This is a genomic window from Gordonia caeni (genome assembly GCF_039537105.1).
GTDB classification, from domain to species: domain Bacteria; phylum Actinomycetota; class Actinomycetes; order Mycobacteriales; family Mycobacteriaceae; genus Gordonia; species Gordonia caeni.
Genome location: NZ_BAAAZW010000008.1, coordinates 57,429 through 113,798, shown reverse-complemented (window position 1 = coordinate 113,798; position 56,370 = coordinate 57,429). Strand labels below are relative to the sequence as shown.

The following is a 56,370-nucleotide window of genomic DNA, read 5'->3' as shown; positions in this document are numbered from 1 at the left end:
GTCGAGCAGGCCGTCGACTCCCTCGCCGAGCACAAGGTGTACCTGGCCGTTCTCGACCCGGACACCCCCGTGGCCGATCAGGCCCGCACCCAGGTGGAGATGACCACCGGCGTCCAGGACGGCTTCGACGCCGCCCACGCCTCCGGCTTCACCCGGATCCGCCCGCAGTAGCGCAAGCGTCACGGGGGCACACCTGTGGGCAGCCTGGCGGGTGTCCACAGGCCTGCCGCCCAGGGCTCTGGAACGGGCCCGGCCGGATCCACCCTGGATCCATGACCACCGCTGCAGCCACGATTCCGACTGACCTCATCGACCTCGACCACGCCGTCCACCGCCTCGAGCTGAAGGCCGACGGCATCGCCATGGCGCAGGTCCGGGCCGCCGAACGCGCCGGGCACCTGTACGAGTTCCGAAAGGACTTCTTCGGGCCGCCCGGCCTCGCGACCGCCGACCCCTACCGCTTGCTGACCGAGGCGATCCGGGCCTACCTCCGACTGCCCGAGGCGGCCGGGCTGGTGGTCGGCGGCCGTACGGCCGCACGACTGCACCGCCTGTTGCCGGCGATGGCGCCCGAGCATGCGTCCTACCAGCGCGACGATGCGATCGAGTTCCGCACTCACGCCGCGCAGGCGCGGGGCTTCAGCCGGGCCGCCGCCGGGTGCACTCTCGACGCTCGGCCGCGGGTCACCGTCCGCGTCGACGGCATCGAGGTCACAAGCGTCGCCCGCACCCTCGTCGACCTGCTGGCCGGCTCGCGGTGGCGTTCGCCCGACGACTTCGTCGTCGTCGGCGATCGGGCCCTGCGTGAGGATCTGGTCACCGTCGCCGATCTCGAGGACGAGATCAGGCAGCTGCCGGTCACGCAACAGTCGAGGCTGCGCACCGCGCTGGCGGACCTGAACCCCGGCGCCCGGACCGCGGCCGAGAGCCGCAGTCGGCTGCTCCTGACCTCCATGGGGCTGCCCGCACCCGAGTTGCACATGGACATCGTCGACACCGACGGCACCGTGGTGGCCAGTCCGCCGTTCGTGTGGCCGGCGTATCGCGTCGCCGGATTCTGCGACGAGGTCGACGACTACTGCGACCTGTACCGGCGCGTCGAGGACCGTCCGCCGCGGTCGGATCCGCAAGTGCCGGAGTGCGCTGCACGCACGAGCCTCGACGACCGCCTGACCAGGCTCGGTTACCGGGTCTTCCGCTGGTCCGGGGGACGGATCGACCGTCACCCGTGCGATCCGTGCAATCTACGCCGCGCCCTGCAGACTCCGCTCGGGCCGCCGCTCGAGGAGCAGTTCTGCTGGTGACCCGGCCGCAGATGCGCACCGGGGCCGCGCGCAGTCTCACTGCACACGGCCCCGGGCGGGCAAGTCGGCGACGTCTACGAGGAGCCGGTCACCGTATCCATGAGCTGCGGGATCAGCGGGGTGAACTCACTCAGGATCGACGACAGCGCGTCGTCACCGAGCGGGGTGCCCTGCGGGTCGGCCAGCGAGGGTGCGTCCTTGATGTCCTTCGGGCTCTCCTGATTGACGCCGATGCTGATCTTCGGGTTCTTGGCCGGATCCAGCCACTTCAGGATCTCCATCATCTGCTCTTTACCGATCGCGATGCAGCCCCAGGTGGGCTCGCTGCCGACGTGCAGGAAGATCGCCGAGGCATTGCCCGGGGTGTTGGTGGGGTTGTGCTTGACCTCCACCGCGTAGTCGTACGCCGGCCCCATGTCGTACAGGTTCTCGCTGCCGCCGCCGGGGTTGTTCGGCTGCCGGATCATCCGGTTGTAGGTGGCCGACTGCATGTTGCCGTCCCACCAGTCCTGGTTGTCGACCTTCTTGTACGGCAGCTTGGTGCCCGGATTGTCCAGGCGGCCGAAGGCCTGCCCCAGCGCGAAGGTGCCCTCGGGCGTGCGGTGGACATTGTCCTCCGGCTTGCCGATGCCCTTGCTTCCGACCCACGCCTGAGTCGGGCCGATGACCGGCTTCCACTGGCCGTTCGCGTCCTTCTCGAACGCGGTCAGCGTGCCCGTGGTGGCCGCGGCCTCGGGGACCGAGACGACGATCATCTGACTGGTGTCGCCGACCGGATCGCCCTGGTCGGGCAGGCCGGGGAGGGAGAATCCGCGCAGCAGGTTCTCGAGCATCGACTGGACGTCGGGCGTCGATGGGGAAGACGGCGACGGTGTGGGCGTCGGAGTCGTCGGGGTGGTCGGCTCTGCGAATGCGGTCGCGGGCACCGCGGCGACGGCCACCACTGCGGCCAACACCACGAGTCCCAACTGCCACATTCGACTCATCAGTAACTTCAGCACCACCTCAGTGTGCCAGCGGAACCACACCCGTGCCACCCGGGGAGACCATCGTCACCGGAATGCAACGAACGCGACAGCCACTACCCTGGGGTTATGGCGACAACCCCTCCCCGCTGGATCACCGACACCCAACCCGGTCACAGCCAGTGGTACATCGAACGATTCCGCGCGATGGCGGCCGACGGCGACGACCTCGCCGGCGAGGCCCGCCTGATCGACGCGATGGTCCCGCGGCAGGCGCACATCCTCGACGCCGGCTGCGGCCCCGGCCGACTCGGCGGCCATCTGGCCTCGGTCGGGCATCGGGTGGTCGGCGTCGACGTGGACCCCGCCCTGATCGAGGCCGCCGCCGCGGACCAGCCGGGCCCCACGTGGCTGGTCGGCGACCTGTCCGAACTCGATCTGCCCGCGCGTGGCATCGACGAGAAGTTCGACGCGATCGTCTGCGCGGGCAACGTCATGGTCTTCCTCGCCCCCGGCACCGAGGCGCAGGTGCTGCGCCGACTGGCCGCGCACCTGAAGGACGACGCGCCGCTGGTGGTGGGCTTCCACACCAACCGGCACCTGACCCTGGACGCCTTCGACGCGGCCGTCGCCGACGCCGGGCTGCGCCTGGATCTGCGGCTGGCCACGTGGGACGTGCGGCCCTGGACGCCCGAGGCCGACTGGGCCGTCTCCATCCTCCGGAAGAACTGACCGCCGGAGACGGAGACGACCCCGCCTCAGATCAGGGCTGGCCGGGACCGAACTCTTCGAGCATGTCGGTCACCAGGGCGGCGATCGGCGAGCGCTCACTGCGGGTGAGCGTCACGTGCGCGAACAGCGGATGGCCCTTGAGCTTCTCGATCACCGCTGCGACGCCGTCGTGCCGGCCGACGCGCAGGTTGTCGCGCTGGGCGACGTCGTGGGTGAGTACCACCCGCGACCCGGCGCCCAGCCGCGACAGCACCGTCAGCAGCACGTTGCGCTCCAGCGACTGCGCCTCGTCGACGATCACGAAGGAGTCGTGCAGCGAGCGGCCGCGGATATGCGTCAACGGCAGCACCTCGAGCATGCCGCGGGAGAGGACCTCGTCGATCACCTCGGTGGACACCAGACCCTCGAGGGTGTCGAAGACCGCCTGCGCCCAGGGCCCCATCTTCTCGTCCGCGCCGCCGGGCAGGTAGCCCAGCTGCTGGCCGCCGACCGCGTACAGCGGCCGGAAGACCACCACCTTGCGCTGGGTCCGTCGTTCCAGCACGGCCTCCAGGCCTGCGCACAGGGCCAGCGCCGACTTGCCGGTGCCCGCTTTGCCGCCGAGGGAGACGATGCCCACCGACTCGTCGTTCAGCAGATCGAGCGCGACCCGTTGCTCGGCCGAACGCCCGCGGAGCCCGAAGGCCTCCCGGTCGCCGCGGACCAGCTGCACCTGCTTGGTCTCGGTGACCCGACCGAGCGCGCTCGACGTGCCGCCGAGCAGCCGCACCCCGGTGTGGCACGGCAGATCGCGCGCCTCGTCGACGTCGACGACGCCCTCGGCGAACAGATCGTCGATGTGCCCGGGCGAGACCTCCAGCTCGTCCATCCCGCTCCAGCCGGAGACCACCACGTCCTGCGCGTGGTACTCGTCGGCGGCCAGGCCCACCGCGCCGGCCTTGACGCGCAGCGGGGTGTCCTTGGTGACCAGAGTGACTTCGGCGCCCTCGGCGCGCAGATTCAGCGCGCACGCGAGGATCCGCGAGTCGTTGGAGTCGTTGCGGAAACCGGCGGGGAGCACGGCCGGATCGGTGTGGTTGAGCTCCACCTGCAGTGTGCCGCCCTCGTCCCCGACGGGCAGCGGCTGATCCAGGCGCCCGTACTGGATGCGCAGATCGTCCAGCAGCCGCAGCGCGGTGCGGGCGAACCAGCCGAGCTCGCTGTGATGGCGTTTGCCCTCGAGTTCGCTGATCACCACCAGGGGCAACACCACATGGTGCTCGGCGAAGCGGGTCACCGCCCAGGGGTCGGAGAGCAGAACAGAAGTGTCGAGGACGTAGGTGCGTGCGGTCACGGCTGACTCCCGAGTGCCTGCGCGGCTCCCGCGCGGGCGAGATCTACTGGTCGGCCGGTTCGCCGTCGTTCTCGGTCTATCCGAGTCGGACGAGGACCGGGGCCGGCCCTCCCGTGACACTAAGGTCGTTCACGAAATCGAACCTCCCGAACGAACCGCTTCCCCACGGCCCGTCATGGCTCAAACTACGCCCGCCACGACGGCGCTCCGGGGACGCCCGGGCCGCGTGTCGGTGAACGTCACGTAACACCGAGAAGACGGAACGCCCGCTGCTCGTCAGAGCAGCGGGCGTTCCGGGTGCGTCGGGTGCGCGGCGGGTCAGGCCTCGGCGGCCCGCGCCAGAATGCGCTGGCGCGCGGCCTCGGCGGTCTCGCTCAGTTCCTGAACGCTGTCGAGCTTGAGCTCGTCGGCGAGCTTCTTGGCGATCGCCGCGTCGGTCTGGTCGTTCTCGTAGCCGGCGAACAGCGCGCGCTGCTCGTCGAAGTCGGCCACGTCCGAACCGATGTGCTCGATCTCGGCGAGGGCCCGGTCCACCGCCAGGACGGTGGTCTCCTGATCGGCGACCATTCCGGCCATCAGGAAGGCCTGGAAGGTGGCCGCCTGCACCGCGTCGTCGGTCTGGATCTTGTCCAGGATGGTGATCAGCACCTGATCGTCGACGTGCCGCTTGAGCTCGCTGATGAACTGGATGCACTGGTTCTCGTGGACGGCCATCAGCGCCATCGTGTCCATCGGACCGATGTGCGCGACGGCCTCGGGGGTCTGCTTCCAGCCGGCGACCACGTGGATGCGGCGGCGGTTCTCCGCGTCCACCGGATCCATCGCACGGGTGACCACCAGGTAGTCGCGCAGCGCGATCGAGTGGCGGTTGTCCTCGGCGGTCCACACGCCGATCAGCTGACGCCAGTCGGTGAAGGCCGGGAAGTGGATGGCCAGGATGCGGTGGTACGACGGCAGGTTGTCCTTGGTCAGCAGCAGCGCGAGCAGCGCCGCGGCCGGCTCGGCGGGCAACGTGGCCTGGTCGGGCTCGAAGTCCTCGCCGCCGAGGAAGCGGAAGTTGCGGCCCTTGCTCCACGGCACCCACGCGTGCGGGTCCCAGCTCGCCGCACCCTGCTGATGCTCCTCCGCGATCTCGGGGAGCGCCTTCTCGAGCGCGTTGATCAGTTCGTCATCTTCCAATACAGCCACGGGTACAGCCTAGTCGACGATCAGCGACCACTCATCATTCCCCAGTCCTCGAGCCCCTCGTACAGGGGGACGTCGAGGGCCAGGCGGGAGACGCGGCCGCGCAGCGCGGACACGTCGGCGCTCTTGCCGGCGGCCAGCGCGGTACCGATGATGTCGGCGACCTCGGTGAACTCGGCGTCTCCGAATCCGCGGGTGGCCAGCGCCGGGGTGCCGATCCGCAGACCGGAGGTCACCATCGGCGGGCGCGGGTCGAAGGGCACCGCGTTGCGGTTGACGGTGATGCCGATCTCGTGCAGCAGATCCTCGGCCTGCTGGCCGTCGAGATCGGAGTCACGCAGATCCACCAGGACCAGGTGCACGTCGGTGCCGCCGGTCAGCACGGTGACGCCGGCGCCGGCGACGTCGTCGGCCATCAGACGCTCGGCGAGCAGCTTGGCGCCGGAGACGGTCCGGCGCTGCCGCTCGGCGAACTCCTCGGTGGCGGCGATCTTCAGCGCGGCGGCCTTGGCGGCGATCACGTGCATCAGCGGGCCGCCCTGCTGGCCCGGGAACACGGCGGAGTTGAGCTTCTTGGCCCACTCCTGCTTGGCCAGGATCAGGCCCGAGCGCGGTCCGCCGAGGGTCTTGTGGACGGTGGTGGAGACGACGTCGGCGTAGGGCACCGGGTTGGGGTGCAGACCGGCGGCCACCAGGCCGGCGAAGTGCGCCATGTCGACCCACAGCTTGGCGCCGACCTCGTCGGCGATCTCGCGGAAGGCCGCGAAGTCGAGGGTGCGCGGGTACGCCGACCAGCCGGCGACGATCACCTTGGGCTTGGTGTCCTGGGCGATCTTGCGGACCTCGTCCATATCGACCCGGAAGTCTTCTTTGCTGACGCCGTAGAACTGATTGTCGTACAGCTTGCCCGAGAAGTTCAGGCGCATGCCGTGCGTCAGGTGGCCGCCGTGGGCCAGGTCCAGGCCCAGCAGCGTCTCGCCCGGCTCCATCAGTGCCATCAGGACGGCGGCGTTGGCCTGGGCACCCGAGTGCGGCTGGACGTTGGCGAAGTCGGCGCCGAACAGCTCCTTGGCGCGGTCGCGGGCGATGTCCTCGACCACGTCGACGTATTCGCAGCCGCCGTAGTAGCGGCGGCCCGGGTAACCCTCGGCGTACTTGTTGGTCAGCACACTGCCCTGCGCCTGGAGCACGGCGCGCGGCACGAAGTTCTCCGAGGCGATCATCTCCAGCGTGTCGCGCTGGCGCGACAGCTCACCGTTCATGGCGGCGGCGAGGTCGGGATCCAGCTCGGCCAGGGACTGCGAAAACTGAGTCATGGGAGACAGTTTAGGACGCGAGCTCGGCGCGCAGCCGGGCCGGGGTCAGCGGCTCGTCGAGCAGCCGTCCGAACCGGTCCAGGCGCGTCTGACCGTCCTCGGTCGCGTCCAGCCAGTGGCCGAGCAGTTCGTAGCCCTCCACGTAGGTGGAGATGTAGGCGCGCCACAGCGGCGAGGTGAGGAAGCGCAGCATCTGGCGGGCCCGGTCGGGCGCCACCAGCAGCCAGCGCTGCAGGAACGCGGCGACGTCGTCGGGGTCGCGGTGGCTGTCGTGCAGGGCCAGGGCCGCGTCCTGCCGGACGTGCAGCAGTCCGGCGGTGGCCGCCGAGACGGCGCGGGCCTTCTCGGCGTCGAACCGCAGTCCGAAGTCGGCGTAGATCTCCGCCGCCCACGGCTGCCAGTCGCGGCCCAGCGCGGCGACCAGCGCGTGATCGGCCAGCCCCTCGGCCATCAGGCACTGCGGGGTGTTCACCAGAAAGATGGTCTGCTCCTGCTGACCGCCGCCGACCAGCAACTGCTCTTTGCGGCAGTGCTCGGTGTGATGTCCGGGGTAGGCCTCGTGCGCCACCAGGCCCGGCAGCACCGACAGGTACTGCGGCAGGTCGGTGTTGATCGCCACCGTGGAGCGGTAGTCGCCGAGGTAGTAGTTGAAGCCCGACCACGGCTTGTCCGAGACGATCTCGAAGTCGATCACCTCGGTCTCGGGCAGCCCGAAGCGGCTGCGCACCACCTCGCGCAGGGCGCCGCTGAGCTCGGACACCAGCGGCTTCACCAGGTCTGCGGGGATCTCCTCGCTGCGCCGGTGCGCGGCGTAGGCGTCGCGCAGCGTCTCCCCCGTCGCTCCCGGAACGCCGAGGGCGGCGGCGATCTCGGTGTGGGCGGCGGCGTAGACGTCCTCGTCGGCGGGTGCGATGTCGACGTCGAAGTAGGCCTTCACCTCGTCGACGAAGCCGATGTCGGCGCCGGCGAATTTGCGGGCCGAGCATTCCAGGGCTCGCAGATGGGCGCCGACGAATGCGGCGCGGGCGTCGTCCAGTCCGTCGGGCAGCCGGTCGTGCAGTTCGCGGGCCCGGCGCGCGAGGTCACCCGGATCGGGCGCCGGGGCGTTCTCGGCCTCGGCGCGCAGCGCGGGGTCACCGGTGTAGGCGTCGACGAAGCCCGGTTCGATCCGATCGAACGCCAGCCCCAGTCGCAGATAGTCGTTCACCAGGTCCGTCGCACTGTCCGAGCTCATGTCGGCCCACGCTACCGATCGCCGGGGCTGCCTGTAGTGTGCCCTCCATGGCGCGCCTATCCAGCGATCGCGACCCCGGCCTCTACCTGGAATTGGACCGCCGGCAGTGGCGCGAGCTTCGGCGGTCGATGCCGATGGTGCTGAACCAGAGCGAGCTCGAGCAGCTCGTCGGCATGGGCGAGCAGGTCGACCTCAACGAGGTCGCCGAGGTCTATCTGCCGCTGTCCCGACTCATTCACCTGCAGGTGGAGGCACGTCAGCGACTGTTCGCGGCGACGTCGACGTTCCTCGGCGAACGTCAGCGCAACCGTCAGGTCCCGTTCGTGATCGGCATCGCCGGCAGCGTGGCGGTGGGCAAGTCGACCACGGCGCGCGTGCTGGCGAAACTGTTGTCGCGGTGGGAGTCGCACCCGAAGGTCGACCTGGTCACCACCGACGGCTTCCTCTACCCCACCGCCGAGTTGCAGCGCCGGGGAATCATGCACCGCAAGGGATTTCCCGAGTCGTACGACCGCCGGGCGCTGCTGCGGTTCGTCACCGAGGTGAAGTCGGGCACCGAATCGGTTCGGGCGCCGGTCTATTCGCACGTCTCCTACGACATCGTGCCGGGCGCCTACCACACGGTCAACGAGCCGGACATCCTGATCCTCGAGGGCCTGAACGTCCTGCAGACCGGGCAGACGCTCGCGGTGGCCGATCTGTTCGACTTCTCCATCTACGTCGACGCGAACCTCAACGACATCGAGCAGTGGTACATCTCCCGCTTCCTGCAGATGCGGACGACGGCGTTCGCCGATCCGCAGTCGCACTTCCACTTCTATTCGTCGCTGACCGACGAGCAGGCCACCATCGCCGCCCGGGACATCTGGACGTCGATCAACCGGCCCAACCTGATCGAGAACATCCTGCCCACGCGTCCGCGCGCCACGCTGGTGCTGCGCAAGGACCGCGACCACTCCATCAACCGGGTCCGCCTGCGCAAACTCTGACCAGACCCGGAGCGGAGTAAAGGATCCTTGACACACAGATGTCAAAGGGGCTTTACTTCTGGTGTGCCCGAAACGACGACCGGAGTCCGCGCGGCCCGCAACCGGGCGGGCCTGCGCCAAGCGGATCTCGCTGCGGCCGTGGGCGTGAGCCGACAGACGATCATCTCGCTCGAACGCGGCGACTACTCGCCGTCGGTCTACCTCGCGCTCCGGATCGCCCGGGCCCTGGAGAGCACCGTCGAAGAACTGTTCCCGCTATCCGAGGAGGAATGACATGACCACCCGGAACCACACTCTGCCCGGCTTGCTGCTCGCCCGCAGCGCGAACTCCTGGGGCGACGAACGCGAGCGCGCCGTGATGCTGGAGGCGTACGCCTACGTCTTCATCCTCGCCACTTACCTGCTGTGGACCGTCGGCGCGGTGATCGCGTGGTTCATTCCGGCCTGGGTGACCGTCATCCTGTTCCTGGTGTTCCTGTTCCCCTCGTTGGAGTGGCAGCGGTACACCGGTGCGCGCGGCGTGGACGCGAACACCCTGGCGTACACCGGCGGCTCTCTGCTGCGCACGGCGCTGACCGGCGCCTACTTCGGTGCGTGCGCCCTGTCCATGTGGGCGTCCGCCGCCCTTCAGTGGGTGCCCGACAGCAGTTCCACGCTGCGCGGAGGTCTGGTCGGCGGCCTGTGCGGGGGCGCCGCGGCGATCCTCTTCGGCTGGTGGAGCGCCAAGAAGAAGGCGGCGCAGTCCGACGCCGACGTCCCCGACGAATTCTGAAGGGGCCCGCGCACTGAGCCCGGTCGCGCGCTCACTCAGGCAGCGATGTCGGCGACCGTCGCCGACGTCACGGCGATCAGATCGGCGGGTGCGAGTTCGATCTCCAGCCCCCGCTTGCCTGCGCTGGTGAGCACCCGATCCCACTGCCGCACCGACGAATCGACCACGACGGGCAGGGCCGTCTTCTGCCCCACCGGCGAGACCCCGCCCAGCACGTAGCCGGTCGCCCGAGTCACCGCGGCCGCCTGCGCCATCACCGCCTTGGGCACTCCGAACGCCTTGGCTGCGGCCTTGAGTGAAAGCTGTTGCGGCACCGGCAGTACCGTCACGCCGAGGCGCCGGTCACCGAGATCGACGACGAGTGTCTTGAAGATCTGTCCGGGCTCCACCCCCAGCCGCTCGCCCATCACCTCGACGGCTTCCGCGCCGTAGTCGGCGTGCCGGCGGTCGTGGGTGTACCGGTGAACGATGTGGTCTATTCCGGCCGATTCCAGGGCCGATATCGCGGGAGTGGCAGCCATCTATTTACCGTAGCGGCGGTTCCGCGCGGTGTAGTCGCGTAGTGCGCGCAGGAAGTCCACGCGCCGGAACTCGGGCCAGTAAGCGTCGGTGAACCAGATCTCCGAGTAGGCGCTCTGCCACAACAGGAATCCGCTGAGCCGCTGCTCACCGGATGTGCGGATCACCAGGTCGGGATCGGGCTGGCCGCTGGTGTAGAGGTTGGCGTCGATGCCCTCCACACTGACCGTCTCGATCAGTTCCTCGCCGGTGGCACCCTCGGCGAGCCGGGCCCGCAACAGCGACTGCACGGCGTCGACGATCTCCTGCCGCCCGCCGTAGCCCACCGCCACGTTGACGTTCATCCCCTCGCGGTCGGCGGTGCGGGCCGCGGCATCGCGCAGCCGCTGCGCCACCGGATCGGGCAGCACACCGAGATTGCCGACGATGCGCACCCGCCAGTCGCCGGGCGCATCGGCGATCTCGTCGACGATGTCCGGGACGATCTTCATCAGCGCGTCGAGTTCGTCGGAGGCCCGCGCGAGGTTCTCGGTCGACAGCAGGTACACCGTCACGGCGCCGATGCCCAGTTCCGAGCACCACCCGACCATGTCGGCGATGCGCTTGGCGCCGACCCGGTGACCGTGGGCGACGTCCTCGAAACCGGCTTCCCGCGCCCAGCGGCGGTTGCCGTCGCAGATGATCGCCACGTGCCGCGGGATCCGCTCGGGCTCCATGAGCTGGACCAGCCGAGTCTCGTAGACGTGGTACAGGCCCCCACGGACCCGGTCTGGGATCAGTTTCACAGGGCAGATCCTACGCTCGAGAGCGCCGACCGGCGCGCAAGCTACGCTACCGTAGGTTGTATGACCGCAACGCTCACGCCCGCCGAGGTGACCAAGCCGCGCCTGCGCGGAGTCATCCACAAATACTCGGCGTTCATCGCGGCGGCCGTGGGCATCATCTTGATCGTCGGCACCGCCCGACAGCGCGACGCCCTCGACGTGGCCGCGGTGTGCGTCTACGTCGTCGGGATCACCGGCCTGTTCGCCACGAGCACCGTCTACCACCGGATCGACTGGGTCAATCCGCGCCATCAGATCGCCATGAAGCGCGCCGACCACTCGATGATCTTCATCTTCATCGCCGCCACCTACACCCCGTTCTGCATGATGGGCCTGGACAGCCCCACACGCTGGTGGGTGCTGGGCATCGCTTGGGCCGGGGCGATCGGCGGCGTCCTGCTCAAGCTGATCTGGCCCGGCTCCCCCCGCTGGCTCGGGGTGGTCCTGTACCTGCTTCTGGGCTGGTTGATCGTCTCGGTGGCCCCGGCGCTGCTGCACAACACCGGCGTCGCGGTCTTCGTCCTCCTGGCGGTCGGCGGCTTCTTCTACAGTCTCGGCGGCGTGCTCTACGCCCTGCACTGGCCCGAGCCGTGGCCGGGCACCTTCGGCCACCACGAGGTCTTCCACACTTGCACCGCCGTCGCCGCGGCCCTGCACTACATCGCCGTGTGGCTGCTGGTTCTGGGCACCTGACGCCCGCCTACGACACCACGTCGTCGTAAGCTCGACGCGTGTCCGCACCCGATCCCTCGCTGCTGCCGCGCCTGCGCGCGGTCACCGTGGGTGCGGTGGGCACGGGCACCGGCGTTTCGGCCCACGCACAAGGGCACGGCGCACTCCCCGACGGCAGCGGCCTGCTGGTGATCGCCGCGGCCGGACTGGCCCTCGGCCTGGTCGCCGGACGCACCGGCACCACCGCCGCCGCACCCTGGCGGCTGCTCCCCCTGCTGGCCGGCGGGCAACTGCTGGTGCACTTCCTGCTGATCGCACTGACCGGCCATCATCACCAGCTGATCACCACGCCCATGGCGGCCATGCACACCGTCGGCACGCTGGCCGCCCTCGGCCTGATCGTCGCCGCCGAACGCCTGGTGCGCGCCGTCGCCGGCCTGGCCCGGTCCCTGGCCGCGCTGTGCACGCCGATCCCGGTCGCCGTCCGTGCCGTCCCGGCCGTGCTGCGCACCCGCGTCGTCGCCCCGCAGCCGCTGCGGCACCTGGGCACCGTCGGCACCCGCGGTCCACCCGTACTCGTCTAAGCACCCTCTCCCCCCACCGACCCGCTGCGCGCCGCGCGCCACCGGGCCGGTGACCTCTGCTTCGACGAAAGGCGATCCCGCCATGTCCACTTCCACCTCACCGACGCCGCCCGCCGCTGCCGCGGCCCCGGCGCCACCTCACCGGCCCAAGGCGGCCACGACCCGGCTGCTGCGGCGGCTGCACTTCTACGCGGGGATCCTGGTGGCCCCGTTCCTGCTGATCGCCGCGATCAGCGGCGGCCTGTACGCGCTCGCGCCGTCGGCCGAGCAGTTCATCTACCGCGCACAGCTGCACACCGATTCGGCCGGTCCGGCCCAGTCGATCTCCGCGCAGATCGACGCCGCCCGCGCGCACCGGCCGGACCTGACCGTCGACGCGGTACGCCCGGCCACCGAGCCCGGCCAGACCACCCGGGTGCTGTTCGCCGATCCGGCGCTGCCCGAGTCCACCCGGCTCGCGGTCTTCGTCGACCCGGCGACCCTGCACGTGCAGGGCGAACTGCCCAGCTACGGCAGCAGCGCGTCCCTGCCGGTGCGCACCTGGATCGACGGTCTGCACCGCGATCTGCACCTGGGTGAACCCGGACGCCTCTACAGCGAGTTCGCCGCATCGTGGCTGTGGGTGATCGCCCTGGCCGGCCTGGCACTGTGGGTCGCGACCCGGCGCAAGCGCCCGACGCGCCGCACCGGCCGCGCCCGCACGGCGCACTGGCACGGCCTGCTGGGCGTGTGGATCGTCGTCGGCCTGGTCTTCCTGTCCGCGACGGGCCTCACCTGGTCCCGCTACGCCGGGCAGAACGTCACCGATCTGCGGTCCGCACTGCACTGGACGCAGCCCACGGTCGACACCTCTCTCGTCCCGGCGGCGGCTGCCGCCGCCGGGCACGACAGCCACGCCGGGCACGACGGTCACGGCGGCGCGGCACCGGTCGGCAGTGCGGCCGTCGCCGACGAGAACGCCGGCTACGCCGACACCGCGCTGGCGCTGGCGCGCTCGGCGGGCGTCGGACGGACCGACGCCGTCGAGATCTCGATCCCGTCGGAGGCCGACACCGCGTTCACCGTCACCGAGGTCCGCGCTCCGTGGCAGTTCTCCCCGAACACCGCGGTGGTGGATCCGGCCCGCGACAGCGTGGTCGGCGTGAACTGGTTCGCCGACTGGCCGGTGGCCGCCCAGTGGGCCAACCTCGGGATCGCCCTGCACATGGGCATCCTGTTCGGGCTGCTCAATCAGCTGGTGCTGGCCGCACTCGCCGTCGCCCTGACGGTCGTCATCGTGTTCGGCTACCGGATGTGGTGGCAGCGCCGGCCCCGCGGCGCGAACCGGCCCGGTCGGGCACCGGACCGCGGCGCACTGGCGGACCTGCCGTGGCCGGCGGTCGCCGCCGTCGCGGTGGTCGCGATCGCCGTGGGCTGGTTCATCCCGCTGCTGGGCTGGCCGCTGCTGGCGTTCCTGGCGGTCGACGTCGCCGTCGGCCTGTGGCAGCGGCGTCAGCGACCGGCGCGGGCCAGCTCCTCCAGGACCTGAGCGCTGGCCTCCCAGCCCATGCACTTGTCGGTGACCGACTGGCCGTAGACCAGTTCGCCGGCCTCGACCGGCTGGGCGCCGGGCACCAGGAAGCTCTCGAGCATCACGCCGCTGATCACCGGATCGGCGCCGTCGCGGCGCGCGGCGGCCACCATCTCGGCCACCTCGACGGCGACCTGGGCCTGGCGCTCGTGGTCCTTGCCGGAGTTGGCGTGCGAGCAGTCGAGCATCACCTTCGGGGACAGTCCGGCGCCGCCGAGGCGCTCGACCGCGGCGGTCACCGAATCGGCGTCGTAGTTCGGCCCGCCGGTGCCGCCGCGCAGAATCACGTGGCAGTCCTCGTTGCCCGAGGTCTGCACCACGGCGCCGCGGCCGAAGTCGTCGAGCCCGAAGAACACGTGCCGGCTGGCCGCCGCCTTCGCGCCGTCGATGGCCACCTGGACGTTGCCGTCGGTGCCGTTCTTGAAGCCGATCGGCATGGACAGACCCGAGGCCAGCTGGCGGTGCACCTGCGATTCGGTGGTGCGTGCGCCGATCGCGCCCCACGCCACGGCGTCGGCGATGTACTGCGGGCTGGTGGGCTCCAGGAACTCGCAGCCGACGGGCAGACCGAGGTCGATCACGTCCAGCAGCAGCTTGCGCGCCAGGCGCAGGCCCTTCTCCACGTCGTACGACTCGTCCATGTCCGGATCGTTGATCAGGCCCTTCCAGCCGATCGTGGTGCGGGGCTTCTCGAAGTAGACACGCATGACGATTTTCAGGGTGCCGGCGTATTCGGCGGCCAGCGGCGCCAGGCGGCGCGCGTAGTCGATGGCGGCCACCGGGTCGTGCACCGAGCAAGGGCCGACGACGACGATCAGCCGGTCGTCCCGGCCGGCCAGGATCGCGGCGATCTCCTCGCGGTCGCGGGCGACGATCTCGGCGCGGCGGGCGGTCAGCGGCAGTTCGCTGCGCAGGCTGTCCGGCGACGGGATCGGTGAGAAGGCCGTGACCCGGCGGTCAGAGGTCGAAGTGCTGTTCGCCGCGGCTTCGGGGGCGATGGTCATGGGTGGTGCCTTTCGGGTGTGGGCGCGGGATGGTTCCGGTGTCCGTGTTCCCGAGTGACGGCGAGGCGAGGCCCGGAAACGACGAAAGCAGCGACCAGATGGTCACTGCTTCGGCTCCGGGGCGTGCGGTCGTGCGCGAGTCAGCGCTTCATCGCAGGCTCACCCGGAGCCTCGATAAAACGCCAATAGGCGACGTGCACGGTGATGTTCACGTCGTCGAGGCTAGCACAAGCCCGTCGGCCAGTGCCTGGGCGTCGGTCACCGGCAGCGCGCAGACGGTGCCGCGGCACACGTAGGCGGCGTCGGCGCCGTCGACCGGTCCCCGCCCTTCCAGCAGCGGCGACGCATCGCGCGCTCCCGCGACGACGACGGTGCCGCCCGGGGCGAGACGTCGAGCCTGAGCGGCCAGTGCGCCGTCGCTGTCGGGCGTCTGTGCGACGGCCACCTGCAGCGGTCCGGCCAGCCGGGCGAGGGCGACGGCCAGCCAGTGTCCGGCCGATCGCGGCATCTTCTCCAGGATCAGGCCCGCGCGCGTCAGCGTCTGATCGGCCAGCTCGCCGTATCGCGCCGCCTGGCTCTCCGGCGCGAGCATCGACGCGGTCAGCAGGGCCTCGGCCATCAGCGAGGCGCCCGCCGGGGTGGCGCCGTCGACCGGATCGCGCGGCCGGGTGATCAGCGAGCCGCCCGGTGCGTCGAACCAGGCGCCGGGCGCCTCCGCATCGGCGAACCGATCGATCGCCAGATCCAGCACTTCCAGGCCGCGGTCGCGCCAGGGATTCTCGCCGGTGATCTGGTGCAGGGTCAGCAGAGCGGTCGCCAGGGCGGCGTGATCGTCCAGTGCCGCAAGGGGTTCGCCGACTCGTCCACCCAGCGAGGCGCGCCGCAGCACACCGTCGACCAGGTGCAGCGACCAGATCGCCTCCGCAGTCACCGCCGCTCGCTCCACCCATTCGGGCCGGTGGAGGGCGGCGCCCGCCTCGGCCAGCGCCGTGACGGCGAGGGCGTTCCACACCACCACGACCTTGTCGTCACGTGCGGGCTGGGGCCGCTCGGCACGCGCGGCGAGCAGACGCACCCGCACCGACGCGAAGCGTTCCGCGTCGTCGGGGTCGGCCGGCAGTTGCAGCGTGGAGGTGCCGTTCTCGAAGGTGCCGTCGTCGGTCACGGTGAACAGCGTTGCCGCCCAGGCGCCGTCGTCGTCGCCGAGGATCTGCCGCAGTTGCGCGGGCGTCCACACATAGGTGAGGCCCTCCACGCCGTCGGTGTCGGCATCCAGTGACGAGGCGTAGCCCCGGCCGGTCCACAGGGCGTCGTCGAGGAAACCGACGGTCTCGGCGGTGATACGCGCGGCCAGCGGGTCGCCGGTGCGCCGGGCCAGGTGCGCGTAGGCACGCAGCAGAAGTGCGTTGTCGTACAGCATCTTCTCGAAGTGCGGGACCACCCAGTCGGCGTCCACGGCGTACCGCGCGAATCCGCCGGCGAGCTGGTCGTAGATGCCGCCGCGCGCCATCGCCGCGCAGGCGCGTTCGCTCGCGGCCAGCGCCTCCCGGTCACCACCGAGCTCGGCGGCCCGCAGCAGCCCTTCCAGCAGCGCCGACGGCGGGAACTTGGGGGCACCGCCGAATCCGGCCGCCCGCGGATCCTCGTCGGCCAGGACCGCGGCGACCGCGGCGGCCAGCAGCCGGCCGTCGATGCCCGGACCGGGCGGCACGGGACCGGCATTGGCCCGCAGATGCTCGGTGATGCTCTCCGAGGCCCGATGCACCTCGTCGCGTCGCTCGGTCCAGGTGCTGCTGATGGCCGCGAGGATCTGCCCGAAGCCGGGCATGCCGCCGCGCGGCACCGGCGGGTAGTAGGTGCCGCAGTAGAACGGTTCGGCGTCCGGGGTGAGGAAGCAGGTCATCGGCCAGCCGCCCTGGCCGGTCATGGCCACCGTGGCGGCCATGTAGATGGCGTCGATGTCGGGCCGCTCCTCGCGGTCGACCTTGATGCAGACGAAGCCGTCGTTCATCTGTGCGGCGAGCGCGGGGTCCTCGAAGGATTCGTGCGCCATGACGTGGCACCAGTGGCAGGCCGCGTAGCCGACCGACAGCAGCACCGGGACGTCGCGCTCGCGCGCTTCGGCGAAGGCCTCGTCGGACCACTGCTGCCAGTGCACCGGATTCTCCGCGTGCTGGCGGAGATACGGGCTGGTGGCGTCGCCGAGTCTGTTACCGGCTGGAGCCATGGTCATCGGACTGATCGGCGAGTCCGGCGGCATCCGACGGTGCCCGCGGCTGTTCGGACGCGGCCTCTGTCTCGTCGTCGACCGTGTCGGTGCCCTCGTCGAAGGCCTGGTCGGGTTCGGGATGCTCGGTGTCGAAGCTTTCCGGCAGCTTGCGGAGCTGCTTGTTCATCGACCGGATGAGCAGGAAGGTGGCCACCAGCAGCACCACGATCACGAGCAGGCCGACCGGTGAGGCCTTGCCGAACTCGGGTCCCTTGGTCTCTTGGGCGGCGAGCACGAATGTCGCGTCGCCGGCCAGGTTGAGCACAGTGTTCACGGCTCCTCGATTCCGTCGAAGAGGTCGTTCTCGGGGATCGCGGTCTGCACGCGGGTCTGCGCCAGTTCGAACTCCTCGGTCGGCCACAGACGCTGCTGCCATTCCAGCGGCACCGCGAAGAAGAAGCCGTTGGGGTCGATCTGGGTGGCGTGCGCCCGGAGCGCGTCGTCACGCTGCGGGAAGTACTCGCCGCACGTCACCTGGGTGGTGACCCGGCCCATCAGGTCGCCCTGTTCGCGCTTCCACTTGGCGAGCCATTCCTTGAAGGGGCTCTCCTTGCCCTCCTTCTCGAACTCCTCGGAGAAGCGGTGGATGCGGTCCCGGATGAAGCCGTGCGTGTAGTACAGCTTCAGCGGCGTCCACGGCTCCCCCGCCTCGGGATAGGCCTCGGGATCGCCGGCGACGTCGAAGGCGGCGACGGAGACCTCGTGGCACCGGATGTGATCGGGGTGCGGGTAGCCGCCGTTCTCGTCGTAGGTGATCATCACGTGCGGCTTGAAGTCGCGGACCACCTTCACCAGTGCTTCGGTGGATTCCTCCAGGGGAGCCAGTGCGAAGCACCCTTCCGGCAGCGGCGGCAGCGGATCGCCCTCGGGCAGCCCGGAGTCGACGAAGCCCAGCCACGTCTGCTGCACGCCGAGCGCGGCCGCCGCGGCGGCCATCTCCTCTTTGCGGACCTCCGGCAGGTTCTCCTTGATGCCGGGCCGATCCATGGCGGGATTGAGGATGTCACCGCGCTCGCCGCCGGTCAGAGTCACGACCAGGACGTCGTGCCCGGCCGCTGCGTATTTGGCCAATGTCGCGGCCGCCTTACTGGACTCGTCGTCTGGGTGTGCATGCACAGCCATGAGTCGCAGGCGCCCCGTGCTATCGGTCACGCTTCCTCACCTTCGCTCGGTTCTGCCCTCCATGGTAGGTATTGACGCGTGAGCAGTTCAGATGGGGTCTCCGACCAGCCGAAACCGCAGAGCGGTCCGCGCGCGACGTATCCGGCCGAGCAGTCGCACGCCAGCAGGCGGCGGTGGTTCCTGGTGTGCTCCGTGGCGGTGGTCCTCGCCGGTCTGGCGCTCGCGGTGATCGGCTACCGGCAGTTCGCCGACCCGGAAGTCTCCGGTACCGCCACCGGGCACGAGATCCTCAGCTCGGACACCGTCGCCGTGCAGTACACCGTGGAACGGAACAATCCGGGCGACGCGGTGGTGTGCGTGGTCCGCGGCCGCGCCTACGACGGCGGCGAGGTCGGCCGCCGCGAGGTCCTGATCCCGGCCGGCGACGACGTACAGGTCGGCGCCCGCACCATCGTTCACACCTCCCGGCCACCGGTGATCGGCGAGGTCTTCGGCTGCACCACGTCGGTGCCGTCCTATCTGCAACCCGACAAGTGAGGTGCTGCGCATGATCGACGAAGAGAAGGCAGACTCTGGACAGCCGGGCGTTACGCGCCCGGCGCCCCGACCCAAGGTGGCGTTCGCCACCATCTCTTCTCCCTACTATCCAGTGCTGATGGCCGTGTTCGTCGGCGTCATGCTGGTCAGCAACATCGCCGCCACCAAGGGCGTCGGCCTGTTCGGCGGGTGGCTGGTGACCGACGGCGCCTTCTTCCTCTTCCCCCTCAGCTATGTGATCGGCGACGTGATCAGCGAGGTGTACGGCTTCAAGGCGATGCGGCGCACCATCTGGACCGGCTTCGCGATTCTGCTGCTGGCGGTGCTGGCGTTCACGGTGACCATCGCACTCCCCCCGCTCGACGGCTACGACAACCAGGACGCGCTCGAGGCCGTGGCCGGCGCGGTGCCACAGTTGGTGGCCGCCAGTCTCGCCGGCTATCTGATCGGCGAGTTCACCAACTCGTACGTCCTGGTGTGGATGAAGCAGCGCACCGGCGAACGGCGACTCTGGGCCCGTCTCATCGGCTCCACCGTCGCCGGCGAGTTCTTCGACACCCTCGTCTTCTGCGCGATCGCCGCCCCGGTGATCGGGGTGTCCACATGGGGCCAGTTCGCGTCCTTCGTCGTCATCGGTTTCGTGTGGAAGACGCTGATCGAAATCGTGGTCATGCCGGCGACCTACGCCGTGATTCGGCGCCTCAAGCGAGCCGAACCGTCGTACCGCCAGGCCCTGGCCGACAACTGACACGACGCACGCCGCGGGAGACGTCCACGGCAGGTCGTGTGCGGTGAAACACACCTGCTGGTATCCTGGTAGCCACACGGCCCCGCGAGGGGTCGTGTTGCTGCATTTTGAGTGCGGATGCGCTTGCAGCGGTAACGAATGCGCAGTCCGATATGCGGACAGCAAAGGAGATCCACAATGACCGATACAGGTGTCACCTGGCTGACTCCCGAGTCTGCACAGCGGCTGAAAGAGGAACTCGATTCGCTGATCGCCAACCGCGACGTCATCGCCGCCGAGATCAACGAACGACGCGAAGAGGGCGACCTCAAGGAGAACGGCGGGTACCACGCAGCCCGCGAGGAGCAGGGCCAGCAAGAGGCCCGCATCCGCCAGCTGCAGGACCTGCTGAACAACGCCGAGATCGGTCAGGCCCCCACCCAGTCGGGTGTGGCGCTGCCTGGCTCGGTGGTGACCGTCTACTTCGGCGACGACGAGAAGGACACCGAGAGCTTCCTGATCGCCACCCGCGAGGAGAGCATCGCGACCGACGTCGAGGTCTACTCCCCCAACTCGCCGCTGGGTTCGGCGATCATCGACGCGAAGGTCGGCGAGACTCGCACCTACCTGGTGCCCAGCGGAGCCGAGGTCAGCGTCACCCTGGTGAGCGCGGAGCCATACCAGCACTGACGCACAGCGTTCGACACAGTCGCGAAGGCCGGGCCGCAGTCACTGCGGCCCGGCCTTCGTCTGTGCGGAAAGTCTGTGCGGGCGGTCAGCTCTCGGCGTCGGCGGCGATCAGCCTGTGCAGATCGGCTTCGACGGCGGACAGCGCCTTGCGATCTTCCTGCTCACGGGAGCGTGCCGGCAGTGGCGCCGCGACGTCCGGCAGCAGGTACACGGGCGGAACGTCGAGGGCCCTCGCCAAGCGGTAGACGGTCGACAGCTGCGGGTCGGAGATGTTGGGCGGCCGATTGCTGGTGGCCCGCTCCAGATTCGAGACCGCGTTGCGGTGCATGCCGCTGCGGTGCGCCAATTCCTCCTGCGAGTACCCGCGCTCCTTGCGAATGGTGACCAGCCGGTGTGCGAACGAGTACGCGTAGGTGTCCCACTCCAGGGATCCTCGCTCGTTGACTGCCACCCATTCAATCTGGCCAATCCACACCGGAATGTCTGCCCACCGCAGTGTGCACAAAGTCTCTGTGGCTCAACATCTTTCGCCCGCGGGTGTCAGCGTGGCATCTTGTCGATCGTCGCCTTCGTGAACGCGATCGCCCGCTCACACACCTCCTCCACCGGAGGGTGAGGGACGCCATGATGGATTACGATCGTGTTGACCGCGGCCTCCCCTGACTGGACATAAGTGTCACAATCAGCTCCATCAGCAAGCCGGTGGACGCCGACCGTTCGGCCCTGAATGTCTAGGTCCCTCATCCAGATATCGACGCCACTCCTCTTTGACTGCTTGTCGACAGCAAGGCCCGGTGAGTTCCCAACCACCTGCGACACGCTCCACGATCCACTCTGCGGGACGATCCGGTATTGCCACCTACACCCTCGGAGAGTCTGTCCGTCCGTACCAGCCACGTCGCGGACACTGTCCGGGATCACGCCCAGATTCATCAACTCACTTGCCTCAAGTGCAGTGCATGGCTCATACGAAGTGCCGTCGTTTCGTGCATTCCACCGACTTTTCAGACGCGTCTCAAACGGCAATCGTTTCCCGGCGGAATCTGTCTGCCTGATGCCGTCTGAACTCGGGGTTGTCCCACGATGACTGGATTGTGCCGTGGAGCCATCAGGCCCTCGACCACACGCCATCAGCACGAAGGTCATCGTGACGAAGTACGCCACGATCATCAGACGGTTGGACAATCCTTTCCTGGATATCAGCACGGGAGGTCTCCACACGCCTCCTGGTCCTGCACCTCATAGGCCTGGGCCGCGGCCGTCGAGTTCGCAGCCAACGTGCGACTCGCTGTCACTAGCCTCTCAAATTCGGCACTGACACCGCCCACGATCTCGCGAAGGCGGCCGTACAAGGCTGTGCCCTCAACGCACTCAATTCCGAAGTAGTTGCGGGCAACTACAGAGCGAAGAGCGGTGTCTAGGCCTTCCAGATCCGCCGCAGCTTGCTCCGCGACGCGGGCACGGTCGCGCCAGACTTCAGCAATCGAGACCAGGTCTGACATGCACCCTCCGAGCGTCCATGGGCCTGCGGTGGGGACCGACTCCCCCCGAAGGTCGGTCCCCATCGCAGTCCCCCCGAACGTCGAATCTGCCACCCCCCGATCAGCAGTTTCGGCGTTGTAAGAATTAGACGCACCGAAGAGCGATCCGGTTCCACATTTCGTCGAGAAAGTTCAGATCGGTCCCCGCGTACACTTGCCGACCATGGCGTATGCACTCGAATCATTCGACGAAGAATTCTTCACCACGGCCCCGCTCAGTTACGAGATCGACGTGAACGTTCCGGTGGCGCCGGCGCAGGTGTGGGCCGAGTTCACGCGTCAGAACACCCTGGACTGGTGCCGGGCCCTGCGGTCGGTCAACTACACGTCGCCGCAGCCGTACCGGCCGGGCACCACGCGCTCAGTGGTCCTGGCTCCCGGAATCATCAAGATGGACGAATTCTTCTTCATCTGGGACGAGGACGCCGAAGCCGAGACCTTCCGCCACGCCTTCCACGGTGTCAGCGCGAACATCCCGGGTCTGCGGCGGTTCGGCGAGTACACCGAAGTGACTCCCGCCGAGCACGGGTCGCGCCTGGTCTGGCGTTTCGCCATGGAGCTGGCGGGCGTGGGTCTCCCTGGATTCCTGTCGGGGCCGATCGCGAACGCCGCCTTCTCCACGGTGCGCACCGACACCATCAAGCACTTCGCCCAGTGCTGATCCGAGCGAAGTGACCGAGCAGGCTCCGGCTAAGCCAGGGCCTGTTCCACGTCGGCGATCAGATCGGCTTCGTCTTCGATGCCTACTGACAGACGCACCAGGTCGTCCGGCACCTCCAGAAGGGAGCCCGCGGTGGAGGCGTGGGTCATCGCCCCGGGGTGCTCGATCAGCGACTCGATGCCACCGAGCGACTCGGCCAGCGTGAAGATCTTGGTCCGCGCGCAGAAGTCCAGCGCCGCTTCCCGTCCGCCGGCCAGCCGCACCGAGATCATGCCGCCGTAGCGACGCATCTGACGCGCCGCCGCGTCGTGTCCGGGATGGTCTTCCAGGCCCGGGTACAGCACCGACGACACCTTCGGGTGGGCGGTGAAGAACTCGACCAGCTTCTCGGCGTTGTCGCAGTGGCGGTCCATCCGGACCGCGAGGGTCTTGATCCCGCGAAGCGTCAGGTACGAGTCGAACGGGCCGGGCACGGCGCCCGCGCCGTTCTGCAAGAAGGCGATGTCGGCGTCGAACTGTTCGTCGTTGGTCACCAGCGCGCCGCCCACCACGTCCGAATGACCACCCAGGTACTTGGTGGTCGAATGCACGACGACGTCGGCGCCCAGATCGATCGGCCGCTGCAGGTAAGGAGTGGCGAACGTGTTGTCCACCACCAGCTTTGCACCACCGGCATGGGTGACGTCGGCGATGGCCGCGATGTCCCCGACGTTCAGCAGCGGGTTGGTGGGCGTCTCCACCCACACCAGCTTGGTCTTGGGTGTCATCGCCGCGGCAATCGCATCGACGTCGGCCACCGGAGCCACCGAGTACTCGATGCCCCACTGCGAGAAGACCTTGTCGATCAGCCGGAAGGTGCCGCCGTAGGCGTCGTTCGGGATCACCAGATGATCACCGGGACGCAGCGCCGCCCGCAGGATGGCGTCCGTCGCGGCCATACCCGAGGCGAAACCTCTTCCGTACGAACCGTTCTCGATCGCGGCGATGTTCTCCTCGAGCACCCGCCGGGTGGGATTTCCGGTGCGCGCGTACTCGAAGCCGTCGCGCATGCCCCCGACGCCGTCCTGCGCGAACGTCGAACTGGCATAGATCGGCACGTTCACCGCACCGGTTCGGGAGTCCGGGTCCCAGCCCGCGTGGATGGCCTTGGTCGAAAAGCCCTGATCGGTCACTGCTTGTCCTCCCGGGTCGGAAGCGGATGGGTACTGGCGTAGGCGAGCAGGTCGTGCCGCGTGATCACGCCGACCGGCTTGCCGTCCTCCACCACCATCAACGCATCGGAGGTACTCAAAGCTTCCATCGCCATCGACACCGGCTCGCCGGCGCCGATCTGCGGGAAGGCCTCACCCATGTGCGCCGACACCGGATCGGCCAGCGTTGCCCGGCCCTCGAAGACCGCGGACAGCAGGTCGCGCTCGTTCACCGCGCCGGCGATCTCGCCGGCCATGATCGGCGGCTCCGCCCCGACCACCGGCATCTGGGAGACGCCGAACTCACGCAGGATCTCGATCGCGTCGCGCAGCGTCTCCTGCGGATGGGTGTGCACCAGATCGGGCAGCGCGCCCGTCTTGCCGCGCAGCACCTCGCCCACCGTCGACTCCGGCTTCTCGCCTTCCAGCGGCGTGCGCAGGAAGCCGTAGCTGCTCATCCAGTCGTCGTTGAAGATCTTCGACAGGTAGCCCCGGCCACCGTCGGGCAGCAGCACCACGACCACCGCGTCCGGGCCCTCGCGCTCGGCCACCTGCAGGGCGGCCACCACGGCCATGCCGCAGGAACCGCCGACCAGCAGCCCCTCCTCGCGGGCCAGCCGGCGCGTCATCTCGAACGAGTCCGCGTCCGAGACGGCGATGATCTCGTCGGGCACGGTGGGGTCGTAGGCGTCCGGCCAGAAGTCCTCGCCGACACCCTCGACCAAGTACGGCCGGCCCGAGCCGCCCGAGTACACCGACCCCTCCGGGTCCACGCCGACCACCTTCACGCGCCCGTCGGAGACCTCCTTGAGGTAGCGACCGGTGCCGGTGATGGTGCCGCCGGTGCCGACGCCGGCGACGAAGTGCGTCACCGTGCCGTCGGTGTCCTCCCAGATCTCCGGACCGGTGGTCTCGTAGTGACTGCGCGGACCGTTCTGGTTGGCGTACTGGTTGGGCTTCCACGCACCGTCGATCTCCTCGACCAGGCGATCGGAGACGTTGTAGTAGCTGTCCGGGTGCTCCGGCGGCACCGCCGTCGGGCACACGACCACCTGCGCGCCGTAGGCCCGCAGGACGTTCCGCTTGTCCTCGGCCACCTTGTCCGGGCACACGAAGACGCACTTGTAGCCGCGCTGCTGAGCGACCAGCGCCAGCCCCACGCCGGTGTTGCCCGACGTCGGTTCGACGATGGTGCCACCCGGCTTCAGCTCACCCGACTCCTCGGCGGCGTCGATCATCCGCGTGGCGATGCGGTCCTTCGAGCTTCCACCGGGGTTCAGGTACTCGAGTTTCGCAGCGACCAGACCCGAGCCCGGCTTGGTGACCGAGTTGAGCTTGACCAGCGGCGTGTTACCGACCAGATCCACGACATGATTGGCGATGCGCATGCACCCATAGTCCCATCCCTCCGGGACGAACTCGACTCTGGTCCGCCTCAGTATGGCGCTGGGTTACTCTGACGGCATGCCAGAAGCTGTCATCGTTGCCACTGCCCGCTCCCCGATCGGCCGCGCCGGGAAGGGATCCCTCAAGGATGTCCGCCCCGACGAGCTCGCCCGCCAGATGGTCTCCACGGCCCTGTCGAAGGTGCCCGAACTCGACGTGGCCGACATCGAGGACATCCACCTCGGCATCGGCCAGCCCGGCGGTGCCGGCGGGTACAACATCGCCCGCGTCGTCGCTGTGGAGCTCGGCCTGGACCACGTTCCCGGCGTCTCGGTGAACCGCTACTGCTCGTCGTCGCTGCAGACCACTCGCATGGCCCTGCACGCCATCAAGGCCGGCGAGGGCGACGTCATCATCTCCGGCGGTGTGGAGAGCGTGTCGAGCTTCGGCACCTCGGGTGCCGCCGACGGCGCCCCCAACTCCAAGAACCCGGTCTTCGCCGACGCCGAGGCCCGCACTGCGCTCGCCGCGCAGGGTGGCCAGGGCCCGTGGCACGATCCCCGCGAGGACGGCCTGATCCCCGACGTCTACATCGCGATGGGCCAGACCGCCGAGAACGTCGTGAGCTTCACCGGCATCTCGCGCGAGGACCAGGACCGTTGGGGCGTGCTGAGCCAGAACCGCGCCGAGAAGGCGATCGCGGACGGCTTCTTCGCCCGCGAGATCGACCCGATCACCCTCGCCGACGGCACCCAGGTGACCACCGACGACGGCCCCCGCGCCGGCACCACCTACGAGAAGATCAGCCAGCTGCAGCCGGTCTTCCGTCCCGACGGCACCATCACCGCCGGCAACGCCTGCCCGCTGAACGACGGCGCCGCCGCCCTGGTGATCATGAGCGACACCAAGGCCAAGGAACTGGGGCTGACCCCGCTGGCACGCATCGTCGCCACCGCCGCCACCGGCCTGTCCCCCGAGATCATGGGCCTCGGCCCGATCGAGGCGGTCCGCAAGGTGCTGCGCATCGCCGACATGTCCATCAGCGACATCGACCTCTACGAGATCAACGAGGCCTTCGCCGTGCAGGTGCTCGGCTCGGCCGACGTCCTCGGCATGGATCACGACCGCCTGAACGTCTCCGGCGGAGCGATCGCGCTGGGCCACCCGTTCGGCATGACCGGCGCCCGGATCACCACCACCCTGCTGAACAACCTGACCACGCACGACAAGACCTTCGGTCTGGAGACCATGTGCGTCGGCGGCGGCCAGGGCATGGCGATGATCATCGAACGCCTCAGCTGACCTACCGATTCTTGGCGCTTCAACCGACCTCCACGGTCGGTTGAAGCGCCAAAATCTTTTCCGGGGGTCGGCGCGGCGAGGGAACCGGCACCGCACACGGCGCGTCTAACCGAGCATGGACCCCGTCGACGCCTTCCTCGCCGACCACGACGGTGTGATCACCACGTCGCAGGCACGCTCACTCGGCCTCACCCAGCGACAGGTCAGCCGCAGGCTGAAGGCCGGCCGCTGGCTGACGATGTCCCGGGGTGTGCACCTGTCGAGCCAGCACCATCTGACGGACGTGGCACGGGTGCGCGTCGCCGTGGCGACCCACCGCGCAGTCGCCGACCGCACTGCGGCGGCGTTCTGGCACGGCCTGATCGACACGCTCCCACCGGTGGTGACGGTCAGCGCACCCCGCAGCGTCCACGGCCAGACTCAGTCGCCGTTCGCCGTCTCCGTCAAACGCCGCTCCTTCCCCGCCGAAGACCAGGAAGAGCTGCGGGGCATCAAGGTGACGCGCCGGCCCCTGACCGTCCTGGCGGCGGCGCAGGAAGTCGATGACGGCGCCGCGCTGATCGACCGGGCGCTGCAGCAGGGTGAGGTCACCATCGAATCGCTTCGCGCAGCCCTGGACCGCAACTCCGCGCACGGCCTCAGCCTGGCCCGGGAACTGATTGCAGTACTCGAAGCCGGCAGCGAGTCGACCGCCGAGCGACTGTTCGTCGAGATCCTGCGCCTGCACGAGATCACCGGATGGGTACAGCAGTTCCAGCTGGCCGGCAGGCGGCTCGACTTCGCCTGGCCCGCACGGCGGGTGGCGGTGGAGATCAACGGCTGGTCGTATCACCGCACGCACTCGCGGTTCGAGTCCGACAGCGACAAGGCCGCCTCGCTCGCCGCCATCGGATGGCTGCTGCTGCCGTTCTCCTGGAAGGCGATCCGCTACGACGCCGAGGACTGCGTGCTCAAACTGACCAATGCCCTCAACTCCCGGGGCTGAGGGCAGAATTATGGCGCTTTGACCGACCTCAGGGGTCGGTCAAAGCGCCAAGAATTTCTTGAGAGGTGTGACTAGTCGCTGTTCAGGTACGTCAGCAGTCGCAGGATCTCGACGTACAGCCAGACCAGGGTGACGGTCAGGCCGAGCGCGACGCCCCAGGCGGCCTTCGACGGAGCGCCGGCCTTGACCAGGCGGTCGGCGGCGTCGAAGTCGATCAGGAACGAGAACGCGGCCAGCGCGATGCACACCAGCGAGAAGATGATCGCGATGGGCCCACCGCTGCGGATGCCCATGTCGACGCCGAACAGGCCCAGGACCAGGTTGCCGAGCATCAGAGCCAGCACGCCGAACAGTCCGGCCATCAGCATGCGCGTGAAGCGCGGGGTGACGCGGATGGCGCCGACCTTGTAGACCACGAGCATGCCGGCGAAGACGCCGACGGTGCCCAGGACGGCCTGGCCGATCAGGGCTCCGGCGCTGACGCCGTCACCGACCATGAAGTTCGCGAACACGAACGAGATCGAGCCGACGAACAGACCCTGCAGCGCCGCGTACGACAACACGATCGCGGGATTGTCCTGCTTGCGGCCGAAGCTGGCGACCAGCACCAGCACCAGGCCGCCGATGGCGCCGACGGCCAGCAGCGGGGTGGCCAGAGCCATCTGGGCGCTGTCACCGGCACGCGAGGCGATCGCGGCGTAGGCCGCGACGGCGACGACGATCAGAAGGCCGAGAGTCATCCCGGTCTTCACGACGATGTCGTCGATGGTGATCTGGCGGCTCGACGTGGGGGCCTGGACGAAATCCTGCTGGCCCTGCTGGTCGTAGGGGCTGGTCTGCTGACGGCCGGCGGTCCACGCGGCCTGCTGGGCGCCCGGCACAGCCTGACCGAAGCCGGCGTAGGGGGCAGGCTGGTTATCGCGGATCACTCCGCGCATCACCGGGTTGCTGCTCTCGCGCACTGTTGTTGCTCCTTCGAAACGAATTGGATGCGACCACTCTTGCCGATTCAACGCCCGTCGCGCCGCATTGGTTCCGACTTTACCGACTCTTGACCAATTCCGTTGAACGCGCCTCCAACCTGGAACGTGTTCTAGAGATCGCCTCCCCGGAGCGGCGCCTCGTGTTTGCATGTTGGTGTGTCTTCCCTCGCATCCGATGCCGATGAAGGTCGCGAGATCGCGCGACCCACCCAGTCCCAGCGCGAACCCGAATGGCTGCGCGACCGTCTCGACGCCTGGATCAAAGCCAGGGCCGGCGACGACGCCGGCGTGACCGAGGTGGTTCTCCCCTCGGCCAACGGCATGTCCAGCGAGACCCTGCTGGCCGAGGCAGTCGTCGACGGACGGCCGGAGAGCCTGGTGGTGCGCGTCGCACCGCTGGCCGCCAGTGATCCGGTGTTCCCCTCGTACGACCTGGACGGCCAGTTCAAGCTGATCGAGCACGTGTCCAAGACCACCGAGGTGCCGGTGCCCCGGCTGTGGTGGTCCGAGCCGGACGCGGAAGCGCTGGGCGCACCGTTCTTCGTGATGAGCCGCGCCGAGGGCCGTGTCCCACCGGACGTGATGCCGTACACGTTCGGATCGTGGGTCACCGAGGCCACGCCGGAAGAGCGTGCCGAGATGGTGCGAGGCAGCGTCGAGGTCCTCGGCCGGATCCACGCCGCTCCGCTCGACGGCGCGGACCTGGAGCCGCCGCGCGACGACGAGACGCCGCTGCGCGCGCACCTGCGCCGGCTTCGTGAGTTCTACGACTGGACGAGCCGCGACGGCATATCGGCGCCGCTGATCGAACGCGCCTTCTCCTGGGTCGAGGCGAATCTGCCTCCCGAGAACGACGACCCCGTGCTGTGTTGGGGCGACGCCCGGATCGGCAACATCATGTACGACGGCTTCACCCCGACTGCCGTGCTCGACTGGGAGATGGCGGCCGTCGGACCGCGTGAGCTCGACATCGCCTGGATGATCTTCCTGCACCGGTTCTTCCAGGACATCACCGAGATGGCCGGCATGGAAGGACTCCCCGACTTCCTCACCCGCGACCAGGTGGCCGCCGCCTACCTCGCCGAGACCGGTCACCAGCCCAGCAACCTGGACTTCTACACGCTGTACTCGGCGCTGATCCACGCGGTCGTGATGTACCGGATTCAAACGCGTGCGATCCACTTCGGTCAGGCCGAGGCGCCGGAGGATCCCGACGACATGATCATGCACCGCAAGACGCTCGAGGCCATGCTCGACGGCGAGTACTGGGGGGCGATCAAGTGACGCTCTCCCCAATGGACGACCATCCCGTTCATCAGATCGCCGAGGTGATCCGGCACGTCGGCACCTCCGACCGGAACTTCTACGACCGCTACTACTTCAACTGCCATCCCCGACTGGCCGGCGGCGACGAGGATCCCACCGGCCCGTGGCTCATCTTCGGTCTGGGCGTCTATCCCAATCTGGCGGTCACGGACTGCTTCGTCGTCGTCCGCCACGGCGATGACCACATCGTCGTGCGTGGTTCGCGCGCGCTCGGAGACGACCGGGACGACCTGCGGGTCGGCCCCTTCCGCATCGAGGTGCTCGAAGGCCTTCAGCGCCTACGGATCTCGCTGGAACCGGGGCACGGCGACGTCTCCTTCGACATGGAGTTCACCGCGGATGCCCCGGCGGCGTTGGAGCCGCGGCACTTCCAGCGGCAGCTGGAACGCGTCACTTTCGACACCCAGCGCTTCGTCCAGACCGGCGCCTGGTCGGGCTCGATCACCCTGGACGGCAAGCGGTTCGACGTCGACCCGGACACCTGGCGCGGCAACCGCGACCGGTCATGGGGCGTGCGGCCGGTCGGCGAGGCCGAGCCGCCGGGCCGGCGGGCGGCAGACACCGATTCGGCGGGGTTCTTCTGGATTTACGCTGTCATGAGATTCGACGACTTCGCGGTGGTCTCCATCGTGCAGGAACAGCGCGACGGCGAGCGCGTGATGGGCGACGCCCGCCTGATCTGGGCCGACCCGGCACGCGGGATCGAGTGGCTGGGCCGGGTGGAACACGAGATCACCTTCATCCCGGGTGGTCGCGAGCCGTCCTCGGCGATCTTGCGGTTCATCAAGCCGTCGGGCGCCACCACCGTCGTCGAGGCGACGCCCCAGTTGGGCAACTACATCGGCTTCGGCACCGGCTACGGGCTGGAGCAGGATTGGCGCCACGGCATGTGGCAGGGCGACGAGAAGGTCGAAGCCCAACGGCTCAAGGTGTCCGAGCTGGATCCGACCATGAAGCTGTTCTGCCCGGTCGACCACGTGGCCTCGTTCACGCTGACCGATGCCGACGGCACAGTCCATCACGGTGAAGGACTCTTCGAGTTCGCGGTGATCGGCCCGCACGACCAGTACGGGTTCGCCGACTACGTCGACGTGACGCCGGTGTAGCGCTCCCAGCCCTGCCGGAGCGCGTCGGTGAAGACCTCGGCCGTCTGGGCGCCGGCGACGACGAAGTGGCGGTCGAGCACGAAGTAGGGCACGCCCTGGCAGTTCAGTTCGCGGGCGAGCTGCTCGTCGTCGCGCACCGCCTGCGCGTAGCGCTCACCGTCGTCGAGCACCGCGCGCACCTCGGCCTCGTCCAGGCCCTCCCCGACGGCCACCTCGACCCAGCGTTCGCGGTCGCCGAACAGGCGGCGCTCATCGCCGAAGTTGGCGTGGAAGAAGGCCAGCAACAGATCCTCGGCACGGCCCGACTCGGCGGCGAGGTGCACCAGCCGGTGCATGTCGAAGGAGTCGCCGAAGTCGCGGTTCGACGTCACATACGGCAGCCCGAAGCCCTCGGCCATCTCAGCGATCTGCAGTTCTCCCTGCGCCGCCTGCTCGTGCGTGTAGCCGTACTTCGCCGCCAGGTGCTCCACGACGTCTCCGGCGGCCCCGCGCGGCTGCGAGGGATCCAGCTCGAAGGACCGGTGGATCACCTCGATGTCGTCGGCGTGGTCGAAGTCGCCGAGCCCGACGAGGAACTGGTTGACTCCCAGGTAGCAGAACGGGCAGTTGATGTCGGACCAGATCTCCACCTGCATGCGTGCGTCACTCACCCCGTCATCGTATCCCCCGCCAATCGGTGGTCGAGCCCGGTCGGGCCCCTGGCAAGATGTCCCTGACGCCCCCATAGCCCAATTGGCAGAGGCAGCGGACTTAAAATCCGCCGAGTGTCGGTTCGAGTCCGACTGGGGGCACCAGAACGTTCTTACTCGAACCGACACGGAACATGTCGGCGAGCCGGAGCCGATGGTTCAACCCGAACTCCCTGGAATCTCCAGGGAGTTTTTGGGTTTCTCCCTCGTCAGAGCCCTGTTGGTTGTCGGTGGCGCAGTCCGCTTCGGATGCGCTGTTGTGGTGTGTGAAGGTACGTGCTGCCTCGTGTAGCTCGCTGATCGCTGGTGTGAGTTCGTCGGTGACGACGCCCGCGTCGTCGAGCCAGAGCTTGTTGAAGCTGGCGGTGTTGAGGTCGCGCCGTCCGTCTTCGGGGGCGCGTACATAGAGTGACTGTGGGTCGTCGAGTAGATCGAGGTACTGCTGGAGATTGCGGGCACCGAGTTCGAGTTGTTCGCCGGTGTCGTCGAGACCTTGCTGCGCTCGGGTGCGTTCGGTCTGAATCTTGCGAAGCCGGACGCGGATCTTGTCCGGTGCGAGGTCGCCGTCGGCGGCTAGATCAAGCAGTCGTTCTTCCTGTTGGGCGAGCTTGTCGAGCTTCTTGCGGTAGGTGACGTGCAACCCGCGGACGTGGGCTTGGGCGTCGGCCATGGCGCGGTCGATTGCCTCGCGGATGTAGTCGAGAAACTTCGACTGTAGCCCTAGCTTGGCGTAGTGATTCAGGACGTGCCACTCGATGTCGGCCACGGGCAGGTGCGGTAGATCGCATTCACCACGTTGGCGGGCCAGGCACAGGTAGTAGGCGTAGTTGCCGCCGTTGCCTTTGGCCTCGGTGTAGACCAGCCGGGAGGTGCGGCCCTCGGCACGGCATCGTTCGCAATACAGCAGGCCTTTGAGGTAGTGGTAGTGGACGCGGTCGCGTTGTCCTCTTGCGGAGCGGTCTTCGATGACTTTCTGCACGCGTTCGAACAGATCGGCTGAGATGATCGGCTGATGACGTCCCGGGAACGTCTCGCCCTTGTAGCGGACAATGCCGATGTAATAGGGGTCGCTGAGCATGCGGTGCAGGTGGGACCGGGACAGTTCCTTTGCGCCGCCGCGTCCTTGCGGGCGTGCTCTGAGCCCGAGGTCGGCCATGGCCTCCTGGAGTCGGTCGATCGAGTAGTCGCCGGTGGCATACATTTCGAAGGCTTGCTTGATCAGCGGAGCGCGCTCTTCGTCGACGGCGATGCCGTTGACTTGGCGCCCGTTGTGTTCGATGCGCACGTTGCGGTAGCCGATGGGGGCGCGGCCGTTGGTGCCGCCCATCTGCGCCTTGTGGCGCATCTTGACTTTGATGTCCTCGCCGGACATCCGCACCTGGACTTCGTTGATGATGTCGGTGACCGCTTCCATGGCGTCGGCCATGATGCCTTCGCCGAAGTCTTCTTTGGCGGAGACGAGCTTGACGCCCATGGCTTCGAGTCGTCGTTTGGTGATGACGGCGTCACCGAGGTTGCGGAATGCGCGCGAGCGCATGTAGATGATCACCAGCGAGACGTCGGGGTGTTCGCCGAGGTAGGCGAGCAGCTGTTTGAAGACCGGGCGTTTGTCGATGGTCTGCGCGGATGCTCCTGGCTCGACGAACTCCTTCTCGATGATGGCTCCCATTCGTGCGGCCTTGGCGTTGTTGGCCTCACGCTGGGTAGCGATTGAGTTGCCTTCGGCGTCGACGTCGGCACCGGTGTCCATCTGCCGGGTGGTCGAGACACGCAGGTATGAGACGGCGACCTGCGGCCCTGTTGTTGTGCTGTCGTTCATGTCGCTGGTCCTCCTTTCTTGCTTCGATGAGTTAGTTGCTCGCTGCCGGCTCATTGGCGTATGCCGAACTCGGCGATGACGCAGCCCCGGGGTCATTCAGCAGGGTCTCGACGTAGCGCTCCAGCCTGGCGATGGCTTCGGGCGGCAGCTGGCATATCTTGTCTTCGAGGTCACCGGCGAGTTGCGAGATCGACTCGGGTGTCTTGTAGCCAGCTGCGGCGTACATCGCGTAAAGGGACAAGCCGAGAGGTTCGGCTAGTGCGGCGATATGGGCCGGGTTCACTTTCAATACTTGGCCCTTTTCGAGCTTCGATATTTGCCCCTGGGCGACGCCGGATACCTCAGAGAGAGCACGGAAGGTGAATCCTGCTTTCGTGCGCGCATCGTGAATGAGGCTGCCGAGAGAATTATCGGCAGCCGGCTGATTAGTGGTATTTATCATTTCTAGAGTCCTCCCATTCATTTCCTATTGTATAGAAATTGTTTCGAAATGGGAATGCGAATTGTTCATTCCACATCGAATTACAGGGAAGTCTTTCCTTGTGTGTTCTTTTGGTGTGTTGTGGCGGGAGCCAGCGAGTCATCGTGAGACTCGGGCTGGCTCCCGCCGGGGTGGACGGACGGCTCCCCACGTGTGGGGCTATCCCTTGGCGGTGCGGCCGCGGGCGGACTTGGACGCCTGCGGGCTGGACGGGGCGAACAGGGCTGCGAGTGCCTGTTGCTGCACTGCGGCTTCCTTCTCGATCTCGGCGCGAAGTTCCTCGGCCTTGGCGGTGATCGCGGGATCGCCTGCCAGGGTGTCGAGGTGCTTCTCGATGGCGGTGCGGATGGTGTCCGTGACCGTCATGCCGCTGAGTTTCGACAGCATGCCGATGCGGGCGTGCAGTTCGTCGTCCAGTCGGACGGCAAGGGTCTTCATGACCGTCTCCTCCTTCCTGAGGGTGTTTGTCCGAGCAGTCCCGTGCGGGTGTTGTTCGGCCACTTCCTCGGGGTGGTGCGACCGGTGAAGGCGGAATGCTTTCACTGCTGCGGCCGCAGGCCCCCGACGAAGGGGCCTGTTCGTTACGGGATGGTGAAGACATGGACGCGGGCGTCTGATGAGGGCTCGAAGTGCACATCACCGGACAGTTCGGCGTCGCGGGCGAAGCCGGCGTAGTCGATCGACACGTAGCCACGCAGCGCGTCGGGCACCGCCGCGTCGATCGCGGTCTCGAGGCCGTCGTGCAGCACCTCGCGCGCCCAGTCCTCGGGTGAGTCGTAGTCGCCGGAGTAGGAGTCGGTAAAGGCATCGAGCATGCCGGGATCGGCATCGTGGAGCTGCGCGTAGGCGGCGAAGGCTGGGCCGTACTCGGCGATACCACGTGCCACGCGGCCCACGATGTCGAGCTGTTCGTGTTCGCCGACCTGGAAGGCGCCGAACTCGTCGTAGTCGAAGATGCCGTACTCCTCGACGTCCGGTTCGTGGCTACTGGCCAAGGTGCGCTCAACTGCGGCGCGGAGTTCCTCGTCGGTGACGGCGGCATCGATCCAGTCGCCATGCAGGTGTCCGGCGTTGTAGCCGGCCAGGCTGCCGACCCAGATGCGCGGCCGCAGCCTGGGTTGCTGCTCACGTTCGTTGTGTTGTGCTGGTTGATGGTGTTCATTCATGGATCACCTCCTTTCGTTGACCGGTCGCGCGCTCACCGTCGATGCGGTCGGCGGCCAGCGCGACATAGTCGGGGTTGATGTCGATGCCGAGCCAGTCACGGCCGAGGCTTTCGGCGGCGATGGCCGTGGTTCCGGAGCCGAGGAACGGGTCCAGTACGAGCCCCGGTTCGCTCGCTGCGTCGCACTGGCACCGCGCCCGCAACGCCAGACGGGTGGCGACAGCACCAAGCCTGTGCACCGGACGCCGGTAGGCCGCACGGCACCGGCTGCAGCGCCGTTCCGGGCAGCCGGCCCGGATCATGCGCTCAGCCAGCCGGATCGGGAAGGTCGCGAAATGCGGCCCCCGATAGCTACTGACGGCCAGCTGCCAGACGTCTCCGGGATTCTTGCCGAGCGGATGGCCCACCAGCCCGGCCGCGTGCAGTGTGACCAGTCCTCGATCGCCGTCACTGTTCGGTCCCAGCCAGGCGGGTCGGTTCGGCTTCCGTGATGCTGGCCGCGTCGGCGTCTTGCGTTTCGGTGGGCGGCTGACATGTGGCTCGCGGACGGCGTCGAGGTCGAAGAAGTAGCGCGGAGACCTGGCAAGCACGTAGATGAACTCGTGTTTGGTGGCCAGTCGATCCGACACGCTGGTCGGGACGGTGTTGGTCTTGGCCCACACGATCTTGTTGCGCACCAACCAGCCGTCGTCGAGCAGGCGCAGCGCCAGACGTTCCGGCCCGAGCAGTAGGCTTTTGCGCGCGGCGCCCTCGGCTGGTTTGACGCTGTAGCTGTCGCCCAGGTTCAGCCAGATCGTCCCAGTCGGCACGAGTACGCGCCGCAGCTCTGACATGAGCTGCTGTAGTTGGTCGACCCAACGGTCGACGTGCGCCTCGAGCCCGAGCTGATCGGCATGACCGTAGTCACGCAGCCGGAAGTAGGGCGGGCTGGTCACCACGCAGTCAACCGAGTCATCCGGCAGCTGGCGGACACGATCGAGCGCGTCACCGAGGAGGATCCGGTTCCGCGGCGCGATCATGAGTCGCCCCCGGCAAGGACCTGCGTCAATGTTGCGGGGGTGGCGTAGCGGAACATCGCCGAGGCCAGCCCCTGACGGCGATCGATCGCGGTGCGCAGCTTCGTGACCCGCTCAGTCGTTGTCAGCAGCCACACGACCAACGGGAAGCTGCCATGGCGATCCTGCTCGGTTCCGCTGCGGCGGTAATCCTCGTAGTACTGACACTTGCGCAGCAGGGTCGGCAGCGACTCGGTGCCAAGATCGACCTCGATGAACATACGATCGATGAAATCGGCGGTGGTGATCACGGCCGACAGGTCCGGCTGCAGCCAGCGCGGCCCCCCACCCGGTCCCAGATACTTGCGCCACGACGCCGGCTCAACTTCGACGGCGACACTCTCGATGGCTTCGATGCGGCGATGCTGACACAGCAACACATGAACATCGGCGACTGCCAGACAGTGGCGCAGGAACCGCTCGGACGGCTCGGTACCGCGACGCCGCTTGGCATCGCCGTAGACGATCCTCGACCCGGCAGCCGTGAGCCGCCAGATCGTCACCGCGCTACCCGACCCAAGGCCGCCGACCCGCCGCTCAAGCGGCGCGATCAGACCGTCACGCCCGAGGCGGGACAGGACCCGCCGGGTAACCCTGGCACCGGTCGATGCTGTCTCGTGGTCGACGAAACAGAACTGCTGAACCTGATGTGTCGTCAGGTAGCGATGGTCGGCAATCATCTGCAGGACGTCGCGATCACGGTCAGACAGACGCTCGGCCAGGCGCGCCAACTGGCGGGCACCGACCCGACGACCCGCGCCGCGCGGAGTGGCTTCGGACGACGGAGTCACCGAAGTATTCGTTGCCCCAGTTCCAGGAAACTCGCCGCTGACCTGCGCACGTACGGCATCGCCATCAGGGGCGGACGGTACGCCGAGCGGTATACCTGCCCCGGGGTGTAGACCGACTGTGTGACCGGTCGCTGAGCAGTCATGCCTCACCTCCGGCGCGGCGGCTCCGGCCGAACGACTCGTCCGCCGGGGTGTTTCGCGTCCAGCCGCCGATGGCCAGCAATTCGGCCTCGACCTCGCCGAGCGGACGACCGTAGCGATTGCGAGAGCGGCGACGAAGGTGTGCGGCCGACTGAATCTTCGGTGGCAGCGGATGGGTTCGGATCGTGCACCACGGCATCCGGTCACCCTCGACCAACAGCGACGCCTGAGCGGTAAAGGCGGGCAACTCCTGGAAGTCGCGGGCAGTAAGGGCGCCGTTGGTGGTGGCGGCGATGTCCTTGGCGTCTTGCGGACTGAGCTGGAAACATACCCGGCTGCGGGCGTGAGCCATCACCGCTTGGCGCATCGACGGGGTCAGCTGAGTGAGCGACTGGTGCGCCAACGCTGCGAACGCCACCCCGAGACCACGAGCCCGCCCGAGCGCATCGACCAGGTCACCGAGTCGGACGATCTCCTGGAACTCGTCGAGGTACAGCATCACCGGATGTCGCTGCGACTGCGGCACGCGGGTGCGTTCCTGTGCCGTCTGCCAGATCAACGCGAGCAGGATCGAGCCCATCAGGCGGGCACCCTCCGGTCCCAGCTCCGCACTCCCCAGCGAGATGACCACGATGGGCCGCCGATCCGGTTCGAGAAACAACTCCCGCAACGCGAACCTCGGGTCGGCCTGCCCGAACATGGCCCGCAGCGATGGACGCAGGGTCAGGATCGGGTCGAGCTTGTTGCGCAGCGGTGCGATAACATGCGTGCGCTCGGCATCAGACAAAGCTTCGAAGTGCGCCCAGAACGCCCCGAGTCCCAACGGATCGGCGCCGGTGACCTTGGCGACCAGTGGCCGCCGCACCGCGGGATTCGACAACATCATCGGCACCATCGCCAGCGAACAGCCGCCCACCCGGGCGAGAGACAGTAGGCATGCGTGCAGCAGGTCGCTACTGCGGGGACCGAGCTGATCACCGTAGAGGCTCTTGAACACCCCGAAGATCACATCGGCCGACCGCTCCGGCTGACCGTCGTCGAACACCGATACCCCGAAAGGGTGAGTATCGGCGGGGTCGACCACCACGATGTCGTCATGCCGCGTTGGATCGACGCGCTCGAGGAAGTCGGTGCAGGCGTCGCCCTTTCCGTCGATGAGTACCACCGACCGCCCGGCGGCCGCGTCGGCCAGTGCCAGATTCACCAGCATGGTCGACTTGCCGGTCCCCATCGGGCCGATCACGTGCATCACGCGCTTGGCCTCCTCGACCCCCTGGCCGACCGGGCGGTCACGATCGAGCACCGAGTCCCCCAGGATGCGGCCAGCCCGCGGAACTCGTGCAGCAACCGGAAGTCGTCGAGGATGAGGCGACGGCACCCCTGGCAACTCCACATCCTTCGGACCGATCGGCCAACCCAGCAGCGCCGTCAACTCCGTGACCCCGAGCTCACTGGGCCACCACAGAGGATCGCGCGCCTCGTCGAGCGACCGCAACGACGACCGTTTCAGCTGCAGCGCTACCCCCGGCGCTTCCAGACCACGTAGCGGCGCCGCCACGTCCCCGACCAGCCGCTGCGCCCGGGCACGATCACGAGCACGCACACCGATCCGCACTTCACACGAGAACCGATGCTCACCGAACTTGGCGTTATCCCGTGTCCGCTGACGACTGGGTGCACCGGCGATCAGGCGCGGACGGTGACGCGGACCGAGAATCACCTGCAACCGCACCAGTTCGCCGTGATCCGCACCGGACAGGCCCGCAAGTACGCCACGAGCCACCTGGTCGGTCGCACCCACTGTCAACGCGGCCCGCTGATGCCCCGGCAAACGCACCGCCACGGCAGCCGTCGAGCTCGCAGGGCTACGACCGGCCACCACACGCAGCCCGACCAGATGCACAGACATCGCGGCGACCGCGCGGCCGGCAGCTGCAGGCTCGGCACCGAGGAACCAGGTGACCCCGCCGGCTTCGCCACGCGCTTCCAGGACCAGACGCGGCTGACCACTCAGACCAGCCAGTGCGCTGACGGCTGCCCGCGCCGCCTCGACCGGAAGCGGGGAGGGAAGCTCCAGCTGGGTCCACGAGAGCGATCCACAGCTACTCATCGGAGCCCTCCACGTCCTGGCGAGCATGTCGTTCGGCCTGAGCTTCGCGTTCGGCATCGGCCATCGCCATGGCGATGATCGCCCGCGCGATCTTGCGCACGTCGGGCTGCTCGCGTCGCTCGGAATGGACGATGATCTGTCGACTGTGCCGAGCGCGTTTCAGCCCGCTGCGACGAGCCGCCCTCCGATCGGCTCGATAGGGCGCATTCTTGCTCGCGCCGTTCTCGTCATTGTGTGTAGTTGACATGGATCTACCTCCTTCCCGAATTAGGTGATGGACCGACTTTCACAATGCGTTTCGAAATAGAAATGCAAGTCGTGCGGCAGACTATGAACGCATTGCACGAAAATCGCAAGGGTAAATGTGGCGTCGTTGACAATTCCGCAACACCGGTCGGAATAGCACTCACGGGAAATCACCAGCCCCTGAATTTCGAGGAGATTCTCCACCACACGAATGCGCCGACACCCGCTACGAACGCGATGATGCACAGGTACACCCAGATGGCCTTGAGGATGCTGACCGCCCCGTACAGCGCCATCGCCGCGAGCAGCAGCCCGAGGCACACGTCCACAAGACGGCTGCCGATCCGTCCCGGATCGCCGCCACTCATGGCAGTCGCCGAATCTCAGCAAGCAGGCCCGACACGAGCCCAGCCTCATGGCAGGTTGCGACGAAACGCCCCTGGTCGAGCGGGAACCGTCCGATGACGCCCATGAGGAAGATCTGGCCCACCAGATCAGCGGTCATCAGCTCGTACGGCAGACTGCCCTTGCCGAAACCGGCCAAAGACAGCTCATCGAGATGCCACTGCGCAAGCTCCAACTCGTCGTCGAGGTTGAAGCTCAACCCCAGCCGCACATGATGCACGTCGTGGTAGTAGCGGAACCGGACGTTGTCATCGGGTGCCTCGTAGATCGTCGACTCGCAGAACAGGCTGCTCACCGGCAACGGATCACCCGTCTCGGTCGAACGCGCAAAAGCACCACGGAGCTGCTGATACGTGCTCGGCGCAGTGGCGACACCGATCCAACCGAAGCCCAGCTCATCACGGGTGCGCTCGGCCTGCTCGCGAACGAAGCGTGTCAGCTCAGCGCGGCCGACGTGCAACTCGGATCTCGTAGGGTGGGAGGTGGTCATGACGTGACTCCTTGACGGGTTCATTGGCGTGAAGTGGTTGAGAAGTGATGTGGCCGATCTGGCCTGGTCGGGCGCCTGCCAGCACCCGACCAGGCCTCCAACTATCGAGACGGCGGCGGGTTGAAGCGGTCGCACTGAGCGGCCTCGATCATCTGCTCCAGCGCCGACTGCGCCAGGTGATTGATCCGCAGTTCGGCCAGCCGACGTGCCCGAGCCGCCTGCGCGATCTCAGCACGGCGCTCGGCCTCATATCGCGCGATCCGCCAGCGCCACCACGCCCAATACAAGACCAGCACCACAGCGGCGATCAGCGCGAGCACCACCAGCGTGCTCATCGCCGGTTCACCGCACGCGCGGTATCGGCGACCGCCTGCCCCATCCCGATGACCGTCATCGTCTTGATGAAGTCCAGGTCACCGGACGCCGCAGGTGCAGCCAGTGCAAGCTGCTGCTGCACCTGCGCCACCAAGGCTGCCTGCTGCATGGCGTAGGCGCCGGTGCGGGCGATGGCATCGACCTTGGCCTGCTGAACCTCGCCGGCTGCGGCGATCGTGGCCGACCGGAGTTCGGTCGACTGGTCGATCGCGGCCAGCTCCCGCGCCGTTTGGCGCGAGAGTCGACCACCCGAGGCGGACGGGGAGGGAACGATGGACTGCTGCGTGTAGCGCTCGATAGCCGACATGGCACGAGCTCCTTTCGGTGAATCGGAATTCGCCAGGCTGTTTGCACTGACACGAACACCGTCGCAACAACGGGCACGGCATCGAGAGAATCGGAAAGGAATCGGAACACAGCTCCACGCACCAGTACGCTCACTTCAGGAGGTGACAGGTGAACGAAGCACGGCGGCACAATGCCGCAGATCTCACCGATGACCTGCTGTTCATGCGTAAGGGGTCTGGGTTTACCGCCACGCGGATCGTCGACGCAGGCACGCTCCGCCACGTACTCGGGGGAGGCGACGAGCCGTTCGACAACCTGCGTGACCGGTTCATCTCGGCGATCCAGTCCCTACGAGACCCTGAGCCGGACCTGCTGCTGGCCGCGTACGGTCTCGCACCGGGTTACGGCGATCTGCCCATGCTCCGGCAACGACGCGAACGGTACGGCCACACTATCGATCGCAAGGTCGACACCGTCGCCGACCGCGAAGATGCCGCGATCGAACACCTGCGAGTCCAGCTCCTGACCGGCTGGTACACCCAGTCACCCGTCTCGGCCCGTATACCGGAGATGCACAACGGCATCATCCAAGAATCCGTCCATGTCTCCACCCTGGTCGTCGATCGGAAGTGGCAGCAGACCCGCGAGCACTACCGCTTCATGGCTCTGTTCGACGAAGCCGACTACATCGCAATCAGCAGCTCCTAACCGGGACGCCCTATCCCCGAGGGCGACTTCACAGTAAAGACCGTTCGAGTGGGTCAGAGCTACAGTCACCAGTTCTGGCACAACGGCCCCATGAAACGGGGACGTACCTACGACCTGCGATTCCGACTGGTCCCAGACGACGACTACGGCCAGCCCGAAGCGATCATCGAAGAGGCACGCGCCTTCCACGAACGCACCCTCACCGCCACAATCGAGGTCGAGTTCCACGGCCCGACACCCGAACAGATCTGGAGCTACGAACGCCTGACGTACTTCGAACGCCCCGGCTCGCCGAGGCACGGCCGCATTCTTGATCCATCCGAGGGCAACGTGGTGCGCTCGCAGACCCACGACCAGTACGGCGGACTGTTCACAGGGATCGCATGGAACTGGCGTGCCGAAACGCAGTGACCGTGCAGACGGATGTCACCCCCCTCTGGCATGCTCAATCCCGGCGTGCAACGCGGCCGTACGTTGCTCGCACAAATGTTCGAATATTGGTACAATAGGCAGCATATATGCCTACAGACACAACAGGAAGACCAGCTGTGGCGCTCAAGAAGTCGGATCTCTACTCATCACTGTGGGCGAGCTGCGACCAGCTTCGTGGCGGTATGGACGCCAGCCAGTACAAGGATTACATCCTGACGTTGCTGTTCGTGAAGTACGTCTCCGACAAGGCCAAGACCGACGCGAACAGCCTCATTGAGGTGCCCGAGGGTGGCTCGTTCGACGACATGCTCGCCGCCAAGGGCGACAAGGAGATCGGCGACCGCTTCAACAAGATTATCGCCCGCCTCGCCGAAGCCAACGACCTACGCAACGTCATCGACCAGGCCGACTTCAACGACGAAGAGAAGCTCGGCAAAGGCAAGGAGATGCAGGACCGTCTCTCCAAGCTGATCACCATCTTCAACGACCTCGACTTCCGCGGCTCACGCGCCGAGGGCGACGACCTGCTCGGCGACGCCTACGAATACCTGATGCGCCACTTCGCCACCGAATCCGGCAAGTCCAAGGGCCAGTTCTACACGCCGGCCGAAGTCTCCCGCATCCTCGCCAAAGTGGTCGGCATCGGACCGAACACCCGCCAGGACCAGACCGTCTACGACCCCGCCTGCGGGTCCGGCTCGCTGCTGCTCAAAGCTGCCGCCGAAGCGCCGCGCGGCATGACGATCTACGGCCAGGAGAAGGACAACGCCACCTGGGCGCTGTCCAGGATGAACATGATCCTGCACGGTAACGAGATCGCTGAGATCGAAAAGGGCGACACCATCACCAGCCCACAGTTCACCAAGGGTGACCGGCTGCGGACCTTCGACTACATCGTCATGAACCCACCGTTCTCGGTGAAGTCCTGGAACAACGGCCTCGAACACGACTACGGTCGCTTCGAGTACGGTCGCCCGCCCGAGAAGAACGGTGACTACGCCTTCCTACTCCACGCGCTCACCTCACTCAAGAGCACCGGCAAAGCAGCGATCATCCTGCCGCACGGTGTGCTGTTTCGCGGCAACGCTGAGGCGACGATCCGCACCCGTCTACTCAAGCAGGGCTTTATCAAGGGCGTCATCGGCCTACCGGCAAACCTATTTTACGGCACCGGCATTCCGGCCTGCGTGGTGATCCTCGACAAGGAGAACGCCCAGGCCCGCACCGGCGTCTTCATGATCGACGCATCCAAGGGCTTCATGAAGGACGGCAATAAGAACCGTCTGCGCAGCCAGGACATCCACAAAATCGTCGATACCTTCAACAAGCAGATCGAGATCGACCGCTATTCGCGCATGGTGCCGATAAGCGAGATCGCCGATCCCAAGAACGACTACAACCTCAACATTCCGCGCTACATCGACTCCTCTGACCCCGAAGACCTACAAGACCTCAGCGCCCACCTGCACGGCGGCATCCCCGACCGCGACCTCGACGCACTCCAGCACTACTGGGACGCGTTCCCACAGCTGCGCAGCCAGATCTTCACACCGAACCGCCCCGGCTACAGCGACCTCGCCATTGACGTCAGCACCGTGCAGCAAGCCATCTTCGACGCACCCGGCTTCCATAAGCTCCGCGATGAAGCGACCAGCATTGTCGAGGACTGGTTTGCCACGCACCGCGACACGCTGGCCGGCATCACTGCCGACACGAAGCCGAACGACCTCATCGCGACCATCAGCGACGACCTGCTGGAGCGTTTCAAGCCGATGCCGCTGCTCGACGAGTACGACGTCTACGAGCAACTCATGACCTACTGGCACGACACGATGCACGACGACGTCTACCTGGTTATGGCCGACGGCTGGCTGAATGCCGCCACACCGCGCAAGACCATCGAGGATAAGGAGCGCAAGCTCTCCGAGACGCCCGACCTGGTGGTCGGCTCCGGCCGTAGCGCCACCAAGTACAAGATGGACCTCATCCCGCCAGCACTGATCGTGGCGCGCTACTTCGCCGACGAACAGACCGCCATCGACAACCTCACCGCGGCAGCCGAAGAAGCCACCAGAGTAGTCGACGAGTACATCGAGGACCACGCTGTCGAAGACGGACTACTCGCAGACGCCATGGACGACGACAAGATCTCCAAGGCACTCGTCGCCGCACGCCTAAAGGCAATCAAGACCGGCGGCGATCCCGACGAGGTCAAAGCGTTGCAGAACGCAACCAAGCTGTACAACACCGAAGCCGCCGCCAAGAAAGCAGTCAAGGACGCCCAGGGCGAACTCGACCTCACCACGCTCAAGAAGTACGGCGACCTGACCGAAGACGACATCAAGACGCTGGTACTCGACGACAAATGGCGGACGACCGTCGTGCACCGCGTCTCGGACGAAGTCGAAGCACTGACGCTTGACCTGGTTGCGCGTATTCAGCAGCTTGGCGTGCGGTATGCCGCGACAGTGAGAGATCTAGACTCCGAGCTTGATCGGCTCGAAGCCAAGGTCGCCGACCACCTGGCTGCAATGGGGGTCGGAGAATGAGTTCAACGGTTCGACTCCGTGAAGTCGGCAGTACCTACGGCGGCCTAACAGGAAAAACCAAGGCCGACTTCGGACGAGGAGATGCTCGGTTTGTAACGTTCCTGGAAGTCATTAACAGTACGCGACTAAGTGGTCGTGCACTCGAACAAGTTCAGGTAAAGAAAGGTGAGCGGCAGAACAGCGTCAAGCGCGGAGATGTGTTATTCAACGGGTCCTCCGAGACGCCGGAAGAGGTTGCGCTATCCGCGGTGGTGGATTTTGACCCCAATATTTCCACGTTCTTGAACAGCTTCTGCTTTGGTTTTCGACTGCGGCCAGACGCTGCGGTTGATTCAACATATCTTGCATACTTCTTTCGGTCTACTGCCGGAAGGTCGCTCGTTTCGTCTCTCGCACAAGGGGCGACACGCTATAATATCGCGAAGACGAAGTTCCTTGACGTCGAGCTCGCCCTGCCGTCGATTGAGCGTCAGCGCGAGATCGTGGAGTGGCTGAAAGACGCCGACGACCTAATCGCTACCCTCGAACGTCTCATCGCCAAGAAGCAGGCGATCAAGCAGGGCATGATGCAGCAGCTCCTGACCGGTCGCACCCGCCTTCCCGGGTTCACGGCGCCCTGGCGCGAGACGACCTGGGGAGACGTCGCTGGGACGATCTCGAGTGGTTCAACCCCTCGACGATCGCGCCGCGACTTTTGGAACGGCTCGATCCCTTGGGTGACAAGTACTGAGTTGAAGCGCGGAGTGATTCGTCGAATTCCGCAAACCATCACCGAGGCCGGTCTCCTTGCAGCGAACCTGACCATATGGCCGAGGGGAACCTTTCTGATGGCCATCACTGGACTGGAAGCGGCTGGCACGCGTGGCAGCTGCGGAATTCTCGGCACCGCCGCCGCGACCAATCAGTCATGCATGGCCATCTTGCCAAGCGAGTACTTAGATACATCGTTCCTGTTCTTTCACTACCTCCTGCGTGGGGAGGAACTAGCGTTCCGGTACACACAGGGTACTAAGCAACAGAGCTACACGGCGGGTGTGGTGCGTACTCTTCCGATCTGGTTGCCAACCGACATCAACGAACAGCGTGCGATCGCTACGGCCCTGTTAGACGCTAACGCAGAGATCGAGGCGCTCCAGACTCGTCATGAAAAGGCCCGCGCCATCAAGACCGGCATGATGCAGCAACTCCTGACCGGCCGCACACGGCTGCCTGTGGAGGCTGTCTCGTGAGTGCCGGTAAATCAGTCCGTCTGTTCCTAGCTGACGGCACACCCGGTGGCTTACTGACCGCCGAGATTATGAACTGGACCGGTCATGTTGTGGCTGCTCCGCGCTCGGACCTTGCGGCACTGTTGAAGCGTCCCGAGGCGACCCGCACCGGCATCTACATTTTGCTTGGCGATGACCCGGACAGCCTCGGCGGCCAGTTGGCCTATATCGGCGAGGGTGACGACGTCAGCAAGCGCCTGTATCAGCACGCTCGCTCGGAAGACCAGAACGGCAAAGATTTCTGGGATCGAGCCATTGTGCTGACCAGTAAAGACGCGAACCTGACCAAGGCGCACGCCCGCTATCTGGAAAGTCGGTTTATCGCGCTGGCCTTGCAGGCCAGCAGAGCGCGGCTCACCAACGGCACCACGCCGCCGCCGATCGTGTTGCCTGAAGCTGACGTGTCGGACATGGAGTACTTCATCGAGCAGGTCAAGATCGCACTGCCAGTCCTCGGAGTGAACATCTTTCGTTCACCGGCAACGACTACGACAGCATCACGAGACGAGGCTGCTAGCACACGGACCGATTCACCGTTGTTCGAGATGACGCTGAAGAAGTCCGGTATTACTGCGTCCGCGCAGGAAGTCGACGGCGAGTTCACCGTGCTCGAAGGCTCCAGCGCCCGATTGAAGTGGACCGGCGGCGAGGGCCACAGCTACACCAGCCTGCGGACGAAGCTGGAGCAGGACGGCACGCTCGTGCCAACGTCCGATGGCTCAGCGATGCGCTTCACCCGCAACCACGTCTTCGCCAGCCCGAGTGCCGCCGCCGCGATCGTAGCCGGGCGCAGTGCCAACGGCCGAGCCGAGTGGCTGGTGAAGAACACGCGAAGAACGTATGGACAGTGGGAAACCGAAGGAGTTGAGGAGGCGATGAAGCAGGAGGTTAGCGATGAGTGATGTAGGACAGATTGAACGGAAAGCTCAGAACCGCGTGGTTGCGCTGTTTCGCGATCAGCTCGGCTACGAATACCTCGGCAACTGGGAGTACCGCGAGGGCAACTCGAACGTCGAGACCGAACTGCTTACGCAGAACCTGCGCGCTCGTGGCTACGACGACAACCTCATCAATCGCGCCCTCGATCAGCTTGGTAGAGCTGCCTCGGTCGGTGCTGGCCACGACCTGTACGAGGCCAACCGCGACGTCTACGGGCTGCTGCGCTACGGCGTGAAGGTCCGTCCTGGCGTGGGTGAGCAGACGGAAACCGTCTGGCTGATCGACTGGAAGAACCCCGAGGCCAACCACTTCGTCGTCGTCGAGGAAGTCACCGTCGCTGGCCAGCACACCAAACGCCCCGACATGGTGCTCTACATCAACGGCCTGGCCCTGGCCACGCTGGAACTCAAGCGATCCAAAGTCGCCGTCTCCGAAGGTATCCGGCAGACGATCGGCAACCAGAAACCGGAGTTCATTCGCTCGTTCTTCTCGACCGTGCAGTTCGTCTTCGCCGGCAACGATGTCGAAGGGCTGCGCTATGGCGTTATCGACACCCCGGAAAAGTATTGGCTGGAGTGGAAAGAACCCTCCGACGTCGCTGACCCGCTCGACCGGGCCTTGCTGCAGATGTGCAGCAAACCGCGCCTACTGGAGCTGATTCACAACTTCATCGTCTTCGACGCTGGCGTCAAGAAGGGTCCACGCCACAACCAGTACTTCGGCGTCAAAGCTGCCCAGGACCGCATCGCCAAGCGCGAGGGTGGCATCATCTGGCATACCCAAGGCTCGGGCAAGTCCCTGACGATGGTGTGGCTGGCCAAGTGGATTCGCGAGAGCCAACCCGACGCCCGCGTGCTGCTGATCACCGACCGCACCGAACTCGACGAGCAGATCGAGAAGGTTTTTGGCGGCGTTAACGAGCAGATCTACCGCACCAAGAGCGGTGCCGATCTCATCAGCACTCTCAATGCCAGCGAGCAGTGGCTGATCTGCTCATTGGTCCACAAGTTCCGTGCTGCCGACAGCGACACCGACGATGACGAGACGACCGCTGACTTCATCAACGAGCTGCACGCGAGCATCCCGAAGGACTTCAGGGCCAAGGGCAACATCTTTGTCTTCGTCGACGAAGCCCACCGCACCCAGTCCGGCAAGATGCACACCGCTATGAAGACACTGCTGCCCGAGGCGATGTTTATCGGTTTCACTGGAACCCCGCTGTTGAAGGCGGACAAGGCCACCAGTATTGAGACCTTCGGCTCGTTCATCCATACCTACAAGTTCGACGAAGCCGTCGCCGACGGTGTGGTGTTGGATCTACAGTACGAAGCCCGCAACATCGACCAGGAGCTGACCAGTCCCGCACAGGTCGACAAATGGTTCGAGGTCAAAACCAAGGGTATGACCGATCTCAGCAAGGCCGAGCTCAAGAAGCGCTGGGGCACCATGCAGAAGGTCGTCTCCAGTGAGCCGCGCGCCAAGCAGATCGTCAACGACATCCTGCTCGACATGGAGACCAAGCCCCGCCTGATGGATGGGCGCGGCAACGCCATGCTCGTTGGCTCCAGCATCTACCAAGCCTGCAAGTTCTACGAAATGTTCGTCGCGGCCGGCTTCAAGGGCAAGTGCGCCATCGTCACCAGCTACACCCCGAACGCCAGCGACATCGCCAAGGAAGACTCCGGCGCGGGCAAGACCGAGAAGATCCGCCAGTACGACATCTACCGCAAGATGCTGGCCGACTACTTCGACGAACCCGAAGACACAGCCGTGAACAAGGTCGAGGAGTTCGATCAAGCCGTCAAACGCCAGTTCATCGAGAACCCCGGCCAGATGCGGCTGTTGATCGTGGTCGACAAGCTACTGACCGGCTTCGACGCGCCTTCGGCCACGTACCTCTATATCGACAAGAAGATGCGCGACCACGGCCTGTTCCAGGCCATCTGCCGCGTCAACCGCCTCGACGGTGACGACAAGGACTACGGCTACATCATCGACTACCAAGACCTCTTCAACTCGCTCGAAGACGCCATCACCGACTACACCTCCGGCGCCCTCGATGGATACGAGAAGAAGGACATCGAGGGACTGCTCTCGGACAGGATCGAGAAGGCCCGCGAGAACCTCGACGAAGCCCTCGAACGTATCCGCGCCCTCGTCGAACCCGTTGCACCACCGAAGAACACGCTGCAATACCAGCAGTATTTCTGCGCGGTGGAGCAGGGCAACGCCGACCAGCTCAAGGCTAACGAGCCCAAGCGCGTCGAGCTGTACAAGGCGGTTGCGGCCGTCACCCGTGCCTACGCCAACCTTGCCAACGACATGACCACCGCTGGCTACAGCGTGACCGAGGCCGAGGCGATCAAGCAGGAAATCGCGCACTATGTCGACGTGCGGGCTGAAGTGAAACTCGGTGCGGGTGAGGACGTCGACTTCAAGCAGTATGAGGCCGGTATGCGGTTCCTGCTCGACACCTACATCCAGGCCGGCGCTTCCGAAGTCGTCTCCAACTTCGAAGACACGGGCCTGATCGATCTGATCGTCAAGCTCGGTGCGGGTGCGATCGACAAGCTGCCTGCCGGAATCAAGAAGGACCCCGAAGCAGTCGCCGAGACGATCACCAACAACATGCGCAAGGTGATCATCGACGAGCACGCGATGAATCCCAAGTACTACGACAAGATGAGCGAACTGCTCGACGCCATCATCGAACAGCGCCGCCAGCGGGCCATCGACTACCAGGAGTACCTGGCCAAGCTCCTCGACGCCGCCAAGCAGCTCGGCACCAAAGAGTCAGACACCAAGTATCCCGACTGGGCTGACAACGGCGCACGACGCGCCCTGATCGACTTTGGCTGGCCCGATCCGGCAATACCGATCCAGGTGGACACCGCGATCTTGACGAGCAAGCCGCACGACTGGGTCGGTAACACGATGAAGGAAAAGGTCGTCAAGCGAGCGATCAGTCGTACGCTGTCCGACGGCTTCGACCGACTCGATGAACTATTTGAACTGGTGAAGGCGCGCGATGAGTACCGCTAACGCCTACCTCACCGTCCGTGGTATCGACATCGACGTCATCTACAAGGACATCAAGAACCTGCACATCGGCGTCTACCCGCCGCTGGGCCGCGTTCGCGTAGCTGCTCCAAACCGGCTCGACGACGACCAGGTGCGCCTGGCCGTGATTCAGCGTCTGCCATGGATCAAGCGGCAGCGCGACAAGCTGCGGTCCGCCGAGCGTCAGTCCGAGCGCGAGATGATCACCGGTGAGTCGCACTATGTGTGGGGTATTCGTCGCCGGCTCAAGGTCGTCGAGCGGCCCGGTCGGGCGCACTTCGAGATCGACGGCGAACGGCTGGTACTCTACGTGCCCGCCGACACCCCGCCCGATAAGCGACGCATCTATCTCGACCAGTGGTACCGCGACCAGCTTCGCCAAGAGATCCCCGACCTCATTGCGAAGTGGGAGCAGACGCTCGACGTGACCGTGCCGAAGTGGACGATTCGCCGCATGAAGACCAAGTGGGGTTCCTGTAACCGCGAGACCCGACACATCTGGTTCAACGCCGAACTCGCCAAGAAGCACCCCGACTGCCTGGAATACATCGTCGTCCACGAGATGACCCACTACTTCGAACGCAACCATGGCGAGAGGTTCACGAGCCTGATGGATCAGTATCTGCCCGATTGGCGCAGCCGACGAGAGCAACTCAACAGGTCTCCGCTGGCACAGGAGGAATGGCAATGAGCGAGAGCCAGAAGTCAGCAGAGGATGAGTTCGTTAAGGCGAAACGGTCAGCGTGGCCGCCTCCTCTCGAGGTTCTCGGCGCATTCACGAGCGGCGCATGGCGCGCCCTGATTGCTAGCGAAAAGGATTCAGAGGAAGTCAAGTCGGTCGTTGCTTCTACCGACGCCGCCTTGCGTGACGAACTCGGGCTCATCGTAAACGCCGAAACCTTGATCGTCCTGGCTGGCTCAGGCACATCCCTCGGAATGACCCAAGCTGATGGCACAAAGAAGGCCCCCAGTATGGGTGACCTTTGGAGCGATGTAAGCGCCCTGCCTGAGTTCTCGGCCGTAGAGGGCAAGCTCAATGCCGACCTTGTAGGCAGCAAGAATCTTGAGCACGTTCTCTCGGACGCCCAAGCCCGACAGGCACTAACCCCAGACGACTCTGACTTGGCGAACTTCGTCGCTGCAGCCGAAGCGAAAGTCCTTGAGCGTTGCAGCTTCGTCGATGCCGACACTGACGTCAATACCCACGAGATCTTCCTTAGGAAGGTCGCGAGGAGGTCAACCCGGCTGCAGCGCACGCAGCTGTTCACTACCAACTACGACCTCGCGTTCGAGTCAGCAGCCCGCCGTGCAAGGTTCAATGTTATCGACGGGTTCGGCTACGGAGGTCACGAGTTCGACGGCGGATCATTCGATCTCGATTACGTGCGCCGACGTCCGAACGAGCAGCTGGCTTTAGAGCCAAGCGTCTTCCACCTGCTGAAACTCCATGGCTCGGTGGACTGGAGCGCGGACGGGGCCGCCGTCCGAAAGGTCTCCGATGCGCCGGAGAATCCGGTGCTTATCTACCCGTCTGCATCGAAGTATCAGCTCTCCTATAAGCAGCCTTACCTCGAGTTCATGTCGCGATTTCAGATCGCGCTTCGTCAGCCTGACGTCGGACTTATCTTGGTGGGTTTCGGTTTCAATGACGATCACCTGAATGCACCAATCGAAGCAGCGCTGCGCAGCAACATCGGACTCCGAGCGGTTGTAGTGACGCCCGGAGCAAGAAACGGTACTCGTGCCGAGTCGATCAAGTGGGTCGAAGATCTCATCAAGCGCGGTGATCGGCGGCTGAGCATGTTCACGGGGACCTTCGATGACTTGGTGCAGCGCCTACCCGACACACCTCCTCAGGAGGAGCGAGACGCCCACGACGAGCGTGTTTCTCCACGCCGGATGGGAGGCAATCGATGAAGCTCCATCCTTTCACCCCTGAACGCCAGGTCGGCGTGATCTACCAGGTGGAGGGATCCTTTGCTGACGTCACCTTCAGTGCCGCGACAAAACTCCCACGCTCGCACTTCGGTGAGTATTTGGGGCGCGGTGAAGTTGGCGAGTTCGTCGTCATTGACGTCGGTGGCACGGCCGCATTTGGGCGTCTTCTTCGAGTTGGATCGACGACCAACAATCTCGATACGCTCACACAGCAAGATCACCGGGTGGCTGTCGAGGGGCGGATTCAGCTCCTGTCTACTCTTCACCTCGACGGCAAGGCGACTCGCGGCATCTTGAGGTATCCGAAAGTTGGCGACCCCGTTTATGCGGCAAGCGCCGAAGCAATCCTGTCAGTTCTTCAAGGCGGAGCCGCCGATCGCAACACCCCACTGATCCTCGGTCGTCTATCCGTGGATGACTCTGTTGAGGTCGCCGTGCCTCTCGCACGCCTCTTTGGACGGCACCTCGCAGTCGTCGGTGCGACGGGATCTGGCAAGAGCTGGACGCTCGGACATCTCGCTGAGAGCGTCGGACGACTCGGCGGCAAGATGATCCTCATCGATGCTACCGGCGAGTTCCACACGCTCGGTGCAAACGCCAAGCATCTCGCGTTCGGTTCCCTGAGCGACGAGCCAAGCGGCACCACGCTAGTCGGCATACCGCACCACCTCATGCGCGAGGCGGATCGGAGCGCATTCATCAACCCATCGAGCGGCACACAATTGCCGAAACTTCGAGAAGCGATCAGGAGTCTGCGACTGGCGCATGCGATTACCGCCGACAACTCGGCGACGGCCGAGCACCAAGCGATCGTCGACACCGAAGGAACCATTAAGAAAGCAGGCCTAAAGATCGCATCCTTTGGCAGCGCAAACAAGGCCTACGGCACCGCCATGGAGGATAGTAATGCCCCGTTCGATCTGAAGCTGCTTGCCCGCCAGATCCAGTGGGAGTGCGTATGGCCCACTGATCGAAACGCCCAGGATCAGTATGGCGGGCTGGACTACACACAAATTGGCTACGTCAGCACGCTAGTCAGTCGCATCAACGACTTGGTCCAGACGGCCGAGATTATGGGAGTCATCGATCCGCCGACGGGAACTAACGATGCCCTCACGGAGATCAAAGATTGGCTCGACGATGCCAATGCGCACGTCCTTCGCATCTCGCTGCGGAACCTGACTTACGCCAATCACCTTCGCGAGATCATCGTGAATATTCTTGGCCAGGCTCTGCTGACGCGCGCACGGAACGATGAATTGAAGGAGATCCCGCTCGTCGTTGCTATCGATGAAGCGCATCAGTTTTTCGACGTCACCGTTGGAGACGAGGTCTCTAGCACGCGCCTGAACGCCTTTGACTCTATCGCGAAGGAGGGTCGCAAGTATGGCCTCACGGTGTGTATGGCAACCCAACGCCCGGGAGACCTCCCTGCCGGAGTACTTAGCCAAGTCGGCATGACGATCGTTCATCGGCTCGCTGACGGACGCGACCGCCAACGAGTGGAGCAGGCCGCCGCCGAACTCGACCATTCGGCTACCCGTCTGTTGCCAGGGTTGGTTCCCGGTGAAGCCATTCTCATGGGTGTCGACTTCCCAGTGCCGGTCAGTGTTCGGATGCAAGCTCCAGTTGCGCCGCCCGCCTCAGATGGACCTCGGTACGACAACTGGGGTAACAGACCGTCGTAAAATGGTGACCAGCGCTATCCAGAGGTCTCTTACTGAGGATCAGCTATTATCAGCCGCACATTCGCATGCCCCATCCCAACCTCCGCCGCAATCGCCTCCGGCTTCAAGCCTTTCGCCCACAGCTCATGAACCCGAGTCTCCTGTTCGGCCGTCACCCTGCGCCGTTGCGGCGGGATGCCGGCCTTGCGCAGGATCATGCGGATCGAGTAGTCGCTGACTCCGTACTTCTCGGCAAGTTGAGCAAGGCTAGTTCCACCGGCGACGTAGGTCGCGACGATCGCCTTCCGGTCTGCGTCATCGATTCTGCCAACGAGTCGGCGTCCCGTGGGCCGGGCCGGAAACGCGACCGGTTCACGGTCTCGTAGGGCAAGGCATCTCTCGAGGAGCGACGGCGCTTCCCGTACGTCTGAGTACCGTCCCAGTGCGTGCACTTTTCGGCAACGAATCTTCGTTCGCCCTCGGCCCGCATGGTGCGTTTGTAGCCTGATCGGACTACACACCCTCCGAGGAGTACCGATGCGCTCAGCCCGTGTCTTGACCCGCCCCCATCGTCGTCGCGCGGTCGCCGCCGGACTGGCCGCCGCCACGGTGTTCGCGATCGCCCCGGCCGCCATGCCCACGACAGCCGGCGCCGAACCGCAGAGCACCACCACCGCGTCCACCCCCATCCGCCTCGACGGCGCCTCGAACTTCCGTGACGTCGGCGGCTATCAGACGTCGAACGGCAAGACGGTCCGCAGCGGCCTGGTCTTCCGGTCCAACAGGCTCAGCAGACTCACCGAGTCCGACAAGCAGAAGATCACCGACGCCGGGATCACCCTCGACGTCGACCTGCGCAACGTCTCCGAGCGCAACGAGGAGCCCGACACGCTGCCCGCCGGCGTGCGCTACCAGGTGGCCGATGTGGTGAGCATCGATCACGGGATCTGGTTCCACGAGTTCGTGCCGATCACACTCGGGCGCGCGCTGGTGGACGCCTACGTCAACGACTCCTCCAACGTCGGCCAGAGCATCGGCTACCCGTTCATGGTCAGCTACCGCGGCGCGGACTTCGCCTTCCGCGACCTGCTCACCGCGATCGCCCGCAACACCGACGGCGGCACCGTCTTCCACTGCAGTGCGGGCAAGGACCGGACCGGCTGGGGTACGGCGGTTCTCCTGAGCATTCTGGGCGTTCCGCGGCAGACCATCGAGACCGACTTCATGAAATCGAACACATACCTGGGCCGTAGCAATGCGGTGGACCTGTCGTGGCTGCACGCCGCCTTCGACCAGGTGAAACGTTTGTACGGCAGCATGGACAACTATGTCCGACGGGGGCTTCGGGTCGGCCAGAGCACCGTCGACGCCCTCCGGGCCCGGTTGCTGGTCTGACCTGAGCTTCAGGACACTTGGTTCGTCACGCACTGAAAGGAATTGTCGATGAGCCTGCTTACCGTCGCCGCCCGCGCCCTGACCGGTCTGCCCTTCGTGAAGTTCGGGTACGCCGCCGCCACCGAACCCGGTCCCCGGATCGACATGGCCGGCCCGTTGCTGGGCCAGGTCCGCGCGGTGGTCCCCATCCCCGTCGACGACGAGGCGGTGGTCCGCGCCAACGGTGCCGCCCAAGCCGTCGCCGGCGCGATGGTCGCCGCCGGAGTCTTCCCCCGGCTCGCCGCCGGCAGCCTGCTGGCCTCGCTGATTCCGACCACGCTGGCCGGTCACGCCTACTGGAAGTACGACGACCCCGCCGCCCGCTCCCAGCAGCAGACCCAGTTCCTCAAGAACACCGTGATGGCCGGCGGCCTCCTCGCCGTCGCCGCCGCCAATAAGTAGGCCGCCGACAGCAGCAGGTGAACGACTCAGCGCTGCACGGCCTTCGCGACGCTGATACATCGCGTGATCCAGTCTCGCTGACCGTCGTCGAGGGCGCGACCGGCTCGTTTCGCGTCCTCGACGACCCGATGCGCGTTGAGGACCATCCGCACGATCACCCAGTCACGCGCCCGGTCGTCGTCGAGGCCGGCGGCCTCGACCACGGTGTAGAAGCGCCGCCGGATCGACTCGCGCAGATAGCCGTCCATCTCGTCCCAGCGGTTCCACAGCAGCGGAGCGATCTCGTAGTGGGGGTCGCCCGACATCGGCTGGGGATCGATCACGAGCCACGGCTCACGATCGGCCGCCAGCACATTCTCATAGTGCAAGTCTCCGTGAACGATACGACCGGTCGACTCGGGATCGTCGACCAAGTCGCGCCCCCGCGTCAGCGCCCAGTCGATCATCCGGCGCGGGACGGGAATCTCACGCACGTCTGATTCCAGGGCGTCGAGCCACTGCTCGAGGAAGCCGGTCAACGGCCGCAACCGCCCCGGCGCCCCCCGGTGCAGCCGTGGATAGAACCCGGCGACGATCTCGCACGCCTGCAGATCCCACAGTTCGGTGAGATCCCGCCCGTGGAACCGCTCGAGCAGCATCACCCGCCGGGCAGGGTCGGCGCGAAACATCCTGACGGCACCGTCACCGGCCCAGGCCTGCAACGCCAGGTGTTCCTGCGCCGTCTCCTCCGATCCGTCGAAGCCGACCTTCAGCACGGCGTCGACGCCCTCGGACGTCCGGACCGGCACGACGAGCGAGGCGAACCCGTTCATCGGCGCACCGGCCGGGGTCAATCTCCACTCCCCGATCAGGTCGTCGGCGAGCCGCGGCAGCCGATCGAGCCATCCGCCCCAGTCGGCCCCGAGCGATCGGCGCCTCTCAAGATCGGCGGGCACGTCCATGCCGCCAGCGTAGGTCGTAGCGCAGGTCCCGAAACGGTCACCGTCGGGTCTCGGAGGCGGCGATCGGAACCCGGAAGCCAGTGGGACGGTCAGAATTCGGACATCTGTTCCGTCCCCCGAACGGGGGACAACGGCGCCACGCCGTTCCC

Annotated in this window: 57 protein-coding genes and 1 tRNA gene (1 of these 58 cut by a window edge); 29 read left to right on the top strand and 29 right to left on the bottom strand. The window is 66.2% G+C overall.

Translation table 11 applies throughout. From position 1 onward, the window contains the following. Both ABD732_RS14090 and ABD732_RS14085 read left to right on the top strand, forming a co-directional pair. Positions 1 to 171, top strand: partial view of a PIG-L deacetylase family protein gene (locus ABD732_RS14090; RefSeq protein ID WP_344784804.1) — the 3' portion only. It extends 507 nt beyond the left edge of the window; 171 of the gene's 678 nt are visible here — the last part of the coding sequence; its start codon lies off the left edge, out of view; the stop codon is at positions 169 to 171. Positions 172 to 272: 101 nt separating this feature from the next. After that, positions 273 to 1,304, top strand: coding sequence for a hypothetical protein (locus tag ABD732_RS14085; protein WP_344784802.1), 1,032 nt, complete (start codon positions 273 to 275; stop codon positions 1,302 to 1,304). A 74-nt stretch (positions 1,305 to 1,378) separates the two neighbouring features. Here ABD732_RS14085 and ABD732_RS14080 read toward each other — a convergent pair whose 3' ends face one another. Continuing rightward, a complete protein-coding gene (locus ABD732_RS14080; RefSeq protein WP_344784800.1) occupies positions 1,379 to 2,290 on the bottom strand; it encodes a L,D-transpeptidase family protein in 912 nt (303 codons plus the stop codon). 108 nt (positions 2,291 to 2,398) lie between these two features. On the opposite strand from ABD732_RS14080, the gene ABD732_RS14075 reads away from it, so the two are divergent. After that, positions 2,399 to 3,001: a class I SAM-dependent methyltransferase gene (locus ABD732_RS14075; protein WP_344784798.1), complete on the top strand. Its 603-nt coding sequence runs from the start codon at positions 2,399 to 2,401 to the stop codon at positions 2,999 to 3,001. A 31-nt stretch (positions 3,002 to 3,032) separates the two neighbouring features. Here ABD732_RS14075 and phoH2 read toward each other — a convergent pair whose 3' ends face one another. From phoH2 to ABD732_RS14055, 4 genes are all read right to left on the bottom strand, one after another. After that, entirely contained in the window at positions 3,033 to 4,334 is a 1,302-nt protein-coding gene (phoH2, locus tag ABD732_RS14070) for an RNA 5'-3' helicase PhoH2 (RefSeq protein ID WP_344784796.1), read from the bottom strand. 318 nt (positions 4,335 to 4,652) lie between these two features. Next, positions 4,653 to 5,522, bottom strand: coding sequence for an acyl-ACP desaturase (locus ABD732_RS14065; protein WP_344784794.1), 870 nt, complete (start codon positions 5,520 to 5,522; stop codon positions 4,653 to 4,655). 20 nt (positions 5,523 to 5,542) lie between these two features. After that, positions 5,543 to 6,835: a serine hydroxymethyltransferase gene (gene glyA, locus ABD732_RS14060; RefSeq protein ID WP_344784792.1), complete on the bottom strand. Its 1,293-nt coding sequence runs from the start codon at positions 6,833 to 6,835 to the stop codon at positions 5,543 to 5,545. A gap of 10 nt (positions 6,836 to 6,845) precedes the next feature. Then, positions 6,846 to 8,069, bottom strand: coding sequence for a DUF885 domain-containing protein (locus ABD732_RS14055; protein WP_344784790.1), 1,224 nt, complete (start codon positions 8,067 to 8,069; stop codon positions 6,846 to 6,848). 47 nt (positions 8,070 to 8,116) lie between these two features. On the opposite strand from ABD732_RS14055, the gene coaA reads away from it, so the two are divergent. The 3 genes from coaA (at position 8,117) to ABD732_RS14040 (ending at position 9,830) form a co-directional block, all read left to right on the top strand. Further along, positions 8,117 to 9,058 (top strand): type I pantothenate kinase, encoded by a 942-nt coding sequence (gene coaA, locus ABD732_RS14050; RefSeq protein ID WP_344784788.1) that lies wholly within the window; start codon positions 8,117 to 8,119, stop codon positions 9,056 to 9,058. Positions 9,059 to 9,121: 63 nt separating this feature from the next. Then, positions 9,122 to 9,331, top strand: coding sequence for a helix-turn-helix transcriptional regulator (locus ABD732_RS14045; RefSeq protein WP_344784786.1), 210 nt, complete (start codon positions 9,122 to 9,124; stop codon positions 9,329 to 9,331). 1 nt (position 9,332) lies between these two features. Continuing rightward, positions 9,333 to 9,830: a hypothetical protein gene (locus ABD732_RS14040; RefSeq protein WP_344784784.1), complete on the top strand. Its 498-nt coding sequence runs from the start codon at positions 9,333 to 9,335 to the stop codon at positions 9,828 to 9,830. A 35-nt stretch (positions 9,831 to 9,865) separates the two neighbouring features. Here the strand turns inward: ABD732_RS14040 and ybaK are convergent, their stop codons facing one another. Then, entirely contained in the window at positions 9,866 to 10,351 is a 486-nt protein-coding gene (gene ybaK, locus ABD732_RS14035; RefSeq protein ID WP_344784782.1) for a Cys-tRNA(Pro) deacylase, read from the bottom strand. Beyond that, entirely contained in the window at positions 10,352 to 11,134 is a 783-nt protein-coding gene (locus tag ABD732_RS14030) for an isoprenyl transferase (protein WP_344784780.1), read from the bottom strand. Between the two features lie 60 nt (positions 11,135 to 11,194). Between ABD732_RS14030 and trhA the strand changes: the two genes are divergently transcribed. From trhA to ABD732_RS14015, 3 genes are all read left to right on the top strand, one after another. Next, positions 11,195 to 11,866, top strand: a complete 672-nt coding sequence (trhA, locus tag ABD732_RS14025) for a PAQR family membrane homeostasis protein TrhA (RefSeq protein WP_344784778.1) — start codon at positions 11,195 to 11,197, stop codon at positions 11,864 to 11,866. A 38-nt stretch (positions 11,867 to 11,904) separates the two neighbouring features. Next, positions 11,905 to 12,429 (top strand): hypothetical protein, encoded by a 525-nt coding sequence (locus tag ABD732_RS14020; protein ID WP_344784776.1) that lies wholly within the window; start codon positions 11,905 to 11,907, stop codon positions 12,427 to 12,429. A gap of 82 nt (positions 12,430 to 12,511) precedes the next feature. Continuing rightward, positions 12,512 to 13,957: a PepSY-associated TM helix domain-containing protein gene (locus ABD732_RS14015; protein ID WP_344784774.1), complete on the top strand. Its 1,446-nt coding sequence runs from the start codon at positions 12,512 to 12,514 to the stop codon at positions 13,955 to 13,957. On the opposite strand, the gene ABD732_RS14010 is transcribed toward ABD732_RS14015, so the two are convergent. The 4 genes from ABD732_RS14010 to mca form a co-directional block, all read right to left on the bottom strand. Further along, the gene (locus ABD732_RS14010; protein ID WP_344784772.1) at positions 13,921 to 15,003 is read right to left on the bottom strand and encodes a 3-deoxy-7-phosphoheptulonate synthase; all 1,083 of its coding nucleotides are present in this window, start codon (positions 15,001 to 15,003) and stop codon (positions 13,921 to 13,923) included. The genes ABD732_RS14015 and ABD732_RS14010 overlap by 37 nt on opposite strands. 208 nt (positions 15,004 to 15,211) lie before the next feature. Further along, the gene (locus ABD732_RS14005; RefSeq protein ID WP_344784770.1) at positions 15,212 to 17,236 is read right to left on the bottom strand and encodes a thioredoxin domain-containing protein; all 2,025 of its coding nucleotides are present in this window, start codon (positions 17,234 to 17,236) and stop codon (positions 15,212 to 15,214) included. Beyond that, on the bottom strand, positions 17,214 to 17,546 hold the full coding sequence (locus tag ABD732_RS14000) for a hypothetical protein (RefSeq protein ID WP_344784768.1): 333 nt from the start codon (positions 17,544 to 17,546) through the stop codon (positions 17,214 to 17,216). Before ABD732_RS14000 ends, ABD732_RS14005 begins: the two co-directional genes overlap by 23 nt. Beyond that, positions 17,543 to 18,394, bottom strand: a complete 852-nt coding sequence (gene mca, locus ABD732_RS13995; protein WP_344784766.1) for a mycothiol conjugate amidase Mca — start codon at positions 18,392 to 18,394, stop codon at positions 17,543 to 17,545. The genes ABD732_RS14000 and mca overlap by 4 nt, the downstream gene beginning before the upstream one ends. A 78-nt stretch (positions 18,395 to 18,472) precedes the next feature. Here mca and ABD732_RS13990 point away from each other — a divergent pair, with 78 nt between their 5' ends. The 3 genes from ABD732_RS13990 to greA all read left to right on the top strand — a co-directional run bounded on the left by ABD732_RS13990 (position 18,473) and on the right by greA (position 20,348). Then, positions 18,473 to 18,931, top strand: coding sequence for a DUF4307 domain-containing protein (locus ABD732_RS13990; RefSeq protein WP_344784764.1), 459 nt, complete (start codon positions 18,473 to 18,475; stop codon positions 18,929 to 18,931). 10 nt (positions 18,932 to 18,941) lie between these two features. Next, positions 18,942 to 19,679, top strand: a complete 738-nt coding sequence (locus tag ABD732_RS13985; RefSeq protein WP_344784762.1) for a queuosine precursor transporter — start codon at positions 18,942 to 18,944, stop codon at positions 19,677 to 19,679. A gap of 177 nt (positions 19,680 to 19,856) precedes the next feature. Further along, positions 19,857 to 20,348 (top strand): transcription elongation factor GreA, encoded by a 492-nt coding sequence (gene greA / locus ABD732_RS13980; protein ID WP_344784760.1) that lies wholly within the window; start codon positions 19,857 to 19,859, stop codon positions 20,346 to 20,348. A gap of 85 nt (positions 20,349 to 20,433) precedes the next feature. Here greA and ABD732_RS13975 read toward each other — a convergent pair whose 3' ends face one another. Beyond that, positions 20,434 to 20,799: a helix-turn-helix domain-containing protein gene (locus tag ABD732_RS13975; protein WP_344784758.1), complete on the bottom strand. Its 366-nt coding sequence runs from the start codon at positions 20,797 to 20,799 to the stop codon at positions 20,434 to 20,436. Positions 20,800 to 20,888: 89 nt separating this feature from the next. Next, on the bottom strand, positions 20,889 to 21,479 hold the full coding sequence (locus ABD732_RS18780) for a DUF3558 family protein (RefSeq protein WP_425553058.1): 591 nt from the start codon (positions 21,477 to 21,479) through the stop codon (positions 20,889 to 20,891). A 573-nt stretch (positions 21,480 to 22,052) separates the two neighbouring features. Here ABD732_RS18780 and ABD732_RS13970 point away from each other — a divergent pair. Beyond that, positions 22,053 to 22,550 carry an SRPBCC family protein gene (locus ABD732_RS13970; RefSeq protein WP_344784756.1) on the top strand — a complete coding sequence of 166 codons (498 nt, stop codon included), beginning with the start codon at positions 22,053 to 22,055 and terminating at the stop codon, positions 22,548 to 22,550. A 29-nt stretch (positions 22,551 to 22,579) separates the two neighbouring features. Here the strand turns inward: ABD732_RS13970 and ABD732_RS13965 are convergent, their stop codons facing one another. Together ABD732_RS13965 and ABD732_RS13960 are read right to left on the bottom strand one after the other, a co-directional pair. Then, on the bottom strand, positions 22,580 to 23,722 hold the full coding sequence (locus ABD732_RS13965) for a cystathionine gamma-synthase (RefSeq protein WP_344784754.1): 1,143 nt from the start codon (positions 23,720 to 23,722) through the stop codon (positions 22,580 to 22,582). After that, positions 23,719 to 25,128, bottom strand: coding sequence for a cystathionine beta-synthase (locus tag ABD732_RS13960; protein ID WP_344784752.1), 1,410 nt, complete (start codon positions 25,126 to 25,128; stop codon positions 23,719 to 23,721). The genes ABD732_RS13965 and ABD732_RS13960 overlap by 4 nt, the downstream gene beginning before the upstream one ends. A 76-nt stretch (positions 25,129 to 25,204) precedes the next feature. Between ABD732_RS13960 and ABD732_RS13955 the strand changes: the two genes are divergently transcribed. Together ABD732_RS13955 and ABD732_RS13950 are read left to right on the top strand one after the other, a co-directional pair. Next, positions 25,205 to 26,428: an acetyl-CoA C-acetyltransferase gene (locus ABD732_RS13955; RefSeq protein ID WP_344784750.1), complete on the top strand. Its 1,224-nt coding sequence runs from the start codon at positions 25,205 to 25,207 to the stop codon at positions 26,426 to 26,428. A gap of 115 nt (positions 26,429 to 26,543) precedes the next feature. Then, positions 26,544 to 27,413 carry a type IV toxin-antitoxin system AbiEi family antitoxin domain-containing protein gene (locus ABD732_RS13950; protein ID WP_344784748.1) on the top strand — a complete coding sequence of 290 codons (870 nt, stop codon included), beginning with the start codon at positions 26,544 to 26,546 and terminating at the stop codon, positions 27,411 to 27,413. 71 nt (positions 27,414 to 27,484) lie between these two features. Here ABD732_RS13950 and ABD732_RS13945 read toward each other — a convergent pair whose 3' ends face one another. Then, on the bottom strand, positions 27,485 to 28,375 hold the full coding sequence (locus tag ABD732_RS13945) for a Bax inhibitor-1/YccA family protein (RefSeq protein WP_344784747.1): 891 nt from the start codon (positions 28,373 to 28,375) through the stop codon (positions 27,485 to 27,487). Between the two features lie 177 nt (positions 28,376 to 28,552). Between ABD732_RS13945 and ABD732_RS13940 the strand changes: the two genes are divergently transcribed. Together ABD732_RS13940 and ABD732_RS13935 are read left to right on the top strand one after the other, a co-directional pair. Beyond that, positions 28,553 to 29,680, top strand: a complete 1,128-nt coding sequence (locus tag ABD732_RS13940) for a phosphotransferase family protein (protein WP_344784745.1) — start codon at positions 28,553 to 28,555, stop codon at positions 29,678 to 29,680. 11 nt (positions 29,681 to 29,691) lie between these two features. After that, positions 29,692 to 30,828 (top strand): Rv3169 family protein, encoded by a 1,137-nt coding sequence (locus ABD732_RS13935; protein WP_344784743.1) that lies wholly within the window; start codon positions 29,692 to 29,694, stop codon positions 30,826 to 30,828. Here the strand turns inward: ABD732_RS13935 and ABD732_RS13930 are convergent. Then, a complete protein-coding gene (locus ABD732_RS13930; RefSeq protein ID WP_344784741.1) occupies positions 30,804 to 31,478 on the bottom strand; it encodes a DsbA family oxidoreductase in 675 nt (224 codons plus the stop codon). The genes ABD732_RS13935 and ABD732_RS13930 overlap by 25 nt on opposite strands. 67 nt (positions 31,479 to 31,545) lie before the next feature. Here ABD732_RS13930 and ABD732_RS13925 point away from each other — a divergent pair. After that, positions 31,546 to 31,622, top strand: a tRNA-Leu gene (locus ABD732_RS13925). Here ABD732_RS13925 and ABD732_RS18775 read toward each other — a convergent pair. The 11 genes from ABD732_RS18775 to ABD732_RS13870 form a co-directional block, all read right to left on the bottom strand. After that, complete coding sequence (locus ABD732_RS18775; RefSeq protein WP_425553057.1) at positions 31,579 to 33,267, bottom strand: recombinase family protein; 1,689 nt, start codon at positions 33,265 to 33,267, stop codon at positions 31,579 to 31,581. The two genes, ABD732_RS13925 and ABD732_RS18775, sit on opposite strands and share 44 nt — an antisense overlap. A gap of 100 nt (positions 33,268 to 33,367) precedes the next feature. Then, complete coding sequence (locus tag ABD732_RS13915; protein ID WP_163847113.1) at positions 33,368 to 33,778, bottom strand: helix-turn-helix domain-containing protein; 411 nt, start codon at positions 33,776 to 33,778, stop codon at positions 33,368 to 33,370. 198 nt (positions 33,779 to 33,976) lie between these two features. Continuing rightward, the gene (locus ABD732_RS13910) at positions 33,977 to 34,255 is read right to left on the bottom strand and encodes a DNA-binding protein (protein ID WP_045536698.1); all 279 of its coding nucleotides are present in this window, start codon (positions 34,253 to 34,255) and stop codon (positions 33,977 to 33,979) included. 143 nt (positions 34,256 to 34,398) lie between these two features. After that, positions 34,399 to 34,983: an antirestriction protein ArdA gene (locus ABD732_RS13905; protein ID WP_052692359.1), complete on the bottom strand. Its 585-nt coding sequence runs from the start codon at positions 34,981 to 34,983 to the stop codon at positions 34,399 to 34,401. Next, the gene (locus ABD732_RS13900; RefSeq protein ID WP_344784734.1) at positions 34,976 to 36,001 is read right to left on the bottom strand and encodes a DNA-methyltransferase; all 1,026 of its coding nucleotides are present in this window, start codon (positions 35,999 to 36,001) and stop codon (positions 34,976 to 34,978) included. Before ABD732_RS13900 ends, ABD732_RS13905 begins: the two co-directional genes overlap by 8 nt. Further along, entirely contained in the window at positions 35,998 to 36,828 is an 831-nt protein-coding gene (locus ABD732_RS13895; protein ID WP_045536702.1) for a replication-relaxation family protein, read from the bottom strand. The genes ABD732_RS13900 and ABD732_RS13895 overlap by 4 nt, the downstream gene beginning before the upstream one ends. 139 nt (positions 36,829 to 36,967) lie before the next feature. Further along, on the bottom strand, positions 36,968 to 39,136 hold the full coding sequence (locus tag ABD732_RS13890) for a type IV secretion system DNA-binding domain-containing protein (RefSeq protein ID WP_344784733.1): 2,169 nt from the start codon (positions 39,134 to 39,136) through the stop codon (positions 36,968 to 36,970). A 359-nt stretch (positions 39,137 to 39,495) separates the two neighbouring features. After that, on the bottom strand, positions 39,496 to 39,693 hold the full coding sequence (locus ABD732_RS13885) for a hypothetical protein (protein WP_163847106.1): 198 nt from the start codon (positions 39,691 to 39,693) through the stop codon (positions 39,496 to 39,498). Further along, positions 39,690 to 40,220: a hypothetical protein gene (locus tag ABD732_RS13880; protein WP_344784728.1), complete on the bottom strand. Its 531-nt coding sequence runs from the start codon at positions 40,218 to 40,220 to the stop codon at positions 39,690 to 39,692. The genes ABD732_RS13885 and ABD732_RS13880 overlap by 4 nt, the downstream gene beginning before the upstream one ends. Positions 40,221 to 40,321: 101 nt before the next feature. Beyond that, on the bottom strand, positions 40,322 to 40,555 hold the full coding sequence (locus ABD732_RS13875) for a hypothetical protein (RefSeq protein WP_045536710.1): 234 nt from the start codon (positions 40,553 to 40,555) through the stop codon (positions 40,322 to 40,324). After that, a complete protein-coding gene (locus ABD732_RS13870; RefSeq protein ID WP_045536712.1) occupies positions 40,552 to 40,902 on the bottom strand; it encodes a hypothetical protein in 351 nt (116 codons plus the stop codon). The genes ABD732_RS13875 and ABD732_RS13870 overlap by 4 nt, the downstream gene beginning before the upstream one ends. A gap of 149 nt (positions 40,903 to 41,051) precedes the next feature. Here ABD732_RS13870 and ABD732_RS13865 point away from each other — a divergent pair, with 149 nt between their 5' ends. The 11 genes from ABD732_RS13865 (at position 41,052) to ABD732_RS13815 (ending at position 55,280) form a co-directional block, all read left to right on the top strand. Beyond that, entirely contained in the window at positions 41,052 to 41,591 is a 540-nt protein-coding gene (locus tag ABD732_RS13865) for a hypothetical protein (protein ID WP_344784724.1), read from the top strand. 90 nt (positions 41,592 to 41,681) lie between these two features. Then, positions 41,682 to 42,002, top strand: coding sequence for a hypothetical protein (locus tag ABD732_RS13860; protein WP_344784722.1), 321 nt, complete (start codon positions 41,682 to 41,684; stop codon positions 42,000 to 42,002). Positions 42,003 to 42,139: 137 nt separating this feature from the next. After that, on the top strand, positions 42,140 to 44,572 hold the full coding sequence (locus tag ABD732_RS13855) for a type I restriction-modification system subunit M (protein WP_344784720.1): 2,433 nt from the start codon (positions 42,140 to 42,142) through the stop codon (positions 44,570 to 44,572). Further along, positions 44,569 to 45,801: a restriction endonuclease subunit S gene (locus ABD732_RS13850; RefSeq protein ID WP_344784718.1), complete on the top strand. Its 1,233-nt coding sequence runs from the start codon at positions 44,569 to 44,571 to the stop codon at positions 45,799 to 45,801. Before ABD732_RS13855 ends, ABD732_RS13850 begins: the two co-directional genes overlap by 4 nt. Further along, positions 45,798 to 46,742, top strand: coding sequence for a GIY-YIG nuclease family protein (locus tag ABD732_RS13845; RefSeq protein ID WP_344784716.1), 945 nt, complete (start codon positions 45,798 to 45,800; stop codon positions 46,740 to 46,742). The genes ABD732_RS13850 and ABD732_RS13845 overlap by 4 nt, the downstream gene beginning before the upstream one ends. Next, entirely contained in the window at positions 46,735 to 49,821 is a 3,087-nt protein-coding gene (locus tag ABD732_RS13840) for a type I restriction endonuclease subunit R (RefSeq protein WP_344784714.1), read from the top strand. The genes ABD732_RS13845 and ABD732_RS13840 overlap by 8 nt, the downstream gene beginning before the upstream one ends. After that, entirely contained in the window at positions 49,808 to 50,530 is a 723-nt protein-coding gene (locus ABD732_RS13835; protein WP_344784712.1) for a M48 family metallopeptidase, read from the top strand. The genes ABD732_RS13840 and ABD732_RS13835 overlap by 14 nt, the downstream gene beginning before the upstream one ends. After that, positions 50,527 to 51,756 (top strand): SIR2 family protein, encoded by a 1,230-nt coding sequence (locus ABD732_RS13830; RefSeq protein ID WP_344784710.1) that lies wholly within the window; start codon positions 50,527 to 50,529, stop codon positions 51,754 to 51,756. The genes ABD732_RS13835 and ABD732_RS13830 overlap by 4 nt, the downstream gene beginning before the upstream one ends. Further along, the gene (locus ABD732_RS13825) at positions 51,753 to 53,465 is read left to right on the top strand and encodes an ATP-binding protein (protein ID WP_344784708.1); all 1,713 of its coding nucleotides are present in this window, start codon (positions 51,753 to 51,755) and stop codon (positions 53,463 to 53,465) included. Before ABD732_RS13830 ends, ABD732_RS13825 begins: the two co-directional genes overlap by 4 nt. A gap of 516 nt (positions 53,466 to 53,981) precedes the next feature. Then, complete coding sequence (locus ABD732_RS13820) at positions 53,982 to 54,839, top strand: tyrosine-protein phosphatase (protein WP_344784706.1); 858 nt, start codon at positions 53,982 to 53,984, stop codon at positions 54,837 to 54,839. 48 nt (positions 54,840 to 54,887) lie between these two features. Next, positions 54,888 to 55,280, top strand: coding sequence for a DoxX family protein (locus ABD732_RS13815; RefSeq protein WP_344784704.1), 393 nt, complete (start codon positions 54,888 to 54,890; stop codon positions 55,278 to 55,280). Between the two features lie 26 nt (positions 55,281 to 55,306). Here ABD732_RS13815 and ABD732_RS13810 read toward each other — a convergent pair whose 3' ends face one another. Continuing rightward, positions 55,307 to 56,221, bottom strand: coding sequence for an aminoglycoside phosphotransferase family protein (locus ABD732_RS13810; RefSeq protein ID WP_344784702.1), 915 nt, complete (start codon positions 56,219 to 56,221; stop codon positions 55,307 to 55,309). Positions 56,222 to 56,370 lie beyond the last annotated feature (149 nt).

Coding starts and splice junctions, on each gene's coding strand:
- ABD732_RS13960 (WP_344784752.1), bottom strand. CDS start 25,128: ATGCGCATCGCCAATCATGTCGTGGATCTGGTCGGTAACACGCCGCTG.
- ABD732_RS13860 (WP_344784722.1), top strand. CDS start 41,682: ATGAAACGGGGACGTACCTACGACCTGCGATTCCGACTGGTCCCAGAC.
- ABD732_RS13850 (WP_344784718.1), top strand. CDS start 44,569: ATGAGTTCAACGGTTCGACTCCGTGAAGTCGGCAGTACCTACGGCGGC.
- ABD732_RS13880 (WP_344784728.1), bottom strand. CDS start 40,220: ATGACCACCTCCCACCCTACGAGATCCGAGTTGCACGTCGGCCGCGCT.
- ABD732_RS18775 (WP_425553057.1), bottom strand. CDS start 33,267: ATGGACACCGGTGCCGACGTCGACGCCGAAGGCAACTCAATCGCTACC.
- ABD732_RS18780 (WP_425553058.1), bottom strand. CDS start 21,479: ATGGCGTGTGGTCGAGGGCCTGATGGCTCCACGGCACAATCCAGTCAT.
- ABD732_RS13830 (WP_344784710.1), top strand. CDS start 50,527: ATGAGCGAGAGCCAGAAGTCAGCAGAGGATGAGTTCGTTAAGGCGAAA.
- ABD732_RS14040 (WP_344784784.1), top strand. CDS start 9,333: ATGACCACCCGGAACCACACTCTGCCCGGCTTGCTGCTCGCCCGCAGC.
- ABD732_RS14085 (WP_344784802.1), top strand. CDS start 273: ATGACCACCGCTGCAGCCACGATTCCGACTGACCTCATCGACCTCGAC.
- trhA (WP_344784778.1), top strand. CDS start 11,195: ATGACCGCAACGCTCACGCCCGCCGAGGTGACCAAGCCGCGCCTGCGC.
- ABD732_RS14075 (WP_344784798.1), top strand. CDS start 2,399: ATGGCGACAACCCCTCCCCGCTGGATCACCGACACCCAACCCGGTCAC.
- ABD732_RS13900 (WP_344784734.1), bottom strand. CDS start 36,001: ATGATCGCGCCGCGGAACCGGATCCTCCTCGGTGACGCGCTCGATCGT.
- ABD732_RS13950 (WP_344784748.1), top strand. CDS start 26,544: ATGGACCCCGTCGACGCCTTCCTCGCCGACCACGACGGTGTGATCACC.
- ABD732_RS13935 (WP_344784743.1), top strand. CDS start 29,692: ATGGACGACCATCCCGTTCATCAGATCGCCGAGGTGATCCGGCACGTC.
- ABD732_RS13970 (WP_344784756.1), top strand. CDS start 22,053: ATGGCGTATGCACTCGAATCATTCGACGAAGAATTCTTCACCACGGCC.
- ABD732_RS13815 (WP_344784704.1), top strand. CDS start 54,888: ATGAGCCTGCTTACCGTCGCCGCCCGCGCCCTGACCGGTCTGCCCTTC.
- mca (WP_344784766.1), bottom strand. CDS start 18,394: ATGGCTGTGCATGCACACCCAGACGACGAGTCCAGTAAGGCGGCCGCG.
- ABD732_RS13885 (WP_163847106.1), bottom strand. CDS start 39,693: ATGAGTGGCGGCGATCCGGGACGGATCGGCAGCCGTCTTGTGGACGTG.
- ABD732_RS13840 (WP_344784714.1), top strand. CDS start 46,735: ATGAGTGATGTAGGACAGATTGAACGGAAAGCTCAGAACCGCGTGGTT.
- coaA (WP_344784788.1), top strand. CDS start 8,117: ATGGCGCGCCTATCCAGCGATCGCGACCCCGGCCTCTACCTGGAATTG.
- ABD732_RS13955 (WP_344784750.1), top strand. CDS start 25,205: ATGCCAGAAGCTGTCATCGTTGCCACTGCCCGCTCCCCGATCGGCCGC.
- ABD732_RS14010 (WP_344784772.1), bottom strand. CDS start 15,003: ATGACCATCGCCCCCGAAGCCGCGGCGAACAGCACTTCGACCTCTGAC.
- ABD732_RS13810 (WP_344784702.1), bottom strand. CDS start 56,221: ATGGACGTGCCCGCCGATCTTGAGAGGCGCCGATCGCTCGGGGCCGAC.
- glyA (WP_344784792.1), bottom strand. CDS start 6,835: ATGACTCAGTTTTCGCAGTCCCTGGCCGAGCTGGATCCCGACCTCGCC.
- ABD732_RS14080 (WP_344784800.1), bottom strand. CDS start 2,290: ATGAGTCGAATGTGGCAGTTGGGACTCGTGGTGTTGGCCGCAGTGGTG.
- ABD732_RS14015 (WP_344784774.1), top strand. CDS start 12,512: ATGTCCACTTCCACCTCACCGACGCCGCCCGCCGCTGCCGCGGCCCCG.
- ABD732_RS13875 (WP_045536710.1), bottom strand. CDS start 40,555: ATGAGCACGCTGGTGGTGCTCGCGCTGATCGCCGCTGTGGTGCTGGTC.
- ABD732_RS14055 (WP_344784790.1), bottom strand. CDS start 8,069: ATGAGCTCGGACAGTGCGACGGACCTGGTGAACGACTATCTGCGACTG.
- ABD732_RS13825 (WP_344784708.1), top strand. CDS start 51,753: ATGAAGCTCCATCCTTTCACCCCTGAACGCCAGGTCGGCGTGATCTAC.
- ABD732_RS13905 (WP_052692359.1), bottom strand. CDS start 34,983: ATGAATGAACACCATCAACCAGCACAACACAACGAACGTGAGCAGCAA.
- greA (WP_344784760.1), top strand. CDS start 19,857: ATGACCGATACAGGTGTCACCTGGCTGACTCCCGAGTCTGCACAGCGG.
- ABD732_RS13910 (WP_045536698.1), bottom strand. CDS start 34,255: ATGAAGACCCTTGCCGTCCGACTGGACGACGAACTGCACGCCCGCATC.
- ABD732_RS13835 (WP_344784712.1), top strand. CDS start 49,808: ATGAGTACCGCTAACGCCTACCTCACCGTCCGTGGTATCGACATCGAC.
- ABD732_RS13915 (WP_163847113.1), bottom strand. CDS start 33,778: ATGATAAATACCACTAATCAGCCGGCTGCCGATAATTCTCTCGGCAGC.
- ABD732_RS13890 (WP_344784733.1), bottom strand. CDS start 39,136: ATGCCGAACGCGAAGCTCAGGCCGAACGACATGCTCGCCAGGACGTGG.
- ABD732_RS13820 (WP_344784706.1), top strand. CDS start 53,982: ATGCGCTCAGCCCGTGTCTTGACCCGCCCCCATCGTCGTCGCGCGGTC.
- ABD732_RS13985 (WP_344784762.1), top strand. CDS start 18,942: ATGATCGACGAAGAGAAGGCAGACTCTGGACAGCCGGGCGTTACGCGC.
- ybaK (WP_344784782.1), bottom strand. CDS start 10,351: ATGGCTGCCACTCCCGCGATATCGGCCCTGGAATCGGCCGGAATAGAC.
- ABD732_RS14005 (WP_344784770.1), bottom strand. CDS start 17,236: ATGACCATGGCTCCAGCCGGTAACAGACTCGGCGACGCCACCAGCCCG.
- ABD732_RS13870 (WP_045536712.1), bottom strand. CDS start 40,902: ATGTCGGCTATCGAGCGCTACACGCAGCAGTCCATCGTTCCCTCCCCG.